Here is a 57,671-nt window from a genome sequence, read left to right on the forward strand (position 1 = left end):
CATCGACGTGTGGCAGGCGGTGAAGCCGTCCTCGGTGGGCATCGCGGCGTGGCCGGAGGTCCCCCGGGGCCAGGACTGGAAGACCGGGGTGTGCCGGGCGCTGGGCTGGCCGGAGAACACCGGCGCGGCCTGGCAGCGGATCCTGTCCCGCGTGCGGTCCTACCGGGACCTGGAGCCGGCCCTGCTGGGGCGGGTGGAAGAGCTGATCGACTTCGTGACGGCGCCGGAGGCGGAGGACGGCCGCTGACGGCCTCCGGGGCGGCCCGGGCCCCGGTGCACACCGTGCGCGGGGCCGGTGGTGAGCGCACTCTGGTAGCAGCGACCCCGGAGGTGACCGCCATGTTGAAGACCGCTGTCGGATGGCATGTCGAGATGGAATTCGAGGAGGACACCCACCGCACCCGGGCCGCCGCACTGGTACGGCTGCCGGACGGGACCGAGGTGCGGTCCCATGGTTACGCCAGCCGCCACCCCGCTGACGGGAACCAGCCCCGGGTCGGCGAGGAGGTCGCGGGGGCAAGAGCCCTCAACGACCTGGCGATGCAGCTGCTGACCAAGGCCCATGACGAGATCGACACGGCGTCGGGGCGGTCGTCCCGGCCGCTGACGCATTGACGTCGCGCTGACGTCGCGTTGAAGTCCTCGGTGTTTATGGGGTGTTGAGGCGCGGGGGGCGTTGCGGGGCTGCGGAGTTGCGGGGCTGCGGGGCAGGTCGTTGGTCAGGAGTCGGCCCCACCGGTCCCGGCGGTCCCTTCCCTCCCGGCGGTCCCTTCCCTCCCGGCGGTCCCGTCGGCCCCGGCCGGTCCCGTCGGTCTCGTCGGCCCCGTCAGTCCACCAGGTCGCGGACCACGGCGTCCGCGAGCAGTCGGCCGCGGAGCGTCAGCACCGCCCGTCCGGCCTCGTACGGGCCGGGCTCCAGGAGGCCGTCGGCCAGTGCGCGGGCGGCGGCGCGGGCGCCCGCGGGGGCGAGGAGGGAGAGCGGGCAGCCGGCGGCGAGCCGGAGTTCGAGGAGGATCCGCTCGACGCGGCGGTCCTCGTCGGCCAGCACCTCACGGCCGGCGCCCGGCGAGCGGCCCTCGGTCAGGGCCTGGGCGTAGGCGGCGGGGTGCTTGACGTTCCACCAGCGGATGCCGCCGACGTGGCTGTGCGCGCCGGGGCCGGCGCCCCACCAGTCGGCGCCGGTCCAGTACAGCTCGTTGTGGCGGCAGCGGGCGGCCTCGGTGGTGGCCCAGTTGGAGACCTCGTACCAGGAGAAGCCGGCGGCGGTGAGGCGCTCCTCGGCGATCAGGTAGCGGTCGGCGTGCACATCGTCGTCGGTCATCGGGATCTCGCCGCGGCGGATCCGGCGGGCCAGCTGGGTGCCCTCCTCGACGATCAGGGCGTAGGCGGAGATGTGGTCCGGGCCGGCGCCGACGGCGGCGTCCAGGGAGGCGCGCCAGTCGTCGTCGGACTCGCCGGGGGTTCCGTAGATCAGGTCGAGATTGACGTGCGCGAAGCCGGCCGCGCGGGCCTCGGCGACGCAGGCTTCGGGGCGGCCCGGGGTGTGCGTGCGGTCGAGGATCTTCAGGACGTGCTGCCGGGCGCTCTGCATGCCGAAGGAGAGGCGGTTGAAGCCGGCGGCGCGCAGCTCGGCGAGGTAGCGCGGGTCGACCGACTCCGGGTTGGCCTCGGTGGTGATCTCGGCGTCCGGCGCCAGGCCGAACTCGTCGCGCAGCGCGGCCAGCATCCGGCCGAGGTCGGCCGCGGGCAGCAGGGTCGGGGTGCCGCCGCCGACGAAGACCGTCTCGATCGGGCGGGGGTCGTCGCCCAGCACCTTGCGGGCCAGCCGGACCTCCTCGACGAGGGTGTCGGCGTAGTTCTCGCGGGAGGCCAGGGCGCCGCCGGGGCCGCGCAGTTCGCTCGCGGTGTAGGTGTTGAAGTCGCAGTAGCCGCAGCGGGTGGCGCAGTACGGCACGTGCAGATAGAAGCCCAGGGGGCGCTCGGCGGCGCCGGTCAGCGCATGGCGGGGCAGCGCCCCGTCCTCGGGCATCGGCTCACCATCTGGCAGTGCGGAAGGCATGGGGTCCATTGTCCGTCATGGCGGGGAGTTCCGGTTCGGGGTGTGCCGGGGGTGGGGGTGAGGGCTGAAGCCGGGCCGGCCTCGAGCCCGCTTCGAGCCCGCTTCGAGCCCGCTTCGGGCCGGCTTCGAGCCGGCTTCGGGGGCGGTCGGCGCTGCCGTCCGGTGCCCTTGTGCCACCGTCCGGCCACGGGTCCGTCCCCGACGGGCCGGAAGCCGCCGCCCGGCCGTGCGACCTCGGAATATCTCCCCCACCCGCCTCGTTGTGGCCCCGCAGGGGGCGCTCCCACCCCCTACGGGAACCGTTCGACACCCCCCTACGGGCACCCTCCCCCGCCCGCGGCCTGGAGGACCATCAGCGCCAGGTCGTCGTCGGGCGGGGTCGGCCCGAAGGCGTGGACCGTGCGGCGGATGTGCTCGGCGATGGCCTCGGCGCTCTGGCCGGCGGCCGCGGCGAGCGCGCCGGCCAGCCCGTCCTCGTCGTCGAAGAACCGCCGGCCGCAGCGGCGCTCGGTCACCCCGTCCGTGACGCACAGCAGCGTCTCCCCGGGGCACAGGTCGAAGGACTCGCTGACGTAGGTCGCGTCCCCGACGACGCCCAGCAGCATCTGCGGCGCCGCGACGACCCGGACCGCACCGTCGGCGCCCAGGACCAGCGGCAGCGGATGGCCGGCGCTGGCGAGGGTGCAGCGGGCGCCGCCGGAGCCGCCGCCGTACGGGGCGATCTCGCCGTAGAGGAGCGAGAGGAAGCGGGCCTGTTCGCCCTCCTCGCGGATCTCCACCGGGGCCTCCGCGCCCGCGCCGGCCGCCGCCACCGCCGCCGCGACCGCCGCGACGGAGTCCGCGGCCTCCCGGGCCATGGTCTTGTTGAGCCGGTCGAGGACCTCGGCGACGCCGAAGCCGTCCCGGGCCAGCAGCCGCAGTACGGGGCGGGCCAGCCCGGTGACCGCGGCGGCCTCGGGGCCGCTGCCGCAGACGTCGCCGAGGGCGAAGCACCAGCGGCCGTCCCCGCCGTCGAAGAGGTCCCAGAAGTCGCCGCCGGCCCAGGCGCCCTCGCGCGGCTCGTAGACCACCGCCGACGCCACCCCGGGCACCCGGGCCCGGCCCTGCGGCAGCAGCCGGCGCTGGAGGACCCGGCTGATGCGCTCCTGGCGGCTGTAGGCGCGGGCGGTGGCGACCGCGCGGGCGGCCCGGCGGCACAGGTCCTCGGTCAGCGCGACCACCTCGCCGGGGAACCGCCGCAGCCCGCCCCGGCCCAGCAGCACGGTGCCCAGCCGGCGGCCGCCGGCGACCAGCGGGCAGGCCAGGGCGGCGCCGCCGGGCTCGTCGGCCGGCCGGTCCGGCCAGGGCCAGGGCGCCGGGATCGGCCCGCTGCCGGTGACGCAGTCCCCCAGGCCCGGCGGATCCTTCTCCAGCACGGTGCGCAGCGAGTCGATCCGGCCCTCGCACATGTGCCAGACGCGGGCGAGCCGCGGCGCCTCGCCGTCCTCGGTGAGGCCGCGCCCGGGGGCGCCGCCGTCGCCGTCGTGCAGCCACACCGCGCACCAGTCGGCGAGCCGCGGGACGATCAACTGGGCGGTCAGCGAGGCGACCTGGTCGGCGTCCAGCTGGCCGGAAAGCAAGTCGGACGCCTCCGCGAGGAAGGACAGCGCACCGCTGTCGACGCCGCCGCGGTCCCCTGCGGGGCGGTCCTCGGGCGGGGCGGGGCGGCGCGGCACCGGGGCGAGGAGTTCGGAGGCCCGCAGGTCGCGCCGGAACGCCCGGTCGTCGAAGGCGTCGTAGGCGGCACCGGCGTCCCCGGTGCCGCAGGTGCCGTACGGGGCGTAGGCGGCGTCCGGGGTGTCCGGTTCCGGCCAGGTGGCGTCGGGGGCGCCGATCGGCAACCGGAACCACACCGTCTTCATCGCCCGCCGGTAGGTGACGCCCCAGGCTTCGGCGACCGCGCTGATCAGCCGGAGCCCATGGCCGCCGCCCTCGTGGGCGCCGGAGTCCTCGCGGGCCCGTACGGGCTGGGTGGGGTGCCGGTCGGAGACCTCGACGACCAGGCCGGGGCGGGGCGGCTCCGCGGGGGCGGTGTCCGGGACGTCGTCGGGGTGCGGGAACGGTTCCTCGGCGGCCTCGAGGCGGCAGAGCAACTCGACGGTGGTGCCCGCGTGCACCACCGCGTTGGTCACCAACTCGCTGACCAGCAGCACCGTTTCGTCCGCCAGCCGGTCGGTGAGCCCGTCGGCGCCGGGCAGCCGCCGCGCGGTCCAGTCCGCGAAGGCGGACCGGACGAACTGCCGCGCGGCCGCCGCCGCCCGCGGGTCGCCGGGCAGCGTGGCCCGCAGGGAGCGGGCGGCGGCCCCTGCGACGCCGTGTGCAACGTCGTTCCGTCCGGCCGTAGTTGTCATCCTCATTGAGCAACTCCCGAGCGGTTCCTCAACGGCGCCGGATGCGCCTCCCGCCAGAGTGACAGAACGAGCGCACGCATAAGCGGTGAGTCACGGAAGTGCGTGGTCAGAGGCGCCGATTCGGCTGACCCGCGACGGGTCTGGCCGACCCGCGGCGACGGGGCGCAGGCGGCGGGCCGGGGCCCGTGGCGCGGCACGGCCCGGCCCGCGCGCACCCTCCGGGCCGACGACGGGAGCGTGACGAGAAGAGCTACGCCTCCCGCGCCCCGGCGTACATGTCGTCGAGCAGATCCTTGAACGCCCGCTCCACCACCGGCCGCTTGATCTTGAGGCTGGGGGTGATCTCCCCGTGCTCGATGTCCAGGTCGCGCGGCAGCAACCGGAACTTGCGGATCTGCTGCCACCGCTGGAGCCCCGCGTTGACCCGCTCCACATAGCCGTCGATCAGCGCGCGGACCTGGTCGGTGGCGACGACCTCGGCATAGCTCCGGCCGCCCAGGCCGTGCTCCTGGGCCCACTTGAGGATGGTCGGCTCGTCCAGCGCGATCAGGGCGGTGCAGAAGTTCCGGTTGGCGCCGTGCACCACCACGTTGGAGACGAACGGGCAGACCGCCTTGAACTGGCCCTCCACCTCGGCCGGCGCGATGTACTTGCCGCCGGAGGTCTTGATCAGGTCCTTCTTGCGGTCGGTGATCCGCAGATAGCCGTCCGCGGACAGCTCGCCGATGTCGCCGGTGTGGAACCAGCCGTCCTCCTCCAGCACCTCGGCGGTCTTGTCGGGCAGGCCGTGGTAGCCCTGCATGATGCCCGGACCGCGCAGCAGGATCTCGCCGTCCTCGGCGATCCGCACCTCGGTGCCGGGCAGCGGCTTGCCGACGGTGCCGGTGCGGTACGCCTCGCCGGGGTTGACGAAGCTGGCGGCGCTGGACTCCGTCAGGCCGTAGCCCTCCAGGATGTGGATGCCGGCGCCGGCGAAGAAGTAGCCGATCTCGGGGGCGAGGGCGGCCGAGCCGGAGATCGCGGCGCGCAGCCGGCCGCCGAACGCCTCCCGCAGCTTGGCGTAGACCAGGGCGTCGGCGACCTTGTGCTTGGCGGCCAGCGCGAACGGCACCGAGGCGTTGCCGGTGTGCCGGAAGTTCTCCTGGGAGGCCTTGGCGTACTCCCGGGCCACTCCGGCCGCCCACTGGAAGATCTTGTACTTGGCGGCGCCGCCCTCCCGGGCCCTGGCCGCGACGCCGTTGTAGACCTTCTCGAAGATCCGCGGGACGGCCGCCATGTACGTGGGCCGGACCACCGGCAGATTCTCGATGATCTTGTCGACCCGGCCGTCCACCGCGATCACGTGCCCGACGGAGATCTGCCCGGCGGTCAGCACCTTCCCGAAGACGTGCGCCAGCGGCAGCCAGAGGTACTGCACGTCGTCGGGGGTGACCAGTCCGGTCGCCTGGATCGCGCGGGCCATGTACGCCCAGCAGTCGTGCGGCAGCCGCACGCCCTTGGGGCGGCCGGTGGTCCCGGAGGTGTAGATCAGGGTGGCCAGTTGGTCGGCGCGGAGCGCGGCGACCCGCTCCTTGATGCACTCCGGGTGCTGCTCCAGGTAGGCGGTGCCGCGCTTCTCCAGCTCGGCGAGGGAGAGCAGCCATCCCTCCGGGTCGTCCTCCGCGGGCTGCGCGTCGGCCTCGTCGATGACCACGACGTGCGCCAGCTCGGGGAGTTCGGCGCGCTTCTGGCGGGCCTTGGCGAGCTGTCCGGCGTCCTCCGCGATCAGTACGCGGCTGCCGGAGTCGGCCAGGATGAACGCGGTCTCGTCGGCGTTGGTGGAGGGGTAGACGGTGGTGGTGGCGGCGCCGGAGCAGAGGACGCCGAGGTCGGCGAGGATCCACTCCACCCGGGTGCCCGCGGCCAGCGCCACCCGCTCCTCGGGGCGCACGCCCAGCGAGATCAGCCCGGCGGCCGCGGCGCGGACCCGCTCGGCGGCCTCGGCCCAGGTCAGCGACTTCCAGTCGTCCGGTCCGGTGCCGGAGGCGGGCGGAACGGGATAGCGGTAGGCCTCGGCATCCGGGGTGGCCGCGACCCGCTCCAGGAAGAGGGTCGCCACCGAAGGCGGCCGGTTGTCGATCAGCGTGTGAGTGTCGGTCACGGCGTCCTCCGGGGCCCGCTACGTTGCTGGTGACTCGCGAGTAACCTTCGAGCAGTGATCAGGGTAGAGCGCGTGACGCCGCTGCGTAAGGGGCTGCACCCGACTGGTCCACGATGTGACCCGCGCGATAGGTGCATACGACACACGCTTGACCGGCGGGCCTCCGCGCGGTGCGCGCCGCGCCCACCGGAAACGGCAGCAGGGCGCCGGCTCCCCAAGGAACCGACGCCCCGCCCGCGGGCACTGCGCCCGCCGCTGCTCCCGTGCCCTACTTCTTCGACTTGCTCTCGCCGTCGGAATCCGAGGACAGCACCGCGATGAAGGCGTCCTGCGGGACCTCCACGCTGCCGACCATCTTCATCCGCTTCTTGCCTTCCTTCTGCTTCTCCAGCAGCTTCCGCTTACGGGAGATGTCACCGCCGTAGCACTTGGCGAGGACGTCCTTGCGGATGGCGCGGACCGTCTCACGGGCGATGACCCGGCTGCCGATGGCGGCCTGGATCGGCACCTCGAAGTTCTGCCGCGGGATCAGCTCGCGCAGCTTGGCGACCAGCCGCACGCCGTAGGCGTACGCCTTGTCCTTGTGCGTGATCGCGGAGAACGCGTCGACCTTGTCACCGTGCAGCAGGATGTCGACCTTGACCAGGTCGGAGGTCTGCTCGCCGGTGGGCTCGTAGTCCAGCGAGGCGTAGCCGCGGGTCTTGGACTTGAGCTGGTCGAAGAAGTCGAAGACGACCTCGGCGAGCGGCAGGGTGTAGCGGATCTCGACCCGGTCCTCGGAGAGGTAGTCCATGCCCATCAGCGCACCGCGGCGGGTCTGGCACAGCTCCATGATCGCGCCGATGAACTCGCTGGGCGCCAGGATCGTGGCCCGGACCACCGGCTCGTGCACCACGTCGATCTTGCCGGTCGGGAACTCGCTGGGGTTGGTGACGGTGTGCTCGGTGCCGTCCTCCATCTCCACCCGGTAGACCACGTTCGGCGCGGTGGCGATCAGGTCCAGGCCGAACTCGCGCTCCAGGCGCTCCCGGATGACCTCCAGGTGCAGCAGGCCCAGGAAGCCGACGCGGAAACCGAAGCCCAGGGCCGCGGAGGTCTCCGGCTCATAGACCAGCGCGGCGTCGTTGAGCTGGAGCTTGTCCAGCGCGTCGCGCAGCTCGGGGTAGTCCGAACCGTCGAGCGGGTACAGCCCCGAGAACACCATCGGCTTGGGGTCCTTGTAGCCGCCGAGGGGCTCCACGGCACCCTTGCTGAGCTGGGTGATCGTGTCACCCACCTTGGACTGCCGGACGTCCTTCACACCAGTGATCAGATAGCCCACCTCGCCGACGGACAGGCCGTCGGCCGGCTTCATCTCCGGGGAGTTCGTCCCGATCTCCAGCAGCTCGTGCGCGGCGCCGGTCGACATCATCTTGATGCGCTCGCGCTTGCCGAGCGTGCCGTCGACGACCTTCACGTACGTCACGACACCGCGGTACGCGTCGTAGACCGAGTCGAAGATCATCGCGCGGGCGGGGGCGTCCTTGACGCCGACCGGGGCCGGCACCTCGCGGACGACCTTGTCCAGCAGCTCGGGCACGCCGACGCCGGTCTTGGCGGAGACCTTCAGGACGTCCTCGGGCTCGCAGCCGACCAGGTTCGCCAGCTCCGCGGCGAACTTCTCCGGCTGCGCGGCCGGCAGGTCGATCTTGTTGAGGACGGGGATGATCGTGAGGTCGTTCTCCATCGCCAGGTAGAGGTTGGCGAGGGTCTGGGCCTCGATCCCCTGGGCGGCGTCGACGAGGAGGATGCAGCCCTCGCACGCGGCCAGCGAGCGGGAGACCTCGTAGGTGAAGTCGACGTGGCCCGGCGTGTCGATCATGTTCAGGATGTGGGTCGTGCCACTTCCCTCTTCGCCCTCGGAGGGACTCCAGGGCAGCCGGACCGCCTGGGACTTGATCGTGATACCGCGCTCGCGCTCGATGTCCATGCGGTCGAGGTACTGCGCGCGCATCTGCCGCTGGTCGACGACACCGGTGAGCTGGAGCATCCGGTCGGCGAGCGTCGACTTGCCGTGGTCGATGTGCGCGATGATGCAGAAGTTACGGAGGAGCGCCGGGTCGGTACGGCTCGGCTCCGGCACGTTCGTAGGGGTCGCGGGCACGCAGGGTCCATTCAGTGAACGCGGGTAGGCGGGACTCGGTCTTGTGAGGTCTCCCCCATCGTCCCATGAGCGCAGGGGGTGGGGCGGTTCGGGCAGCCGGGGCGGGCGGGGCGGGGCCGCGCCCGGGGGCACGGGGGCGGGGCGCGGCGCCCGGGGCGCGCCGGACCGGGCCGCCGGTCCGGGAGCCCTTGCCGGATGCGGCCCCCAGCCCGGTTTGGGCGCTCGTAAACCCTGCTGGTAGCCTGGTCCACTGCGCTTCGTACCCTCTCTCCATACGAGGCGCGACTCGAAACTCCAACGAACCTGAAAAGGCTCTTTCGTGGCGAACATCAAGTCCCAGATGAAGCGGATCAAGACCAACGAGAAGGCTCGTCAGCGCAACAAGGCTGTCAAGTCCTCGCTGAAGACCGCGATCCGTCGCACCCGCGAGGCCATCGAGGCCGGTGACCTCCAGAAGGCCACCGCCGCCCAGGCCGTGGCGGCCAAGAAGCTCGACAAGGCCGTCAGCAAGGGTGTGCTGCACAAGAACAACGCCGCCAACAAGAAGTCGGCGCTGGCCAAGAAGGTCGCCTCCCTCAAGGGCTGACCCTCTGCCCCGACCGCGCCCGCCGCGGTCACCCTGCCGCCAGGGACCCAGCGGCCCCTCTCTCCGCTCCCTGCCGGTGCACCACCGCGCTGCACGCGGCCTGCGTTCGCCACGCGGGTGCGGCGCACCCGGCTCCTCCGCGGTATCCAACCCGCCGAGCAGCCACACACACTGAATCCACGTATGTGGATGGGGAAGACCCCGCCGGTGCCCGTTTCGGGCCGGCGGGGTCTTTTTGTTGTGTGCGGGGGGGCTGTAGGGGCTCTGGTCGGGACGTCGAACGGGCTCCGGTCGGGACGTCGAATGGGCTCCGGTCGAGACGTCGAACGGGCTCGGGTCGAGACGTCGAGCGGGCTCAGGTCGGGACGTCGAACGGGCTCCGGCCTGACTCCGGCCCGCCGACGAACCGACTCCGGCCTGCCGTCCGGCCCGGCTCCGGCCGTGTTCCCCTCAGGCCGCTCCACGGCGGGTCCCCTATCCGGAGATGTCCGCTACGCTGCCGCCATGTCCAACACGGGGGACCAGAACAATCCCTTCGCGGCGCCGGAACCTCCCGCCTACGGCCCGCCTCCCGCACCGCAACCTCCGGTGCCCGCCCAGCAGAATCCCTACGCCCAACCGATCCCGCAGGGCACGCAGGGCCCGCCGCCCCCAGGAGCACCGCCCGCCCCACCTCAGGAACCGGGCGGCTACGGCTATCCGGCACCGGGCGCCTTCGGCGCACCGGGTGGGGCCTACGGGCCGCCGCCCGGCGGCACCTCCGGAGAGGTCCCCGGCGGCGTTGCCGGTGGAACGGCCCGTCGGGGCGTCTCCGGCTGGCTGTGGGCCGTCGGCGGCGCGGTCGCCGCCACGGCGATCGGGGCCTCCGCGCTCTTCGCCGCCGGCGCGTTCTCCTCGGAGCCCGACCCCGACCTCAAGGGCTACGCCTACCGGGGCGACCTCTGCGCCGCGACCTCCCTCGCCCCGTTCGAGAACGCCCACTACAAGGCGAAGCCGAGCACGGACAGCAGCACCGGCTCGGGAGCGAGTACGCCGGGTTCGTCGAGTCCGTCGTCCCCGCCGAACCCGCAGCACAGCGGGTCGCGGATGACCTCGATGGACTCGATGTGGTGCAACATCTCCCTCACCACGGACAACACCGGCCCCACCAGCTACTCCTCGACCTGGGTCTACAGCTCCGTCACCCTGCACAAGAAGGCCGACCCGGCCCCGGAGTTCGCCGACACCTACCGTGCGTACGAGAAGCAGCAGACCTCGATCGCGTACAAGGTCGAGCCCGTGTCCGGCATCGGCGACGAGGCCTACCTCGTGACCCGCAACGACGTCCCCGGCAGCAACAACAGTGCGTATGTGATCCTCGCCGTCCGCGACGGCTGGATGACGTACCAGGCGACCTGGTCGAGCTATACGGCGAGCACCAGCGGCACCAAACCGCCGACCTCCGCCGAGATCGCCACGATGCTGGAAACCAGCACCAAGGAGACCCTCAAGCAACTGCACCACTGAGGTGCTGAGTTGAGGGGCTGGAGTGAGGGGTTGATGGGGTGGGTTGAGGGGCTGGGGTGATCAACTGCGGTGGTGAGCTGCCGCGTTGGTGGCGCGCGCGGCATGCCGGCGTCATGGGATCACCGTTGGCGCGCCCCTCACCGCACCGGTGCGGCTACCGGGAGCGGGCCGCCCGCGCGATCGTCACCACGGCCTTCTCCAGGGCGTATTCGGGATCGTCCCCGCCGCCCTTCACCCCCGCATCGGCCTCGGCCACCGCGCGCAGCGCCGTCGCGACGCCGTCCGCCGACCAGCCGCGCATCTGCTGCCGGACCCGGTCGATCTTCCACGGCGGCATGCCCAGCTCGCGGGCGAGATCGCCGGGGCGGGCACCGCGCGGGGCGGAGGCGAGCTTGCCGATGGCCCGGACGCCCTGCGCCAGGGCGCTGGTGATCATGACGGGGGCGACGCCGGTCGCGATCGCCCAGCGCAGCGCCTCCAGCGCCTCCGCGGCCCGGCCTTCGACCGCGCGGTCGGCGACGGTGAAGCTCGACGCCTCCGCGCGACCGGTGTAGTAGCGCGCGACCACGGCGTCGTCGATCGTGCCCTCGACGTCGGCGACCAACTGTGCGCAGGCCGACGCCAGCTCGCGCAGATCGCTGCCGATGGCGTCCACCAGCGCCTGGCAGGCTTCCGGTGTGGCGGAGCCGCCGGAAGCTCGGAACTCGCCGCGGACGAAGGAGAGGCGGTCGGCGGGCTTGGTCATCTTGGGGCAGACCACTTCGCGCGCCCCTGCCTTGCGGGCCGCGTCCAGCAGCCCCTTGCCCTTGGCTCCGCCGGCGTGCAGCAGGACCAGGGTGATCTCCTCGGCGGGCGAGCCGAGATACGCCTTCACGTCCTTGACGGTGTCCGCCGAAAGATCCTGGGAAGCGCGCACCACCACGACCTTGCGCTCGGCGAAGAGCGAGGGGCTGGTGAGCTCGGCGAGGGTGCCGGGCTGGAGCTGATCGGGGGTGAGGTCCCGCACGTCGGTGTCCGCGTCGGCCGCCCGGGCAGCGGCCACCACCTGCTGCACCGCGCGTTCGAGCAGCAGCTCCTCCTGCCCCACCGCGATCGTGACGGGGGCGAGCAGATCGTCGTTAGCTGTCTTCCTGGCCATCGCGTCCCAGCATCCCACGCCCCACCGACAACCCCGTCCGCACCCGGCCCCGACCACCCGCTCCGGCCGGCGGTGACCACGCCCTGCCGCTTCCCTCCCTTCTCTCTTCTCCGTGCGGCGGTGGGTCCGCTACTGCCCCCTGTTGCTGCTGAGCCGTCCCTTGGGCAGCCGCCCTCGGTCCCCGGTTCCCCAGCCCCTGGTTCCCCGGTCCCCGGTCCCTCGCCGCGGGACCCTGCCGGACAATGGACCGGTGAACCACACCCACTACGGACGCCACGTCCTCGTCCTCCCCGACCGCGACGCCGCCGAGGAAGTGGCCGAGGCACTGACCGAACGCTTCGGTGTCACCGAGGAACCCCAGCTGGTACGGGACGCCCTGGCCGGTGAGGACGACGCCGAGGACGCGCAGTGGCTGGTCGTGGTCGAGGACCCCGACGCCTCCTACGACGCGGCCCGCCTGGATGCCCTCGCCACGGAGTACGACGGCTGGCGCGAGACCGAGTAACCACCCCGGCCGCCCAGCCACGACGCCCACCGGGGTCGCGAGGCCGCGAGCCCGCCCACGAGGGGGCGACGGCGCGGAATCAGTCCCTCCACCCGCCCCGCTCGTCCTCCTCCCCCGCACTGACGAGGACGGGTTCCCGGTCCAGTACGACGCCGAAATGGCTGCGGTAGGCCGGCAGGACCTCGGCCGCGTCCAGTTCGCGTTCCTCCCGGGCGCCGTCGGCACCGGTGATCACCAGCGTGCGCCCGGAGAGCGTCACCCGGCCGTTCTCCGTGAGCCGCGAGCAGACCAGCGACCGTCTGAAGTGCGAACTGGGCGACGTACGCTGCCACCAGCAACCGGCCTCAAAATCCACCAGCTCACGCGGGCGTTGCTCCAGCCGGTACTGCGCCTCCCCGTCCCGGTAGACATCGAGGTCCCCCTCCGGCGTCTCCACTATGCGGAAGAGGCCCCCGGGGTCCGTCTGCTCCGCCTCGCTGTCCAGCCGCAGCGGATGATGACTGTGCCGCCCGAAGCCGACGTCCACCAGCCAGGACCCGGTGCACGTGCGGACCCGCAGCGCCAGATGGTCGTACGGAATCCCGATCCCCTCGGGCCCGAACACCCGCGCCGCCAGCAGCTCGACCTCGTACCCCAGCGTCCGGAGCAGTGCCGCGAAGGCGCCGTTGAGCTCGTAACAGAACCCGCCCCGGCGAGCTCGGACGATCTTGTCCAGCAGCGGCTGCTCCGCCAGCACGATCTCCTCGCCCAGATGAATGGCGAGGTTCTCGAACGGCACGGCCCGCAGATGGCGCAAGTGCAGCGCGCGCAGCGCCTCGTCGTCGGGGCTGCCCGGTCGGGCAGCGGCTATCCGCCGGAGATAGGCATCCGCGGTGACCTCGTCCATCAGGTCTCGTCCTCTCCTGTGTCGTCTCTACGTTGTCACTGTCGTCACTGCGACGCAGTTGTCGTCACTGCGATGCAGCTGTCGTCTCCACGTCGCGGTTGGGTTGCCGCCGGGTCGGCGCTGTCAACGCCTCGTCGGCGCCCTGTCGCGCGTGGCTCTCCACCTGCCCCGTCGGGCTCGTGGTCTTCCTCGTGCTTCTCCTCGCGAGCGCCCCCGCAGCCTCCGTTCGAACCGACCCCTGAGCCGGCCTCCGAGACAGCTTCGGGTTCGTTCTCCGGACCGGCCTCCAGACCGGCCCCTGGACCGGCGGCCGCCGACCACAGCAGACAGTTTGCCGGGGGTGCCGACGACCGCAATGGCGCCATCGGTGTCGGTACGCAGCACCAGGGTGCCCCCGGCTCGCAGCGCCGCGACGGTGCGCGGTGCGGGATGCCCGTACGGGTTGCCGGCGCCGCAGGAGATGAGCGCCAGGCGCGGTATCAGGCGCTGCATCAACTGCGGTTCCTGATAGGCGGAGCCATGGTGTGCGACCTTCAGGACGTCGACGGCGGTCAGCTCCGGGTGGGCGGCCAACAGCGACTGCTGGGCAGGTGGTTCGAGATCGCCGGGCAGCAGGACGGTCAGCCCGCCCGTCCGCACGAGCAGCGCCACGCTTGCATCATTGGGCCCGGAGAACTCACCGCCACCAGGCGACGGCTGCGGCCCCAACGAGGCAGTGGGCCAGAGGACTTCCCACGTAAGGGGGCCCAGCTGACGCCGCTCCCCCGGTGCGGCGCGGAGGACGGGCACGTGGGCCTGGGCCGCAATGCCGTGCACGAACTTCGCTTGTGTGGCGGGTTCTTGAAAGGTCGTGGTCTCGATCGCGCCGACCGAACGCCCGCGCAGTACGCCGGGCAGACCATCCACGTGATCCGCGTGAAAGTGCGTCAGGATGATCAAAGGGATGCGGTGGACACCAAGTCCGGCCAAGCAGCGGTCGATGGCGCGGGGCTCGGGCCCGGTGTCCACCACCAACGCCGTGCCGTCACCGGCCGCCAGCACCAGTCCGTCGCCCTGCCCCACATCACAGGCCACCACCCGCCAGTCCGGCGGCGGCCAACCGGTCAGCACACGGGTCAACGGCGCGGGGCGGCACACCGCCAGGACCAGGACCAACGCGCACAGCGCACACACCCAGCGGCGGCGCAGCACCCGGCGGCCGACCGCCCACAGCACCACGGTGACCGCGGCGAGCGCCAGTCCCCCCACCCAGCCGCCGGGCCAGTCGACCTCCGCACCCGGCAGCTCCGCCCCCGTACGGGCGACGCCGGCGATCCACTCGGCCGGCCAGCCCGCACACCACGCCAGCAGCTCGGCGACCGGCAGGGACACCGGAGCGACGGCGAGTGCCGCGAACCCCAGGATCGTCGCGGGTGCCACGGCCAGTTCGGCGAGCAGGTTGCAGGGCACTCCGACCAGTCCCACCCGGGCCGCGATCACCGCGATCACGGGTGCGCAGACTGCCTGGGCGGCGGCCGCTGCGGCGATCACCTCGGCGAGTCGGGGTGGGACCCGGCGCCGCTGGAGGGCGGCGCTCCAGCGCGGAGCGAGCAGGAGCAGTGCGCCCGTGGCCAGGACGGAGAGCAGGAATCCGTAGCGCCGGGCCAGCCACGGGTCGTAGAGGACCAGGAGCAGGACGGCGGCGGCGAGCGCGGGCAGCAGTGTGCGGCGGCGGCCGGTGCCGATGGCGAGCAGGGTGATCAGTCCGCAGGCGGCGGCCCGCAGGACGCTCGGGTCCGGGCGGCACACAACGACGAAACCGAGTGCGAGGGCCCCGCCGACCAGCGCGGTGCCGCGCAGGGAAAGCCCTATGCGGCGTGCCAACCCGCGGCGTTCGGCCCGGCTCGCGAGGTGTGGTGGGCCGACCAGCACGGTGAGCACGATGGTCAGGTTGCTGCCGGAGACGGCGAGCAGATGCGTCAGATCGGTGGCGCGGAAGGCGTCGTCGAGATCGGCCGACACCCGTGAGGTGTCGCCCACGACGAGGCCGGGCAGCAGAGCCCGGGCGTCCGGACTCAGCCCGTCGGTCGCCTCGCGCAGCCCGGCGCGCAGGCTCCCGGCCAACCGTTGAAGGGCGGATGGCGGCGCCACCACAGTCGGCGGTCCGACGGCGGTCACCCGCAGCACGGCGGCCGTGCGGTCCGCCGCCATCAACGCCGGTGCGGCACGTGCCGTCACCCGGATGCGAGTCGACGGCAACAACCTCCGCCACTCCGGCAACACCCCGCCCTCGCCTCCCTCCGCACGCCGCCCTGACGTCCCTTCCCCCGTCTCCCGCGTGCCCTTCACCTTCTTTGTGCCGCGCTGCTGGACGACCGTCAGCACGGGGGTGTGGACGGCGGTGACCGTCCCGTCCGGCGCCGTGACCCGGACGGCATCGGCGGTGAACACCAGCGCCGGCGGCGTCCGTTGCGAGCCGCGTACCTTGGGCCGGGTCATCCGGGGGTCGTCGGTCACCTCCAGTTCCACCGTGAGCTGCGCATACCGCTGGGCCCAGGTGGGCAGCGGCCCGCGCCGCACGTCCGCGGCGTGCAGCGCGGCGGACGCGGCACCCGCCGCGGCGCACAGCAACACCGCCGCCAGCGCCACGAGCGTCCCCGCGGTGCGGCCGCGACGCGGGCCACGGCCCCGGGCGGACCGGCGGTACGCCGGGCCGCCACCACCCCCTCCGTCGGCACCCGCTGCCCGGCGACCACCCGGCGCACCGGGCTCGGTCGAGCCGCCGGAACCACGCGAAGCAGCGGAACGCGTCGAGACACCTGGCCACATCGGTAACGTCCTGGCTCGCCAGAGCGCGACTGCGGCGAGTGCCACGGCCACCGCGCAGCCCACGGCCACCGCACCACCCGGCGCACCCAGCGCCACCGCTGCGGCCCCCCATGCCGCCAGTGCGGGACCGACCAGTCGCAGGTCAGCGGGTGCGCTCCGAGCCGCTTCCACCGTGCCGGACGAGGAGCTGCCCTGGCCGCCCCGGGACGTCTCGGCCGCGCCGCCCGCGACTGCCACGCGATGCGCTCCTGCCACACCGTTCGCCGCTGTCGCACCATTCGCGGCGGCCCTGCGATGCGCCCCTGTCGCCCCGTTCGCCTCTGTCGCACCGCGCGGCGAACCACCCCGGTTGCGGGTCGTGGTGTTCTCCGTCGGCCAGCCACCCGCCGACGCCACGGCATCGTGGGCGGAGGCGGCCTCCTTCCTGGCGGCGGCTGTGCCCTCCCGGGCAGGGGCTGCACCGCCCCAACCAGACGTGACGTGGTCACGAACGGAGTGGGCGTTGTCCCGATCAGAGGTGGCGTCCTTCCGGTCCGACGTCATGGCGTGACCAAGGGACGCAGATCGGCAAGCCGGCGCTCACCGATGCCGGCCACCTGACGGAGCTGGTCCACCGAGGTGAACCCGCCGTGCTGGGTGCGGAATTCGATGATGTGGCGGGCCAGGACCGGGCCCACTCCGGGCAGGGCATCCAACTGCTGAGCGGTCGCCGTGTTGAGACTCAACGGACCGCTCGCCAGACCCGGCCCACCGCTCCCCGCGCCACCTCCCCCACCATCCGCACCGCCGCCGGCGGCCTGCCCGTTCCCGCCCGCGCCGGCTGGGGTGCCGGCGCCCGCCGCACCGACCGCGATCTGCTCGCCATCGGTCAACAGCCGCGCCCGGTTCAGCCCGTGGATGTCCACCCCGTGCAGCACACCGCCCGCGGCCTCCAACGCATCGGTCACCCGTGAGCCCGCCGGCAGTCGTTGGATTCCGGGCCGCCGGACCTTCCCCACGACATCCACGACCAGCACCCGGCCCGTACCGCCCGGTGGCCCGCCGGTCATCGCTCCGGAGGACGAGGCGGGCGCCGATGACCACGGCGAGGCCGACGGGCGGGCGCCTCGGCCGGGCGCCGCAACCGCCCGGTCGGCACCCGGCGCACGCACCGGCTCCGGACTCGCCGCCCAGAAGTGCTGGACGGCGAACGCCACCCCCACGACGAGCACCAGGACCAGCGCCACCAGGGCCTTCGGGTCCGTGCCGAGCCGTAACTGGAGCCACAGCGGCAGCCGTTCACGTACCGCCGGCCACCAGCGCTCCGCCCTACGGGCACCGGGAGGGTCGTGCTCACGGGGCGGTGGAGCGCGATGCGCGTGCGGCGGCTCCGCACCCGAGTCGGACCGACCACGGCGACCGCCACCGCCACCGCCGGGACCATGCCCACCACCGGCCCTCAGGCCAAGGCCCGCCCCTGCCCCCGTACCCACACCCATGGCTGGCCCCCGCCCACCCTCATCCAGGCCGCTCTCACCCAAACCGGAATCCGCACCGGAATCCACTCCAGTGGCCACGCCGGTAGCCACTCCGGTATCCACGCCGACATGGGGATCGCTCGCTCGCCTCAGTCCGCTCCCGCTTCCGGCCCCCGTACCAGCCTCTGCTCCCGTACCGCGCTCAGAGTCAGCGCCGAAGATCACCGCCGCCCGAGCCTGCATCCGCTCGCGTTTCCACTCCCGTGCTCGCTCCCGCTCCCGTCTTCCCCACCGCACGGACGGCACGAGGGAGTTCGAGGATCCGAGGGACGGATGAGGCGGCCCGATCGAGGGCTCGGGTGCGGGAACGGACACCGACACTGACGTTGATTCCGGCGAGGAGGCCGTGCGAAAAGTGCTCATGGCCCCGACGGTAAGGACCTCACGCGATTCTCGCGGATCTCCGTCACATCCCGTGGATAAGTGCCGAGTTGTGGACAACTCCGTCACTCACAGGAGCACCCGAGGCAAGAGCTGGCACCCTTGCACCACCCCGACCAACGGCCGCACAGGCGTCACGCAGGCGTCACACAGGCATGCGGCCGACAGCAACCGCACCCGGGCCCTCACCTCGGCGAGACCACGACCCCCAACAACCCCGGCCCCGTGTGCGCGCCGATCACCGCGCCGACCTCGCTCACGTGCAGCTCGTCCAGCCCCGGCACCCGCTCCTGGAGCCGTTGCGCCAGTGCGTCCGCGCGCTCCGCCGCCGCGAGGTGGTGGACCGCGATATCGACCTGGCCCTCCCCCGCCCGCTCCGCGGCGATCTCCTCCAGGCGTGCGATGGCCCTGGACGCCGTACGGACCTTCTCCAGCAGTTCGATGCGCCCGTCGGCGAGTTGCAGGAGCGGCTTGACGGCGAGCGCCGAGCCGAGCAGCGCCTGGGCCGCACCGATCCGGCCGCCGCGCCGGAGGTAGTCGAGGGTGTCCACGTAGAAATACGCGGAGGTGCCCGAGGCGCGCTTCTCGGCGGCGGCCACCGCGTCATCGGCGTCCCCGCCGGCGTCCACCGCCTCCGCGGCGGCGAGCGCGCAGAAGCCGAGGGCCATCGCCACCATCCCGGTGTCGACGACCTGTACCGGCACCGGGGCGTCCTTCGCCGCCAGCACCGCCGCGTCGTACGTGCCGGAGAACTCCGACGAGAGGTGAAGGGAGACGATGCTGTTCGCCCCGGCCGCGGCGAGGGTGCGGTAGGTGTCCGCGAACACGGCCGGGCTCGGCCGCGAGGTCGTCACGGGCCGGCGCTTCTGGAGCGCCTGGGCGAGAGATCTCGCGGAGATCTCGGTGCCCTCTTCCAGGGCCTGGTCCCCCAGGACGACGGTCAGCGGTACGGCCGTGATGCGGTGGCGTTCGACAGCCGCGCGCGGCAGGTAGGCCGTGGAATCGGTGACGATCGCGACATGGCGGGACATGACTGGGAGGTTATCCGGGGACGCAGGCACCCGACAGTGCGGGCCCCTTCCGAAGATCTTCCAGGTTATGCCAAGGCTCTGCCAAGTCCGCCCAGGTCACAGCCATTCCAAGGCACGGAGAGCGGTGGCGATCCCCGTGCGGAGGGACAGGAGACAGGAGACGCTACCCGGCTATCCCGCCGCCGTCTTCCGCCCGCCGGCGGGACGTCTCCCGTTGCGGGGTCTTCTCCCACGAGTACGTCGGCTGGGTACGCGGGTCCCGAGCGGTAATCGCCGGGGCCTCCTCCTCCAGGGGGCCCCAGGAATAGTCCTTGCCACCAGGCGCCGAAGCCGTACCGAAGCCGGCCGCAGCGCCGGAACCACTTCCGGAATCGGCGCCGGCCCCGGGGCCGCCCGCCCCAGTGGAACCCGGCCCGGCCCAAGCCCCCGACCGCCCGTCCGTGCCGTGCGGCTGCCGGTCCGGCTCCGCCCCGTCGTCCGTCCAGTGCCGCAGGGCCCCCGCCTCCATGTCGATCTGGTCGCTCAGCGCGGCCAGGTCGTCGGCGGCGAACTTGCGGGCCCGGTCCCGGGCGGCCCAGCGCAGTGACTCCGCGGAATGCGTGATCCGCTCCAGGCGCTCCCGGAGCTCGGGGAGGCGGGCCGCGATGGTGGGCTTGCTGGGCTCGCGCTCCAGCCGGCGGAGGTCGTCGTCCAACTCATGGCCGTGCACGCTGAGCTGCTCGAAGAGCCGGACCGCCTCGGCGAGCGAGGCGTCGTCGGCGGAGCCGGCGCGCAGCACCTCCTGGGTGGCGCGCATGGACGTGCGCAACGTCAGCCGCAGCTGTGCCAGTTCGCCGACCACTCCGGGCTGGGTGAACTGCCGGGCCCGCAGCGTGGTGTCCTCGACCGTCCGCCGGGCCTGGGCGACCTTGCGGTCGACGCTGCGCTTGGCCGCCTGGGCCGCCTTGACCGTGAGGAACACCCCGGTGACCACGAACAGCACGAAGAGCAACCCGAAGATGGCGACGGCAACTTCCATGGGCACTCCCCTGAGGTGTCTGCGGCGCCGGTTGTGCACCGACGCCCGTACCTCCACGGTAAACGCGTCGGGCAGGTCCGGGGTTCCAAACGAACCCCCAACCTGCCCGTAGGGGAAACCACCTATACGCTCGCGGAACACCGGCCCCGCGCACCGTGCCCACCCACAAAGGGCCAGGTCAGCCGCAGTGCCATCGCATCCAGAGACCGGACCGCCCGCCCAGCGATCGGCCCGTCCGGGAGGGGCAGCCCGCCCAGGTGACAAGCCCGGCGTTCGGCCCACCCCGCGATCAGATCAGACCGCCCGCAGTCGGAAGCTGGGGAACCCCCGCCCCGGGCAGCGGCCCGACACCCCCGGCAAGCCACCGGGTCACCGGGCCGCCTGGCGGCCGCTCCCTCACGCAGGGACGATGTTCACCAGCTTCGGCGCTCGGACGATCACCTTCCGGATGCCCGCGCCGTCCAGCGCCGCGACCACCGCCGGCTCGGCCAGCGCGGCCGCCTCCAGGTCCGCGTCGGAGATCGACGGCGCGACCTCCAGGCGGGCCTTGACCTTGCCCTTGATCTGGACGACGCAGGTCACCGTCTCGTCCACGACATACGCCGGATCGGCCACCGGGAAGTCCGCGTGCACGACCGACTCGGTGTGGCCCAGCTTGCGCCACAGCTCCTCGGCGATATGCGGCGCCAGCGGGGCGACCAGCAGCACCAGCCGCTCCGCCACGGTGCGCGACACCGGGCCGCCCACCTTGGTCAGGTGGTTGTTCAGCTCGGTGATCTTGGCAATGGCGGTGTTGAAGCGCAGGTTCGCCATGTCCTGGGTGACGCCGTCGATCGCCTTGTGCAGGGCCCGCAGGGTCGCCTCGTCCGGCTCGGCGTCGACGACGGTGACCTCGCCGGTCGCCTCGTCCACCACATTGCGCCACAGCCGCTGCAGCAGGCGGTACTGGCCGACGACGGCGCGGGTGTCCCACGGGCGCGACACGTCCAGCGGGCCCATCGCCATCTCGTACAGGCGCAGGGTGTCCGCACCGTACTCGGCGCAGATCTCGTCCGGAGTGACCGCGTTCTTCAGGGACTTGCCCATCTTGCCCAGCAGCCGGGAGACCTTGCCGCCCTCGTAGTAGAAGACGCCGCCGTCGTGCTCCTCGACCTCGGCAGCCGGGACGGCGATGCCGCGGGTGTCCCGGTAGACGTACGCCTGGATCATGCCCTGGTTGTACAGCTTGTGGAACGGCTCGGCAGAGGAGACGTGCCCCAGGTCGTGCAGCACCTTGGACCAGAAGCGGGCGTACAGCAGGTGCAGCACGGCGTGCTCGGCGCCGCCCACGTACAGGTCGACACCGCCGTGCGGCTGACCGTCGCGCGGGCCCATCCAGTACTGCTCGACGGCCGGGTCGACCAGCGCCTCGCCGTTGCCGGGGTCCAGGTAGCGCAGCTCGTACCAGCAGGAACCGGCCCAGTTGGGCATGGTGTTGGTCTCGCGCCGGTAGCGCTGCACCCCGCGGCCGTCGCCCAGGTCCAGCTCGACGTTGACCCAGTCCTCGTTACGGGACAGCGGGGTCTCGGGCTGGGTGTCGGCGTCGTCCGGGTCGAAGGTGCGCGGTGCGTAGTCGTCGACCTCGGGCAGTTCCAGCGGCAGCATCGACTCGGGCAGCGGGTGCGCCACGCCGTCCTCGTCGTAGACGATCGGGAACGGCTCGCCCCAGTAGCGCTGGCGGCTGAACAGCCAGTCGCGCAGCCGGTAGTTGACGGTACCCTCGCCGATGCCGTTGGCGGCCAGCCACTCGGTGATCTCGGCCTTGGCCTCGGACACACCCAGGCCGTCCAGCGAGACGCCCTCGCCGGCGGAGTTGACCAGCTTCGCCTCGTAGGAGGAGAACGCCTCGTCCCAGGTGGTGGTGTCGGTGCCGCGGCCGTCCGTCGGCTCGACGACGCAGCGCATGGGCAGCTCGAAGGCGCGGGCGAAGGCGAAGTCGCGGCTGTCGTGGGCCGGGACGGCCATGATCGCGCCGGTGCCGTAGCCCATCAGGACGTAGTCGGCGATGAAGACCGGGACCTGCTCGCCGCTGACCGGGTTGGTGGCGTGGACGCCGGTGAAGACACCGGTCTTGTCCTTGGCCTCGGCCTGCCGCTCGACGTCCGACTTGGCTGCGGCCTGCTTGCGGTAGGCGGCGACGGCCTCGGCGGGGGTGGCGTGGCCGCCGGTCCACACGTCGTGGGTGCCCTCGGGCCAGGCGTCGGGGACGATCGAGGCGCTGCCGTTGCCGGCGATCAGCGGGTGCTCGGGGGCCAGGACCATGTAGGTCGAGCCGAACAGGGTGTCCTGGCGGGTGGTGAAGACCGTGATCTTGTCGGAGTCGCCGACCGGGAAGTCGACGCGGGCGCCCTCGGAGCGGCCGATCCAGTTGCGCTGCTGCAGCTTGATGGCGTCCGGCCAGTCCAGCGCGTCCAGGTCGCGCAGCAGCCGGTCGGCGTAGGCGGTGATGCGCATGTTCCACTGGCGCAGCTTGGCCTTGAAGACCGGGTAGTTGCCGCGCTCGGAGCGGCCCTCGGCGGTGACCTCCTCGTTGGCCAGCACGGTGCCCAGCCCGGGGCACCAGTTGACCGGGGAGTCCGAGGCGTAGGCCAGGCGGTACTCGCCCAGGACGTCGGCCCGCTCGGTGCCGGACAGCTCCGCCCAGGGGCGGCCGTCGGGGGCGGGCCGGGTGCCGGCCTCGAACTGGGCGACCAGGGTGTCGATCGGCCGCGCCCGGTCGGCCTCCGGGTCGTACCAGGAGTTGAAGATCTGCAGGAAGATCCACTGGGTCCACTTGTAGTACGCCGGATCGATCGTCTCGATCGAGCGGCGCGGGTCGTGGCCCAGGCCCAGGCGGCGCAGCTGGCGCCGCATGTTGACGATGTTGGCCTCGGTGGAGACCCGCGGGTGGGTGCCGGTCTGCACCGCGTACTGCTCGGCGGGCAGGCCGAAGGCGTCGAAGCCCAGGGTGTGCAGGACGTTGTGGCCCGTCATGCGGTGGTACCGGGCGTAGACGTCGGTGGCGATGAAGCCCAGGGGGTGGCCGACGTGCAGACCCGCGCCCGAGGGGTACGGGAACATGTCCATGACGAACTTCTTGGGGCGGGCCGCCGCCGCGGGGTCACCGGCCAGCTCGCCGCTGGGGTTCGGGGCCTCGTAGGTCCCCTTCGCCTCCCAGAAGTCCTGCCAGCGTGCCTCGATGTCGGCGGCCAGCGCGGCCGTGTAGCGGTGCGGCGCTGCCACCTCGGCAGCGGTAGTCGTCTCGCTCATCGTCCTCAAAGCTCCATCGATCGTCTCTGCCTGCGGCTGCTGCGGACACGGTTTGCGCGGAAACAAAAATGCCCCTCGCACAGGAGGGGACGCCGCGCCGATTCCGACCCGGGCGGCCACAGCGAAGGGCCCGGTCGGGACTGATCAGCGCGGCCCGCTAAGCAGAAGGCGTACGGCACACATGGCGCCAGGGTACCGCAGGGCGCACAGGGCCCGCGCCCGGGTTTCCCCTGGCGCGGGCCCTGCCCACGTGCCTGCCTACGCACCCGTGAGGTCACGGGCCCGCGGAGAGACGGGTGTCCACCCCTGCGTCAGGGGCGGTAGGAGTTCACGTAGTCGGCGGACGGGCTGCCGACGCCGGTGACGTCGTCGTAGCCGACGGTGGCGTGCAGCGAGCTGTCCTTGCCCAGGCTGCGCAGCGAGGTGATGGTGCCCTGGCTGGCGTCGATGCCGTTGGCGAAGTCGATCCGGACGACCGCCAGGTCGCGGCCGGCCCCCAGCGGGTGGTCGGTGACGTCGTGGTAGGCGCCGGTGCCGTAGCGCTGGTAGATGGCCGGGTTGGCGAAGCCGATGGCGACGCCGTGCCGGGCCTGCTGGGCCAGCGCCTGGACGCCGGCGATCACCGGCGCGGCCAGCGAGGTGCCGCCGATGCGGTACTCCTCGTAGCCGAGCTTGCCGTCGGGCAGGGTCTGGGTCTGGCCGACCAGGAAGCCGGTGTTGGGGTCGGCGACGGCCGCGATGTCCGGAACGGTGCGCTTGGCGCTGCCGCCGTTGGCCTTGGCCAGCGCGTCCGGCACGACGCCCCGCTGGTAGAAGGGCTGCGCGACGTTCTTGCTGGTGCCGCCGCCCGCGCCGCCGTTGAAGGCGCCGGGGAAGTCGGTCCAGTCGTTGCCGTCCTTGGAGAGCACCGCCTTCTGGGTGCCCCAACCGGTCTCCCACTGGTAGGTGTTGCCCTTGCCGACGGCGAGGGCGGTACCGCCGACCGCGGTCACCCACGCGGAGTTCGCGGGGGTGTCCACCTGCTTGGTGCCGGTGTTGGCGACCTCGTCACCGTTGTCGCCGGAGGAGAAGTAGAAGCCGATGCCCTCGACCGCGCCCTGCTGGAAGAGCTGGTCGTAGGCGGCGGCCACGTCCGGGGTCTCGTTGGCCTCGATGTCGCCCCAGGAGTTGGAGACGATGTCGGCCAGGCGCCCGTCGACGACCTTGCCGAGCGAGTCCAGCAGGTCGTCGTCCTGGCAGGAGGCCGCGCCGACGTAGACGACATTGGTGTCGGGGGCGACCGCGTGGAGGGCCTCGACGTCGAGGGTCTCCTCGCCGTACCAGCCGGCCGCGCCGCAGTCCTTGATGTGCGTGTAGTCCTTCGGCAGGACCTGCGACAGCTGCCCCTTGCGGTAACGGGGGTCGCCGTTGCGGGCGGCGTAGGTGTCCGCGTCCTTGGCGATGGTCGGCGAGGCGTAGGCGTCGGTGATCGCGACGGTGACGCCCTTGCCGGTCCACTTCTTCGCCCCGTAGGCGGCACGCAGCTGCTTGCCGGTGTAGCCCTTGATCGCGTACGGCGCCTTGCCCCCGTAGGCCGACGGCAGGCCGGTGTTCGTCCGGGAGCCGTAGTAGGTGGAGAACGGCCCGGAGTTGCGGAACACGGGGGACGGCGGCGGCAGTTCCGTGGAGTGGTGCCGGGCCAGCCGGGGCGCGTTGTCCAGACCGGTGACCGTCAGGACCGCGTCGGCCACGGAGGCGGGCGCGGAGGCGGTGGCCGACGGCGCGTGGTACGTGTGGCCGCTCTTGCGGTAGTTGTGCAGACCGGTGGCGAAGGCCCGCTCGGCGGCGGCCGCGTCGCCGGTGACCGTCACGAAGCGGTTGTTGGTGCCGGTGACCGTCAGACCGGACTTCTTCAGCCAGGCGGTCACCCTGGCTATCTGGTCCTGCGTGGCGCCGTAGCGGGCGCGCACCTGGGAGGGGCTCAGGTACTTCCCGTACGCGGCGGAGTGCGGGTCGGAGACGGCCTTGGCGTAGTCCGCGAGGCCCTTGGCGTCCCGGCCGGCCAGGTAGACCCGGGCGGTGACGTCGGTGGAGCCGGCGGTGGAGCCCTGGTCGGCCTGCGCGGTGGCCCACTGCGGCTTGGTGCCCTGCAGCGTGTGCCGGCCTCCGTCGTGGCCCGCGGCGTCGGCGGCCGGTGCGCCGAGCGCGAGCGCTCCGGCGACCAGCGGCAGCGCCGCTGCCCAGGCCAGACCGGCGCGGACACGCGGAGATCTGGTGCGGCTTGCTCTCATGTAACCCCCAGCTGTGGCGATGCGATGCGCTGCGTGGTGATCCCGCGCCGGTGCGCCGATGCGCGACACCTCATCAGCGGTGAATGCGTCGGATGTGACGCTCACGCGATTCGCCACTCTTTCGGTGAACCGTTCATGTCAGGGCCATGCGATCACCAAGAAGAGACCAAGGAATGGCAACATGTGGACGGAGTCCGTCACCGAGGGAACACCCAACTCGCCCTGGTGAACAGGTTGTTGACCAGATATCAGGACAACTCGGGAGGCTCACCGCATCGCGGACGATATCGCCTTCGAACGCACGACAGAGCGGGTCATCCGTGATGGATGACCCGCTCTGTCTTCTGTGGAGCTAAGGAGAATTGAACTCCTGACCTCCTGCATGCCATGCAGGCGCTCTACCAACTGAGCTATAGCCCCAGGTCTTACCCCGCTGCGGATTTCCTTCCGGCCCCCCGCTGCGGCATCGCCTACATTACACGGGTCCCCCGGCCTTCTGCCAAATCGCGGTCGCCGGGGCCCTCTGGCGGGACCCGAGGTACTGTCGGCGAGCCGTGCCCGATTCGTCCAGGGGAGTCGTACGCCGTGACCGCGCCGGATCCGGACCAGCCCGCCACCGTCCGTGGCCCGCACCCCGACGCGGGCGTGATCCGCCGCCGTCCCGTGGCCTCCGCGGCGCTCGCCTGCCTGGTCTCGTTCGCCGCCTTCTGGATCACGCAGCGGCTGGTGCACGTCTCGATGGTGGACCTCATGGTCTACCGCGCCGAAGGCCAGACCGCGCGCGACGGCAAGGACCTCTACGACATGGTGGCCACCTCCGCACGGCTGCCCAACACCTATCCGCCGTTCGCCTCGCTGCTGTTCGTCCCGCTCACCTTCTTCAGCGTCCCGCTGATGCGCACCCTGGCCACGGCCGGGAACCTGCTGCTGCTCGTCGCCGTCGTCCACCTCTCCCTCCGTCTGGTCGGCCGGCCCCGGCGACTCCCCCCGCTCGCCGCGACGCTGGCGCTCTCCGCGCTGCTGGTGTGGTGCGAGCCGGTCTGGACGACGCTGCGCTACGGCCAGATCAACCTGCTGCTCGCCGTGCTGGTGCTGTGGGACCTGACCCGCCGGGACTCCCACCGGTGGGCGGGCATCGGCATCGGCATCGCGGCCGGCATCAAGCTGACCCCGGCGCTGTTCGCCGTCTTCCTCGCCCTGGCCGGAGTGGTCAGCGCCGGCCGGACACTGCGCTCCGGCGCGGGGTGGCGCGCCGCCTGGAACCCCTGGCTGCGCCAGGCCGCCGTCGCCACCGGGACGTTCGGTGCCACCGCCCTCCTCTCCGCGGCCCTGCTGCCGCGCGACTCGCACCGCTTCTGGACCGAGATCGTCTTCGCCGCCGACCGGGTCGGTGAGGTGGAGATCACCGCGAACCAGTCGCTGCGCGGCGTCCTGGCCCGGCTGCTGCACACCCACGACCCCGGCGCCGCCTGGCTCGTCCTGGCCGCCCTGGCGGGCGCCGCCGGGCTGGCGCTGGCCGCCGCGGCACTGCTGCGCGGCGAACGCGCCTGGGCGGCCGTGACCTGCGCGGCCACCGCCCTGCTGATCAGCCCGATCTCCTGGTCGCACCACTGGGTGTGGTGCGTCCCGATGCTGATCCTGCTGGGCTCCGAGGCGCTGCGGCGCTCCGGCACCGCGGCCCGCCGCTGGTGGACGGTGACCGGCGCGATGGGGCTGCTGTTCTGCTCGTTCGCGCTGTGGTGGGTGCCACATCGCTGGCACCACCACGAGGAACTCCACCAGAACGCCGCCCAGATGCTGCTCTCCGCGGTCTATCCGCTGGCCGGGCTCACCCTGCTGGTGCTGGCCGCGGCCCGGCTCCGGCGACCGGCGGGTGCTCCCCCGATATCCGCTCCCGGAACGCCGTCCGCACCCACGTCCGCGATCGGGCCGGGCCCCGACCCCGTATCCGTGCCCGGCCCCGCGGGATCTTCCGGAACGTGATCGTCCGCGTACCCACCCGTGCGCTGTCGACCGCCGCCATGTCCGCCCCCCGTCCGCGTATCGCCACCCGCCCTGCCCGCCGCCGCGGCCCCACCGTCGTCCGTGCGTCAGCGGTGGTTCTCACGGCGGGTTTCGATGCGTGAACGCGCCGCCGTTCCGCGGGAGTTCCGGATCTCCGGAATCGATCGAAAGCGATCGAAGGCGTCAGACGCGGTGCGGGAAATGACAGTTTGACGGCGCTCGGGGCCACTGCCGCCCGGCCCGACGATGCCTCAACTCACGCTGTGGCGAAGGAGTAGAACCGTTTCAGCGTGCAGTGCTCGTCCAGCAGCCGACCGTAGATCGGCTCCCCGTCGAGCTCCCGGTAGGTCTCGATGGGGTCGCCTTTTATGACCAGGGCGCGTGCGCACTCCTCGCACCAGTACTGGTAGTCGGCGTTGACCGGTTCCATATCGCGGACGATCGGCGTACCGCTGCCGCACCAGTCGCACTTCCTGCTGTGGGCGCCCATCCATCAGCTCCAACTGCGGCCGCGGGCCGTACAGACGAAGGAAACACCGCTGTTGTCGCTCAGCACCTGCGCGACACGGGAGGAACGGCACGAGGGGCATGGGAGAGCCGCACCCGCTTCGGCGCACGCGGCGGCCGGGCCGGGCAAGTCGTCGACCTGCCCGAGGATGCTCGTGGGCATCGCGATCTCTCCTCCCCTGACTGCGCCGTCCGATTCTGCCACGGACCGCCCACCGGGTCAGGTCCGCCTGCGGAGCACCCCGACCGCCCCACCGAAGACCGCCGCACCGGTCGGCGCGAGGACGTTCCCCCACGACACTCCGAACCCGCCACCGGCTCCCTCCGCCCCCAGTCGATTGGGGAAGAGCATCCCGAAAAGCGAGGCCCCCAGCGCCAGTCGGACCTGGTTGACGGCCACCACGAGCCCGTTCGCGTCCGCCGCGTCTCCATGCGGACGGACGCCAACGCGGCGGCCAGGTCGGCGCGGTGGGCACACCCGCACCCGACGCCCGGCCCGACGCACCCGGGGCCGCCTCGTACGCCGCGAACGCCCTTAGCAGGGGCCCACCGCGGCGCCGGCCCCCCCAGGTGACGCAGAAGGCCATCAACTCCCCGGAGTCCGCGGCCAGTCCGCAGGCCGGCGAGAGCGGCGGTGACGACCGCGGGCCCGGCCTGCAAGGCCCGGTGGCAGCTGTGCCCGGTGTGGCAGCTGTGCCCGACGCCCCAGTGCCGCTCAACGGTCCGCGACCGCGACGAGGAGTTCCCAGCACCGGTGGCCCAACTCCGCGGCGCCTACGGGCAGCACGTCGGCGAGCCGACATGGGAAGCCCTGGTCTCCTGGCCGTCCGGGGCCGTGAGGAATGCGTACGGCTCTGGGCGACCGGCGGCGGCCCCCGCCCGGCCGCCGCGTGAAGGTGGTCCAGCGCGCCTCGGTCGGCGAGATACGGCCGCTGATACGGCCGCCTCCTCGCCCCTGACGGTCGACGGGGCGCCCGAGCCCCGGATCGTGGTCTGCACCTCGGCAGGCGAGGAGAGCCGACGGCTCACGGCGGCCCTGCGGCGGCCCATGGCCCGCCCAACGGCCGCCCCGGGCATCCACGGCCCGCCCCGAGGTCCACGCGGGCCTGGAGCGGACGTGGGAGCGCGGCGGCGGCGCCCTGAAGGAACCGCGTCCGGAGGCCGAGTGAGGTACGCCACGGCCCCGCGGCCGCCCGCCCGGCCGCCCGCCCGCCCGGCCGCCCGGCCGCCCGGCCGCCCGGCCGCCCGGCCGCCCGGCCGCCAGAGCTTGCCCGCCAAGGCGGCGCCGTACGGCGCGGACCGCCCCGCCACCTTCCCGACATGCAGAAGATCCCGCCTCCATCAGGAGACGGGATCTTCCGGGCTGTGGAGCTAAGGAGAATTGAACTCCTGACCTCCTGCATGCCATGCAGGCGCTCTACCAACTGAGCTATAGCCCCGGGTCTTGTTCCGTTCCCCCGGGGTTTCCCCCGGCGGCGCCGCGAACAAGAAGAACTTTAGCCTGCGACCTGCCCAGATGTGAAATCCGGGTCCGACCGCCCCCTCTCGGGGGCTCAGTCGTCGTCGCCGAGCACCGGTTCCGGCAGGGTGCCGGCGTTGTGCTCCAGCAGCCGCCAGCCGCGGGCGCCCTCGCCCAGGACGGACCAGCAGCAGTTCGACAGACCGCCCAGGCCCTCCCAGTGGTGGGACTCCAGGCCGAGCAGCCGCCCGATGGTGGTGCGGATGGTGCCGCCGTGGCTGACGACGACCAGGGTGCCCTCGTCAGGCAGCTTGTCGGCGTGCCGCAGGACGACCGGAGCGGCCCGGTCGGCCACCTCGGTCTCCAGTTCGCCGCCACCGCGGCGCACCGGCTCACCGCGCTTCCAGGCGGCGTACTCCGCGCCGTACCGGGCGAGGATCTCGTCGTGCGTCAGGCCCTGCCAGGCGCCCGCGTAGGTCTCCCGCAGCCCGGCGTCGTGGGTCACGTCCAGCCGCGTCAGGGCGGCCAGCTCGCTCGCCGTCGCCCTGGCCCGGCGCAGGTCGGACGCGATGATGGCGTCCGGCCGCAGCCCGGCCAGCAGCCGCGCCGCGCGCCGGGCCTGGGCGACGCCGGTCTCGGTCAGCTCGATGTCGGTCGAGCCCTGGAAGCGGCGCTCAAGGTTCCAAGCCGTCTGGCCGTGGCGCCACAGGACGACGCGGCGGCCCCGGCCGCCCTTGGTGCCGTTCAGCGCAGGTCTCCGTCCTCTGCACCCTCGGTGGCCTTGGCGTGCGACGCGGCCTTGCCGCGGGTGGCCTTGGCCTCCTCCGGGAGGTCGATCTCGGGGCAGTCCTTCCACAGGCGCTCCAGCGCGTAGAAGACCCGCTCCTCGCTGTGCTGGACGTGGACGACGATGTCGACGTAGTCGAGGAGGACCCAGCGGGCCTCGCGGTCGCCTTCGCGGCGGACCGGCTTGGCGCCGAGATCTTTGTTGAGGCGTTCCTCGATCTCGTCGACGATCGCCTTCACCTGGCGGTCGCTGGGCGCCGAGGCCAGCAGGAAGGCGTCGGTGATCGAGAGGACGTCGCTGACGTCGTACGCGATGATGTCGTGCGCGAGCTTGTCGGCGGCCGCCTGGGCGGCGGCGTTGATGAGCTCAAGGGAGCGGTCCGTGGCGGTCACAAGCGGCTTTCCGGGTCGAGGGGGCCGCTCCGGCCGGACGCAGGACGCGCGGCTGGGCCGTGGCGCATACCGGCAGTCCTGGGCGGCCGGATCGGCGGTCAGGTACTCCTTTAGGGTCTCACGGACCGCCGACACTCCCGGCGGGGATTTCCACCCCACCGGGAGGTGCCGGTGTCCTGCCTGGTCACCCGGGCGGTCCGGCGGACGGTCAGCCCTGGGAGTCCTGGCCCAGGACCACCGAGATGTCGGCGTTTTCGGGGACCTTGCCCTGCCGGACGGCGCCGGACGGCAGACCCAGCGTCTTGGCGACCTCGGCGGCCTTGGCCCGCTGCGGGGCGTCCGCGTACGTCACCTGGGAGGTGGCCGCGGCGCTGCCGGCGCCGGCGTCGATGAAGGTGTAGCCGCCGTTGAGGAGTGCGACCTGGGCCTTGCCGGTGGCGGCCTTGTTGCCGGTGGCGTTGCTGACCGCGACCCGCGGGGTCACGCCCGGCGAGGTCTTCTTGACCGTGCCGCCCAGGACCTCCTTGACGACGCCGGCCGCGGTGCTCTGGCCGATCGTCCCGTCGGCCTGCACCGACAGCAGCTCGGTCTTGTACTTGCCGGTCTTCGCCAGCTCCGCCCGCTGTGCCAGCGAACTGCCCAGCTCGCCTTCGGTGAGCGGCGGATCGAGGATCTGGAGCAGCGACTTCACGGTGGCGGTGGCGCCGTCCGCGTCGGAGGAGACCTTCTTCAAGGTGGCCTGCATGACCTGCCCGAACCGCTCCAACTGCTTGGTCTGGGTGTCCCCGGGTCCCTGGTAGGTGGCGTAGGCGACGGCCGCCTGCCCGTTGAGGAGCTGGCCGGTGCCCTGTTTGACGACCGGGTCGCCGCCCTGCTTGCCACTGGGGACGGCGGTGTCGGTGTCGACGGTGATCCCGCCGATCGTCTCGACGAGGTTCTCCAGATACGGGGTGTCCAGCCGCCAGCTGGCCTTGAGGTCGGCGCCCAGGAGGGTGCCCAGGGATTCCCGGGTCGCGTCGGTGCCGTCGTCCTTGACGGACTTGCCGAGCGTCGTGCTGGTGCCGTCGTCCTTGGTGACGATGAGGTTGTTGGGCAGCAGGAGGGTGGTGCCCTTGCCGGCGGTCTCGTTGTCCACCAGGAGGGCGGTGGAGCTGTTCCCGGTCTTGGTGTCCCGCAGGTTCACCACGAGGACGTCCCGCTTCTGCCCGGCCCCCGCCGCGTCGGTGCCGCCCGGGCCGGACAGCCCCGGCAGCATGCCCGCCCACCACAGATAGCCGACACCGCCGGCCAGCAGGAGGGCCAGGACGACCGACAGCACGATGCGCCGGCTGCGGCCGCGCCGCTTGGCCTCCTCGCGCCGCTCGGTGCGGCTCTCGGTGAACTTCAGCCAGTCGATGACGTCTTCGGAGTCCTCATCCGGTTCCTCGGCGAACGAGACCTCCTCGGCGTCGTCCTCCGCCCCGCGCTTGGGACCCTTGGGGCCCGCGGTGCCCTTGGAGCCGGTGGGTGCGGGCGGCTCCTCCGGGGCGGCCGCCGGCGCCGCGCCCGGCTGCTCGTACTGCGGCTGCTGCTCCCCGTAGGAGAACTGTTCGTACGGCGGCTGCTGGGCCTGCTGGGGAATCCAGTCCGCCTGGTGGGGCGGGCCCTGCTGGGGCTGGGCGTACGGGTCGAACTGCTGGGGGTAGCCGGTCTGCGGCTGGACCTGCTGCTGGCCGTAGTCGTCGTAGCCGTACTCCGGCTGTCCCGGGTAGTGCTGCGGGGCCGGCGGCGCCTGGCCGGTCTGCGCCCCGTAGGGGTCATAGGAAGCGTACGGCGGCGGGGCGCCGGCCCCCGTCTGCTGCCCGTAGGGGGCGGTGGCCGGTTGCCCGTAGGGGTCGTACGTCTGCTGCCCGTAGGGGGCGTGCGTCTCGTACTGCTGCGGCGCCTCCTGGTGCACCGGCCGGCCGTACGCGTCGTAGGTGTAGCCCTGCGCCCCGTGCTGCCCCTGCTGCTGGGCGTACGGGTCGCGGGCATATGGGTCGTGCGGCCCGTACGGATCGTGTCGGTCGCTCACGAGTGCCCCTTTCCATCTGCCCCGTCAGCGGTCGTCGCGGTACAGCTGCTTCTTGTCGATGTAGCGCACCACACCGTCCGGTACGAGGTACCAGACCGGATCCCCCTGGGCGACTCGCGCCCGGCAGTCGGTCGAGGAGATGGCCAGCGCCGGCACCTCGACCAGGGACACCGCCCCCTCGGGCAGCCCGGGGTCCGCGAGGACGTGGCCGGGCCGGGTCACCCCGATGAAATGGGCCAGTGACACCAGCTCCGCCGCGTCGTGCCAGGTCAGAATCTGGCTGAGCGCGTCGGCGCCGGTGATGAAGAAAAGGTCCGCGTCGCGGTGTTCCGCCCGTAGATCACGCAGCGTGTCTATGGTGTACGTCTTGCCGCCGCGGTCGATGTCGATGCGGCTGACGGAGAACTGCGGGTTGGACGCGGTCGCGATGACCGTCATCAGATAACGGTCCTCGGCGGGGGTCACCTTCTTGTGGCTCTTCTGCCACGGATGCCCCGTGGGCACAAAGATGACCTCGTCGAGGTGGAACTGGCTGGCCACCTCGCTGGCGGCGACCAGGTGTCCGTGATGGATCGGGTCGAACGTCCCGCCCATCACGCCGAGCCGCCGCTTCACGGGCCCTGTGTGCTCTCCCATGCGTGCAGACCCTACTTGGCGGGACGCGCTGCCGTAGGCCAGGTCCGCGGGCTCAGCGGTCGCGGTTGAAGCGCGTGGTGATCCAGAGCAGCAGAAGCAGGATGAAAAGGGCGCTGCCGCCCGTGACGAAGGGGCTCAGGCTCTCGTGCTGGCCGCCGTGCCCGGCTTCTTCGGCGAGGGTGACCAGGGACTGTGCGGTGGAGTGCAGGCTCATCGTTGGCTGGACCAATCCGGGCGGGTATCGGACAGAGGTTTCCGCCACATCGTAAGCGCCACGTCACCGCGGGCTCACGCCGACTCCGTCCGAAGGCGCCGCAGCGGCGCCCCGGCCCGCTCCCGAAACCGCGCCGATCCCGCCCCGCAGCAGGGTCCCGCCGGCGTCAGTCCTGGTTGCCGTAGCCGCGCAGCAGGAACCATGCGAGCAGTCCGGCTCCCACCACGCCGACGACGATCACGGTGCGCAGGATCCAGCCGGGGCCACCGCCCCGGGACCCCTCCTCGGCGGCGGCGATCAGCAGGCTCGGATGCGGCATGGCGGGGCTCCCTTTTGTGCGGGCCTGGTGGGCGGTGGTGCGTTCGCCAGCGTACGCCCGGGCATCCATTCCGCTGTCAGTGGCGTCCTCTAGTCTGAATCACACGCAGTCGAACAGGGGGAGGCCCCAATGACGGAGAGCCCAGACGGCGGCGCGACGGTACCGAGCAGGAACCGCAAGCGGTTCCCCGGTATCTCGTCCCGGTCCTACGAGCACCCGGCGGACCGCTCGGCGCTGGTCGCGCTGCGCAAGCTGAGCGGGTTCGACACCGTCTTCAAGACGCTCAGCGGCCTGCTGCCGGAGCGCAGCCTGCGGCTGCTCTTCCTGTCGGACTCGGTCCGCGTCAGCGACCAGCAGTTCGCCCACCTCAACGCGATGCTGCGCGACGCCTGTTACATCCTGGACCTGGAGAAGGTCCCGCCGATGTACGTCAACCAGGACCCGCAGCCCAACGCCATGTGCATCGGCCTGGACGAGCCGATCATCGTGGTGACGACCGGCCTGATCGAGTTGCTGGACGAGGAGGAGATGCGGGCCGTCATCGGCCACGAGGTGGGCCACGCCCTCTCCGGCCACGCGGTGTACCGCACGATCCTGCTGTTCCTGACCAACCTCGCCACCAAGGTCGCCTGGATCCCGCTCGGCAACGTCGCGGTCATGGCGATCGTGACGGCGCTGCGCGAGTGGTTCCGCAAGTCGGAGCTGTCGGCCGACCGCGCCGGCCTGCTGGTCGGGCAGGACCTCCAGGCGTCGATGCGCGGCCTGATGAAGCTGGCCGGCGGCAACCACTTGCACGAGATGAACGTCGACGCCTTCCTCAAGCAGGCCGAGGAGTACGAGTCCGGCGGCGACCTGCGGGACTCCGTGCTCAAGATCCTCAACTTGCTGCCGCGCAGCCACCCGTTCACCACCGTCCGCGCCGCCGAGCTGAAGAAGTGGAGCGAGAGCCGCGACTACCAGCGCATCATGGACGGCCACTACACGCGCCGCGACGAGGACAAGGACGCCTCGGTCTCGGACTCGTTCAAGGACTCCGCGGCGCACTACGCCGAGTCGGTGCGCACCAGCAAGGACCCGCTGATGGGCCTGGTGCGCGATCTCGCCGGCGGCGCCGGTGACCTGGGCGGCAAGCTGCGCGACACCGTCTTCGGCAACCGCGCGAACGGTGCCGGTGGTTCGGGCGGATCGGGCGGTTCGGGCGGTTCGGGCGGCGCTAGCGGATCGGATGACTCGGGGTCGGCTGGGAAGTAGCCGAGAGCTCGCCGCAGAGCGAGGCGTTGGCCCGGCCCCGGGCGTAGGGGTCGGTGCCGGCGGGCCGATCGGAGTCGGCGTGCTGTCCGGCGAGCAGCGGGCGCAGCGCGTCGGCCGGCTTCGAGGAGCAGGCCAGCGGCCCGGCCTGGAGGCTGCTCTGCGCGACGACCAGCCGGTGGTCGGTGAGGTCGTCCCGGCCGATCCGGAAGTGCAGCTCCCGGCGCACGGTGACGAGCGAGGCGGCGCCCGGCGTCGGCCGGCCGGAGTGCTGCCCGCCGGCCGCCGGGGCGCCGGGGGCCGGCCGCACGGCGTAGACGAAGGTGTAGTCGGCGGCGACGTCGAGGGTGTCGGCGCTCAACTCCGTTGCGTTGAGCGTGCCGTTGACGCGGACGTGGGGGTCGGCGAGCCGGACCCGCTTGGGGTCGAAGCGCACCAGCCAGCCGGTGGCGGCGTCCTGACCGTTGTCGTCGGGGTGCCCCAGGCTCCGGTCGAACTGGTCGAGTTGGCCGGTGTTCAGCAGCAGCCTGACGGGGCGTACGGCGCCGCCGGTGAGGGTGGCCGGATCGACCGACGAACGCACGAGGTAGTCCTTGGCGATGGTTAGCGCGGTCACGATCTGGCCGTCGGAGAAGTGCGCACTGCGCTGGACGACGGGGAGGTTGATGCCGGCCGCGCCGATGCGGTAGCCGGCCGCCGGGCTGTGCGCCACGAGGTCGTCGGGGGTCGCGCCCGGTACGGTGCCGGGCGGGGCCAGCGGCACCACCGAGGACCGCAACGGCTGCGCGCGGACCGCCTCGGGGGCCTTGTACGGATGGCGTATGCCCATGTAGACGGCCGTGCCGAAGGCCAGCACTATCAGCAGCACCAGCAGGACGGCCTGCCGGGACCCGCCGGGCCGCAGCCAGGTGTGGCGGGTCCGCACCGCCGGTGCGTGATGCTCGCCCAACCGCTCGTCGGCGGAGAACTCCTGAAGGCGCGCAGCCCGTACGAACCGCTCGTCGAAGACCACGGATCGGTACTCGTCGTCGCCTCCCGGGGCGCCGTCGGGCATCCCTTCGGGAGGGTCACCAGGCCCGGTCATACAACAAGGGTAGGTCTGACGGGGCCGAGGTAAACGCCGGGGAGCGGTACAACTTCGCGTCAGCGCGGGCCGGGGCCCGCCGAGAACGACGGACGCAGCGGTTCCGCTGAGGTCGCCGTCGGCACGCCGGGCCGGAGCGTGGCGAGGCTGTCCGGGCCGGACTTGGGAGGCGCGCCGGAGGCCGGGACGTCGACACCGCTGGAACTGGCCGGCGGTGCGGGATTCTGACCGCGCCCCGAGGCGCCGCGGTAGACGGCGCTGAAGGCGAGCGCCACCAGTCCTATGCCCATCAGCACGGCCAGCACCCAGGCGACGGGGCGGTGCCAGCGGGCGGTGCCGCGGTAGGGGCGCAGGGAGCCGCCGTACGGACCGTAGGGGTCCTCCGGGGCGTAGGCGTCGGGGCCGCCGGAGCGGTCGCCGGGCTCATGGTCGTAGTCGTCGGGGCCCAGGCCCGCTCCCGGGCGGGCGGCCGCGTCGGCCTCGGCACGCGCCTCGGCGGCGGCCAGCATCCGCTCGACGGCCGAGGGCTCGTGGAGCGTCGCGGCCCGTACGAATTCCTCGTCGAAGACCACGGAAGCGAACTCCTCGTCCGCTCGTCCGTGGCTCCCGTGGTGGTGCTCGTCGGGCTCTTCGCCATCCGGGAACGGCGTGCCCCCCGCGTCGTCCGGCACCCGTCCAGGGTAGCCCCGGCCAGACCTTTTGGGCAGGGAGAAGACGGGTCGAATACGGGCGGAACGGGGCCGTCCGCCCGGTCGCTCAGCGGGTGTGGCCGTCGCCGGTGACGATGTACTTGGTGGACGTCAGCTCGGGCAGGCCCATGGGGCCGCGGGCGTGCAGCTTCTGGGTGGAGATGCCGATCTCGGCGCCGAAGCCGAACTGGCCGCCGTCGGTGAACCGCGTCGAGGCGTTGACCGCGACCGTGGTGGAGTCCACCAACTGGGTGAAGCGGCGGGCGGCGGCCTGCGAGCCCGTGACGATGGCCTCGGTGTGGCCGGAGGTCCAGCGCCGGATGTGCGCGACCGCGGCGTCCAGATCGGGCACCACGGCGGCCGCGATGTCGTAGGAGAGGTACTCGGTCGCCCAGTCCTCGTCGGTGGCGGGGGCGACCAGGCCGGGGCCGGCCTGCTGCCAGGCGGCGTCGCCGTGCACCACTACGCCGGCCTGGGTCAGCGCCTCCAGGGCGCGCGGCAGGAACTTCTGCGCGACGCCGGCGTGCACCAGCACCGTCTCCGCGGCGTTGCAGACGCTGGGGCGCTGGGCCTTGGAGTTGACCAGGATGTCGATCGCCATGTCGAGGTCGGCGGCCTCGTCGACGTACACATGGCAGTTGCCGGTGCCGGTCTCGATGACCGGGACGGTGGACTCCTCGACGACCGTGCGGATCAGGGCGGCGCCGCCGCGCGGGATGAGCACGTCGACCAGGCCGCGGGCCCGCATCAGTTCGCGCACCGAATCCCGGCTCTCCCCCGGCACGAGCTGGACGGCGTCGGCCGGCAGTCCGGCACTCTGCACGGCGTCCCGCAGGACGTCCACCAGGGCGCTGTTGGAGGCGTAGGCGGAGGACGAGCCGCGCAGCAGCACGGCGTTGCCGGACTTCAGGCAGAGGGCTGCGGCGTCCACCGTCACGTTGGGCCGGGCCTCGTAGATGATGCCGACCACGCCGAGCGGGACCCGGACCTGGCGCAGGTCGAGGCCGTTGGGCAGGGTGGAGCCGCGGACCACCTCGCCGACCGGGTCGGGCAGCCCGACGACCTTGCGGACGTCGTCGGCGATGGCGGCGATCCGCTCGGGGGTGAGGGTGAGCCGGTCCACGATCCCCTCGGAGGTGCCGGCGGCGCGGGCCTTGTCGACGTCCCGGGCGTTGGCCGCCACCAGGGCGTCGGTCTGCGCCACCAGGGCGTCGGCGATGGCGAGCAGCGCCCCGTCGCGGGCCGTGCGCGGCAGCGGGGCCAGGACGGCGGCCGCCTCCTTGGCACGGCGGGCGGTGTCGAGGACGGGCGAGGACGGGGATGCGCTGGTCATGGCGGCAGCCTAACGCCGCGCCGGGCGGCGGCCACGACGGATTCCACAGAGCGGGACACCGGTCACACCGGCGCCGGGCCCTGTGCGCAACGTCGCGGCCCGCGCGGACGCCTCGGGACGGACTCCTGGTACGGATGCGCCCCCTAGTACGGATGCACCCCGACCGGCGAGGCCGGCGGCGGTCCGTACCCCTCCGCGACGCGCTGGTGGTAGGTCTCCCGGTCGATGACCTCCAGGCCGACGATCTCCCAGGGCGGCAGCTTGGCCGTCGAGCGGTGCTCGCCCCACAGCCGGAGCGCGACCGCGGCCGCGTCGTGCAGGTCCCGGGCCTCCTCCCAGTAGCGGATCTCGGCGTGGTCGTTGGCGTAGCGGCTGGTCAGCAGGAAGGGATGGTCGTGGGCGAGCTGTTCGAGCGCCCGGCGGACCTCCTTCAGCGGGGCCTCGGCGCCCGAGACGCTGAGGGTGACATGCCACAGCCGGGACGTCTCCCGGACCTCCTCCTCCCGCGCCCGCGGCGCCGGCCGGTCCCGCTCCGCCCGCCGGCCGTCCTCCGGCCGGGCCGCGCCGCCGGCGCTCCCGGCGGGCCCGACGCTGGTCAGTGTGCGCTCCGCCGTCCCTCGGGCCGGAGCCCCTGGGCGCCCTCGTGTCACCGGCGGCCTCCTGTGATGCGAATCGCTCCGCCCCTCGGGGTGCGGAGCCGACTGGTGCGGTCGTCCTTCGGCGTGACGCGCTCGCGCGCTGCGGGTGCCGCTCCCCTACGGCGCCCCTGCAACAAAGTTGACCAGCCCGCGGCCGCTCGCGGGGCGGTTTTACCGAAGGTCCCCGATGAAAGGCTGACGAACGGCCGGTCCTGTAGGGACCGCGCCGCGGACCCGTCGGCGGCGGGTCAGTGGCTGAGCAGCACCAGGTCGTCGCGGTGCACGACCTCCCGCTCATACGCCGGTCCGAGCTCGCGGGCCAGATCCCGGGTCGAGCGGCCAATCAATCGGGGGATTTCCCGGGCGTCGAAGTTGACCAGCCCCCGGGCGACGGCGTGGCCGCCGGCGTCCCGCAGCTCCACCGGGTCACCGGCGGAGAACTCGCCCTCGACGCCGGAGATGCCGGCCGGCAGCAGCGAGGAGTTCCGCTCGACGACGGCCCGCACGGCGCCGTCGTCCAGGACGAGGGCGCCGCGCGGCGTCGAGGCGTGCGCCAGCCACAGCAGCCGGTCGGCGGAGCGGCGGCCGGTGCGCAGGAAGTGGGTGCCGGTTGCGGCGCCGGCCAGCGCGGCGCCGGCGTGCACGGCGGAGGTGAGCACGACCGGGATGCCGGCCGCGGCCGCGATCCGGGCCGCCTCGACCTTGGTGACCATGCCGCCGGTCCCGACGCCGGACTTCCCGGCGCTCCCGATGGAGATGCCCTCCAGGTCCTTGGGTCCGGTGACCACGTCTATCCGGGACGTGCCAGGGGTGGACGGGTCGCCGTCGTAGAGCCCGTCCACGTCGGAGAGGAGGACCAGCAGGTCGGCGCGGACGAGGTGGGCGACGAGGGCGGCCAGCCGGTCGTTGTCGCCGAAGCGGATCTCGTCGGTAGCGACGGTGTCGTTCTCGTTGACGATCGGGACCGCCCCCATGGCCAGCAGCTGGTCGAGGGTGCGGCAGGCGTTGCGGTAGTGGGCCCTGCGGCTGGTGTCGTCGGAGGTCAGCAGGACCTGGCCGACCCGCCGGCCGTAGCGGGCGAAGGACGCGGTGTAGCGGGCGACCAGCAGGCCCTGGCCGACGCTGGCGGCGGCCTGCTGCCGGGCCAGGTCACGGGGGCGGCGGTCGAGGCCCAGGGGGGCGAGGCCGGCGGCGATGGCTCCGGAGGAGACCAGCACGATCTCCTTGTCCTGGTGCTTGGCCAGGGCGTTCACCAGGGCGTCGACGCGGTCCGCGTCCAGTCCGCCGGCGGCCGTGGTCAGCGAGGACGAGCCGACCTTCACCACGATCCTGCGGGCGTCCGTCACGCCCTCCCGCCCGCGACCGCCGGGCGCCGCCGGCGCGTCACCGCCCTCGGTGAAGGCCCCGCGGGCCGCCCCTTCGTCGCCCCTTGCCGCTGCCACCTGCATACCCCTGTACTCGCCGGTCCTTCTGTCGTACGGAAGCCGTACAGCCGCAATCTACGGCAGCGTCCCTTATGGACGCCTCGGCATATCGCCTGGCGGACGCCCCGGCGGACACCGGGACCCGACCGCTGAGAGACCGTCCGCAACCGATTTAAGACGGAGAATGACACCCTTAGGTTGCGTTCGATTGGTCCGTTTCGCGGTGAAGAGCGCCACAGCAGATTGTCACCAAGGCCAACAAGGTCATACGGTCAGGTGTCCAGTCGGGTGTCCATCAGTCCGGTTTCGCCGCTCCGGCGGCGTGGCAGGGCGGGACCCGGCCGCCGTCCCCGGCCTCCCCGTTTGACCTTTCTGATGCCAGGAGCCCTCCCCCGTGCCTTCCGCCGGAATCGCCCCCAGACGAGCCGTGCAGCTCGCGGCGCTCTTCGCGATGATGGTCGCGTTCACCGCCCAATTGCTTGGTGCGCTGCTGCCCATCATCCCGCTGTTCATCGTGGCGTCCGTGGTCAACCTGGCGCTTGACCTGGTCCTCCAGCACCTGCAGCCCGGCCTGCTCTCCCTGCTCGGGCGGATCCGCTTCGACGTGACGGTACGTCAGCTGCTCCGCGACATGCTGATACTGGTCGGCCTCCTGCACATCGACGGCATCAACCCGCTGGAGGAACAGGCCCCGCTCACCATCACCCTGCTCGCCTTCTACGGCACCCACTTCGTGTGCCAGGCGGTCGCGGTCCTGGTGCGCAGGTCCCGGAGCCTGCCGTTCGTCACCCGCAACATCGACGCGAGCGCGCTGGGGCTCGCCGACGCCCCGCCGCGGCTGCTCTACCGCCAGACCGGCCGGCGGCTGCTGCGCTTCTCGGTCCCCACCACGGCCGGCCTGATGGTCACCGCGATCACCGGCAACGTCCTGTGGGGCGGCCTCGGCCTGGGCATCGCGCTGCTGCTCTCCGCCGGCGGCACCCTCTACCTGAGCACCTGGCTGCTGCCCGCGAAGCGGGTCGTCGCCGAGCAGCACGCCCTGGCCTGGCTGGACGACTGGCTGGCCGCCTACCGGCCGACGGTCGGCATGTACTTCTCCGGCGGCACCACCTCCGCCTACCAGGCCAACATGTGGCTCGACACCCTGGCCGGCCTGGACGGCAAGCCGATCATCGTGCTCCGCGAGCGCTTCATGGTGCAGAAGATCGAGGCCACCGACATCCCGATCGTGTGCATCCCCAAGGTCGCCCACCTGATGCGCCTGGAGCACTCCACCCTCAAGGTGCTGCTGCACCCGGCGAACTCCGGCAAGACCTCGCAGGTCCTGCGGATCCCCTCCATCAAGCACGCCTTCATCAACCACGGCGAGAGCGACAAGCTCTCCTCCTGCAACCCGTACGCCAAGGCCTACGACGAGGTGTGGGTGGCCGGCCCGGCGGCCCGGGACCGCTACCAGCTCGCCGACATCGGCGTCGAGGACAAGGACGTCGTCGAGGTCGGCCGCCCCCAGCTGTCCCCGATCCGCCCCTCCGAGTGCGCCCCGCGGGGCCAGTACACGACCGTGCTCTACGCCCCCACCTGGGAGGGCTGGGACGGCAACCCCGGCAACACCTCGGTGATCCTGGCCGGCGAGAACATCGTCCGCACCCTGCTCGCCGACCCCGCAGTCCGGCTCCTCTACAAGCCGCACCCGATGACCGGCTCGGTGGACCCGCGGGCGGGCGCCGCCAACGCCCGCATCCAGGCGATGATCGCGGAGGCCAACACCCGGCGCGACGGTGCCCGGCCCGGCCCGGAGGCCGCCGCCGAACTGGCCCGCCGCTCCGCCGAGCTGGACCGGCTGACCACCACCGCCTTCCGCAACAGCGCCGACGAACTGGAGCGGATGCGGATCCAGGGCACCCCCGAAGAGGGCCGCGCGGCCGCCGTCGAGGCCGCCGTCACCGCCTGGGAAGAGGCGTACTGGAACTCCTTCCCGGAGTGGGAGCACCGCATCATCACCACCGCGCGCCCCGGCATCTTCGCCTGCTTCAACGAGGCGGACCTGCTGATCAGCGACGTCTCCAGCGTGGTCTCCGACTACCTGACCAGCGAGAAGCCGTACGCCGTCGCCAACACCTCCGGGCTGGGCGAGGACGACTTCCGGGCGCAGTTCCCGACCGTGCGGGCGGCCACCATCCTCACGCCCGAGGCCGCCGGTGTGCCCGCGTTCCTCGACGCGGTCCGCAACCCGGAGCAAGACGGCCTGGCCGCGGCCCGCACCGAGCTCAAGGAGTACCTGCTCGGCCCGTCCGACCCGCCCTCGGCGGTCCGCTTCAACCAGGCCGCGGTGGAGCTGTGCACCAGGGCCGACGAGCGCCGGCGGCGGATGGAGAGCCGGCTCTCCGGGATCCCCGTCCAGCGCTCGCAGCAGGACGTGACCGCCGCCGAGGCGGCGCAGCACGGCTCCGGCGGCGCCTCGGACGCGACCGCCGCCGTCTAGTGCCGCGGCGGGGCGAACGCTGCCTGTTGCGGCACTAGCCGCCGGCGGGCCGCTCACGGTCCACCACGACGCACACAGGCCCGGGAGGAACATTCCTCCCGGGCCTGCTGTGTTGTCGGACGGCGTCGGGGCGGCCCCTTGAGGCCGCCCCGACGTCACCGGTCCTAGAACGGCGAGAAGTCGTCGTACTCGCCCTGCGCCTCGTCGCGCGCCGCATCGCGGTCGCGGCGGCGCTGGGCGGCCGGGCGCGGGGCCTCGAAGCGGTGGTCCTCACCGCGCCGGCCCAGCATCTCCGCACCGGCGGACATCGACGGCTCCCAGTCGAAGACCACCGCGTCGTCCTCGGAACCGATCGCGACGCCGTCCATGGCGCGGGCGCCCGCCTTGAGCAGCGCGGCCTCCACGCCGAGGCGGTTGAGCCGGTCGGCCAGGTAGCCGACCGCCTCGTCGTTGTTGAAGTCGGTCTGGCGGACCCAGCGCTCGGGCTTCTCGCCGCGGACGCGGAAGAGGCCGTCGGCCTCCTTGGTGATCGTGAAGCCCGCGTCGTCGACCGCCTTGGGGCGGATCACGATCCGGGTGGCCTCCTGGACGGGCTTGGCGGCGCGGGCCTTGGCGACGATGTCCGCCAGGGCGTACGACAGCTCCTTCAGGCCCTGGCGGGCGACCGCGGAGACCTCGAAGACGCGGTAGCCGCGCTCCTCCAGGTCCGGGCGGATCATGTCGGCGAGGTCCTTGCCGTCGGGGATGTCGACCTTGTTGAGGACGACCACCCGCGGCCGGTCGCCGAGGCCGCCGTACTGGGCCAGCTCCGCCTCGATGACGTCGAGGTCGGAGACCGGGTCGCGGTCCGACTCCAGGGTGGCGGTGTCCAGGACGTGCACCAGCACCTCGCAGCGCTCGACGTGCCGCAGGAACTCCAGGCCCAGGCCCTTGCCCTGGCTGGCGCCGGGGATCAGACCGGGGACGTCGGCGATGGTGTAGACCGTCGAACCGGCGGTCACCACGCCGAGGTTGGGCACCAGCGTCGTGAACGGATAGTCCGCGATCTTCGGCTTGGCGGCCGAGAGGACCGAGATCAGCGAGGACTTGCCGGCGCTCGGGTAGCCGACCAGCGCGACGTCCGCGACGGTCTTCAGCTCCAGCACGATGTCGCGGCCCTCGCCGGGCTCGCCGAGCAGCGCGAAGCCGGGGGCCTTGCGGCGGGCGGAGGCCAGCGCGGCGTTGCCGAGCCCGCCGCGGCCGCCCTGGCCGGCGACGAACCGGGTGCCCTGGCCCACCATGTCGGCCAGCACCTCGCCGTTGCGGTCCATGACGACCGTGCCGTCGGGCACCGGCAGGATCAGGTCCTTGCCGTTCTTGCCCTCGCGGTTGTCGCCCGCGCCGGGCTGGCCGTTGGTGGCCTTGCGGTGCGGGTGGTGGTGGTAGTCGAGGAGCGTGGTGACGTCCTGGTCGACGACCAGGATCACATCACCGCCGCGGCCGCCGTTGCCCCCGTCGGGGCCGCCGAGCGGCTTGAACTTCTCCCGGTAGACGGAGGCGCAGCCGTGGCCTCCGTTACCCGCGGCGACGTGCAGCTCGACGCGGTCCACGAAGGTGGTCATGGTGGGATGCCTCCAGATCAGCGGGGTTGTCCGCGTAGTGAGCGGGATGTCCGCGTGCGCCCGGCTTGCCGCGCGTACACGGGAATGTCTTCGTCATAACGCGCCAAGGGCGGACCGGTCTTCCCGCTTTCGCGGGAAGAGGCGGTCCGCCCCTGACGTGCTGTCGACGTGCGTCCTACGCCCGAATTACTGGGCGACCGGGACGATGTTCACGACCTTGCGGCCGCGGAAGGTGCCGAACTGCACCGCGCCGGGCTGCAGGGCGAACAGGGTGTCGTCGCCACCGCGACCGACGCCCGTGCCCGGGTGGAAGTGGGTGCCACGCTGGCGGACCAGGATCTCACCGGCGAGGACGGTCTGACCGCCGAAGCGCTTCACACCGAGCCGCTGAGCGTTGGAATCGCGACCGTTCCGAGTGGACGATGCGCCCTTCTTGTGTGCCATGTCTCCTCAGTCCCTTACTTCGCCGGAGCGTCGATGCCGGTGATCTTCAGCGCCGTGTGGAGCTGGCGGTGGCCGATCCGCTTCTTGTAACCGGTCTTGTTCTTGTACTTCTGGATCCGGATCTTGTCGCCCTTGTGGTGGTCGACGACCTCGGCCTGGACCTTCACGCCCGCCAGCACCCACGGGTCGCTGGTGACCGCGTCGCCGTCGACGACCAGCAGCGTCGAGAGCTCGACGGTGTCGCCGACCTTGCTGGTGGCCATGCGGTCAACTTCGATGACGTCGCCGACAGCAACCTTCTGCTGACGGCCGCCGGTGCGCACGATCGCGTACACGCGGAACTCTCTCTCGCTAGGTTTCGATCCTCTGATGCCAGCTGCTCTCACGGGCTCAGGGACGTCCCGTGGAATCCGACCCGTGGATGACGGGTGGACGAGCGGCCTCCCTCGGCGGGGCCGAGAGGTGTGTGCTCAGAAGTGTCGGTGTCCGATGGACAGACACCGACGGTCAAGGTTACGGGGCCTTGACCAGGGGGTCAAACCGGCCCCGGGTCGCCGTGGGACGACCCGGGGCCGGGCACTGCTCAGTCCTCCGCGGAAGCGGACACCGACGGGGCCGAGGGCTGCTCGGCGGCCGCGGTCTTCTTGGCCGCCGCCTTCTTCGTCGTCGTCTTCTTCGCGGTGGTCTTCTTGGCCGCGGCCTTCTTGGCGGTGGTCTTCTTCGCCGCCGTCTTCTTGGCCGTGGTCTTCTTCGCCGCCGTCTTCTTGGCGGTGGTCTTCTTCGCCGCCGCCTTCTTCGCGGTGGTCTTCTTCGCCGCGGGCGCCGGCTCGGCGGCCTCCGCAGCCTCGGCGGGCGCCTCGGCCGGTGCGGCGACGGGCTCGGCGACCGGTTCGGCCGCCGGTGCGGAGATCACGATCGTCCCCGCGGCCTCATCGACGCTCGAAGGCGAGCCCACCGGCGCGGACACCCGGCGGGTGGCCCGACGACGCGGACGCGCAGGCGCGGGCTCGGCCACCACCGCGGGCGCCTCGGCGACCGGCTCCGGGGCCTTCTCCGGCTCCGGCTCGGCGACCGGCACCACGATCGCGGCGGCCTCCTGGGACACCTTGGGCGCGCCCGCCGGCGCGGACACCTTCCGGCTCGCCCGGCGACGGCTGCGGCCCCGGCCGCCAGCGGCGGCCTCGGCCTCGGCGGGGCTGCTGAACCACTCGTCGGCACCGGCCACCACCGGCTGCAACTGGGCCTCGGTCACCGCGACCGGCTCCAGCTCGGGCGCCTCCTCGGCGGGCACCGGCTCCACCGGAGCGGTCGGCGCCTCGACCTCGGCCGGCTGCTCCGGCTGAGCGCCGTTCGCCCCGGCCTTGCCCTTCTTCTTGCGCTTGCCGCCACCGGCCGACGGCTGGTCCATGTGGACGAGCACACCACGGCCGTTGCAGTGCACGCACTGCTCGGAGAAGGACTCCAGCAGCCCCTGGCCGACCCGCTTGCGGGTCATCTGGACCAGGCCGAGCGAGGTGACCTCGGCCACCTGGTGCTTGGTGCGGTCCCGGCCCAGGCACTCCAGCAGGCGCCGCAGCACCAGGTCGCGGTTGGACTCCAGGACCATGTCGATGAAGTCGATGACGACGATGCCGCCGAGGTCCCGCAGCCGCAGCTGACGGACGATCTCCTCGGCCGCCTCCAGGTTGTTCCGGGTGACGGTCTCCTCGAGGTTGCCGCCCTGGCCGGTGAACTTCCCGGTGTTGACGTCGATCACGACCATGGCCTCGGTCTTGTCGATCACCAGCGAACCGCCGCTGGGCAGCCAGACCTTGCGGTCCAGCGCCTTCATCAGCTGCTCGTCGATCCGGTACGTCGCGAAGACGTCGACCTCGGAGGTCCACCTCTGGAGCCGGTCGACGAGGTCCGGCGCGACGTGCGAGACGTAGCCGTGGATGGTTCCCCAGGCGTCGTCACCGCTGACGATGACCTTGGAGAAGTCCTCGTTGAAGATGTCGCGGACGACCCGGACGGTCATGTCCGGCTCGCCGTACAGCAGGCTCGGCGAGCTGGTGGAGGACGCCTTCGCCTTCTTCTGGATCTCCTCCCACTGCGCCTGGAGCCGCTCGACGTCCCGGCGCAGCTCGTCCTCGCTCGCGCCCTCGGCGGCGGTGCGCACGATGACGCCCGCGTCCTCGGGGACGATCTTCTTGAGGATCTGCTTCAGCCGGGCCCGCTCGGTGTCCGGGAGCTTGCGGCTGATACCCGTCATCGAGCCCTCGGGCACGTAGACCAGGTAGCGGCCGGGCAGCGAGACCTGGCTGGTCAGGCGGGCGCCCTTGTGGCCGATCGGGTCCTTGGTGACCTGCACCAGGACGGACTGGCCGGACTTCAGCGCGGTCTCGATGCGGCGCGGCCCGTTGGCCATGCCCAGCGCCTCGAAGTTGACCTCGCCCGCGTACAGCACGGCGTTGCGGCCCTTGCCGATGTCGACGAAGGCGGCCTCCATCGACGGCAGGACGTTCTGCACCTTGCCCAGGTAGACGTTGCCGACGTAGCTGGTGGCCTGCTCCTTGTTGACGAAGTGCTCGACGAGCACGTTGTCCTCGAGGACGCCGATCTGGGTGCGCTCGCCGCTCTGGCGGACCACCATCACGCGCTCGACGGCCTCCCGGCGCGCCAGGAACTCCGCCTCGGTGATGATCGGCACCCGGCGGCGGCCCTGCTCGCGCCCCTCGCGGCGGCGCTGCTTCTTGGCCTCCAGGCGCGTCGAGCCCTTGATGGACTGGACCTCGTCGGCGCCGGTGCCCTCGTCCTTCTTGCGGGGCTCGCGGACCTTGACGACGGTGCGCTCGGGGTCGTCGGCGTGCGCGGTCTCGGCCTCGCCGGGCTCACCGCTGCGCCGGCGGCGACGCCGACGACGACGGCTGCTGCTGGTGCTCATCGCGGCCTCGTCGGCCTCGGCCTCGGCCTCCGCCTCGGCGCCCAGCTCCTCGCCCTCGGCCTCTTCCTCGGCCTCCGCCGGCTGCTCCTCGGCACCCTCGGCCGCCTCACCGCGACGACGGCGGCGGCCGCCCCGGCGACGCCGGCGCGAGGGACGCTCGCCCTCTTCCTCGCCGACGGCCTCGACGTGCTCTTCCTCGACCTCGGCGGCCTCTTCGACCTCGGGGGCCTCCTCGACCACCGGCTCCTCGACCTGCGCCGGAGCCACCTGCTCCGCGGCGATGGGCTCACCACGGCGGCGACGGCGGCGGCGCGAGGCGGCCGCGGACACCTCTTCCTGAGGCTGCTCGACCGTCTCCGCCTGGCGGGCAGCGGCGTGCGCGGCGGCGGCGCTCTCCGGCGTCTGGAACATCGGCTCGGCGAAGACCGGCGCCTGGAAGACGGCCGTCGGCGGACGCTGCGCCCGGCGACGGGACCGGGCCGGAGCCTCGGACTCGGCCTTCTTCTCGGCCTTCTTCTCGGCACGGGGCGCCTCGGCGGCCGACTGCTCGGCACGGCGACGCGTCCGGCGCTGCGGCGCCTCGGCGGGCTCCTCGGCGGCCGGCTGCGCGGCGGCCGGCGCCTCCTCGGCGGACTGCGGCGCACCGGCCGGAGCCGTGGCCTTACGGGTGGCCCGACGACGCGCTCGCGTCGGACGCACCTCCTCCTCGACAACCGCGGCAGGGGCCTCGGTGACGGCAGCAGCCGCCTCCTCTTCCTCCTCGGCCGCGGGCTCCTCGACGACCGGCTCCGGGGCGCTCACCTTGCGGGTGGCGCGGCGGCGCGCACGGGCCGGACGGGGCTCCTCCTCGGCAGCGGCGGGCGCGGGGGTCTCCGCGAGAGCGGTGGCCGGCGCCTCCTCGGCGGACTGCGGCGCACCGGCCGGAGCCGTCGCCTTACGGGTGGCCCGACGACGCGCTCGCGTCGGACGCACCTCCTCCTCGACAACCGCGGCAGGGGCCTCGGCGGCAGCGGCGGGCGCCTCGGCGGGCTGCTCCGACGTCGCGGCGGCGGCCGGGGAACCGGCCGCGGAGGTCGCCTTGCGGGTCGCCCGGCGGCGCGGGCGGGCCGGCCGCTCCTCGGCGGCGGGCGCGGGGGTCTCCGCGGCAGCGGGGGTCGCGGCGGGTGCCGCACCGGCACCGGCCGCCGGGTCGCTGCTCACGACCGTGGTCTCGGCGGCCGCGGCGACCGGCGGGCCGGCCGGCCGGGACGCCGCACGGCGCCGGCGGCGCGGCGGCAGCGTGTCGCTGGGGGAGGTTTCGTTGTCGCCAGCGCGGTCCGCGGACCGCGTGGATTCCTTGGGCTCAATAGATTCGAGCATGCGGGCGGTTCTCCCGTCACGCTCCCGGGCGCCACGCCTGATTCCGGCCGCGGACCGCGTGATGAGCGCGGTTCCGCTCTCCGGAGGCGCGGGCGCCGCACGGGAGCTGTCGTCTCGCTCGCCGGACCCGTGGTCCGGGCCGGCGAAAGTCTCCTGGTCGGTTGCGTCCGCCGAACCGGGGTGTGGACCCTGGTCGACCGGCGACGCGTCGACGCGTCCTACGCAGTGCCGTCCCCGGAATGGGCCGGGGCCCCGCTCTGCGCCTTCGCGGTACTCAGCCCGGCGGCCGTTGATGAAGCGGCCGTGGCAGCGTCGCGGTCGGGCGCCAACGGGTCGGTCACCGTGCCGGTCTCCTCATCGAGCAGCCCCTGCGCCAGCCTGGTCACCGCTGCGGGGACCGGCGGCGCCAGGTCGGCCGTAACCCGGAGGCCGGACAGGACGTCGTCGGGTCGAACGGCAGGTGTCAGATGCCGAACAACCAGCCGCAGTATCGCACAGGCATTGCTGTCGGGCCTATCGCCCGGGATCGGGGCACCTGCACGACCCTCGGCCGGGACGGCCTCGAGTCGCGCCACCGCACCGCGGGCGTCGAACGTCCGCATGCCGTTCTTGGTGCGGCGCTCGACCGGGACCTCCTCGGCGGCGAGGAACGCCTCGACGGCGCGCCCTGCCTCCTCGGGGGCGACCCCGTCGAGCCGGATCTCCCATACCGACGCCTGGAGCCGGTCGGCGAGGCCGCTGGTGCGGGCCTCCACGGCGTCGGTGACGTCGAGTCCGGACGGAAGGGAGGCGTCGAGCAGCGCGCGGAGGGACTCCGGGTCCCGCTGCGCGGTGAGCTGGATCTCCAGGTACTCGGCCTCGCTGCCGGTGCCGGTCGGTGCGGCGTTGGCATACGACACCTTGGGGTGCGGGGTGAAGCCCGCCGAATAGGCCATGGGGACCTCGGCGCGGCGCAGCGCCCGCTCGAAAGCGCGCTGGAAGTCGCGGTGGCTGGTGAACCGGAGGCGGCCGCGCTTGGTGTAGCGCAGTCGGATGCGCTGCACCGCCGGTGCGGGCGGCGGGCCTTCGGGCTGTCGCTTGCCCAGTGTTACTTCTCCTTGGTATAAGGGCGCGGCTGGCGCCGCCCCGTCCGGATCATCCCCGCGTGGGCGGGGACACATCGTGCCCGGACGTCTTTACCTAGAGTACGTGCCGTGCCCCCGGCCGGTTCCCGCCGGGGCGTCCCGGCCGCTTTCCGCGGCCCCGTCCGTCCACCGAAATCCATTCGGACGGGTGGGCCGCCGGCGGCCCGGACACCGCACCTCACGCGGAGATCCAATACCGAAGCTTCTCCGCCCGGCGGTCCTCGAAAACCCCGCCGCACGATTCGATCACCCGGCGCGAGCCGGCGTTGGTGTCGTCGCAGGTCACCAGCACCGGATCGAGGCCCAGCCGGTGGTGCGCGTGCGGCAGCACGGCGCGCAGCATCGCGGTGGCGTGCCCCTGGCGGCGCGCGGTGGGGCGCACCGCGTAGCCGATGTGGCCGCCGAACGCGTGCAGGGACGGGGTGAGCCGGTGCCGGACGGTGATCCGTCCCAGGTAGGCGTCGCCGTCCAGCCACCAGAACGTGGACACCGGGACCGCGCCGTCGGCCCGCTCGTCCAGCGCGACCGCGCCGGTCCGGTGGACGTAGGCGGCGAAACCGTCGGCGGACGGCCAGCGGGTGTGCCAGGTCCGCAGTTCGCGGCCGAGGCTGGAGTGCGAGGAGCGGTGCACGCCCTCCGCGCGGAACTCCGCCATGGCGGCGAGGAAGGAGTCATGGACACGGACCGTGGGTGCGCTCAACTGCGGGGCCATGGCCGTCATTCTGCGCGAGCGCACCCTTCGGCGGACATGCCTCCGGCCCGGTCCCCGCGACGAAACGGGGCCGGGCCGGAGGCACGGGTGGGACTCCGTGCGTTACTTCACCACGCTCAGCGGGAGCAGCTTCTTGCCGGTCGGGCCGATCTGGATCTCGGTGTCCATCTGCGGGCAGACGCCGCAGTCGAAGCACGGGGTCCAGCGGCAGTCCTCGACCTCGGTCTCGTCGAGGGCGTCCTGCCAGTCCTCCCAGAGCCAGTCCTTGTCGAGGCCGGAGTCGAGGTGGTCCCAGGGCAGGACCTCCTCGTAGGTGCGCTCGCGGGTGGTGTACCAGTCGACGTCCACGCCGAAGTCGGGCAGCGTCTTCTGCGCGCACTCCATCCAGCGGTCGTAGGAGAAGTGCTCGCGCCAGCCGTCGAAGCGGCCGCCGTCCTCGTAGACGGCGCGGATGACCGCGCCGATCCGGCGGTCGCCGCGGGAGAGCAGGCCCTCGACGATGCCGGGCTTGCCGTCGTGGTAGCGGAAGCCGATGGAGCGGCCGTACTTCTTGTCACCGCGGATCTTGTCGCGGAGCTTGGCCAGGCGGGCGTCGGTCTCCTCGGAGGAGAGCTGCGGGGCCCACTGGAAGGGGGTGTGCGGCTTGGGGACGAAACCGCCGATGGAGACCGTGCAGCGGATGTCGTTGGACTTCGAGACCTCGCGGCCCTTGGCGATGACGTTGATCGCCATGTCCGCGATCTGGAGCACGTCGTCGTCGGTCTCGGTCGGCAGACCGCACATGAAGTAGAGCTTCACCTGGCGCCAGCCGTTGCCGTAGGCGGTGGCGACGGTCCGGATCAGGTCCTCTTCGGAGACCATCTTGTTGATGACCTTGCGGATCCGCTCGCTGCCGCCCTCGGGGGCGAAGGTCAGGCCGGAGCGGCGCCCGTTGCGGGTCAGCTCGTTGGCAAGATCGATGTTGAAGGCGTCGACGCGGGTCGACGGCAGCGACAGACCGATCTTGTCTTCCTCGTACCGGTCGGCGAGGCCCTTGGCGATGTCGCCGATCTCGGTATGGTCCGCGGAGGACAGCGACAGCAGGCCGACCTCCTCGAATCCCGTGGCCTTCAGGCCCTTGTCCACCATGTCGCCGATGCCGGTGATGCTTCGCTCCCGGACGGGACGCGTGATCATGCCGGCCTGGCAGAAACGGCAGCCGCGGGTGCAGCCACGGAAGATCTCGACCGACATCCGCTCGTGGACGGTCTCGGCCAGGGGGACGAGCGGCTGCTTAGGGTAGGGCCACTCGTCGAGGTCCATGACGGTGTGCTTGGAGACCCGCCACGGGACGCCGGAACGGTTCGGCACGACGCGCGAGATGCGGCCGTCGGCCAGGTACTCGACGTCGTAGAACTTGGGGACGTAGACGTTGCCGGTCTTCGCCAGGCGGAAGAGCAGCTCGTCGCGCCCGCCGGGGCGGCCCTCGGCCTTCCACGCCCGGATGATCGTGGAGATGTCCAGGACGGCCTGCTCGCCGTCGCCGACGACCGCGCAGTCGAGGAAGTCGGCGATCGGCTCGGGGTTGAAGGCGGCGTGGCCGCCGGCCAGGACCAGCGGGTGGTCCTCGGTGCGGTCCTTGGCCTCCAGCGGGATGCCGGCCAGGTCCAGCGCGGTGAGCATGTTGGTGTAGCCGAGCTCGGTGGAGAAGCTCAGGCCGAACACGTCGAAGTCACCGACGGGCCGGTGGCTGTCGACGGTGAACTGCGGCACCTTGTGCTCGCGCATCAGCGCCTCGAGGTCAGGCCAGACGCTGTAGGTGCGCTCGGCGAGGACGCCCTCCTGCTCGTTGAGCACCTCGTAGAGAATCATGACGCCCTGGTTGGGCAGCCCTACCTCGTACGCGTCGGGGTACATGAGCGCCCAGTGGACGTCGCAGCTGGACCAGTCCTTGACCGTGGAGTTGAGTTCTCCACCGACGTACTGGATCGGCTTCTGTACATGCGGGAGCAGGGCTTCGAGCTGCGGGAACACCGACTCGGACATCTCGAACCTTCATGGGCTGACAAGGGGCGACTCACAAGCGTAACCCGCTCGGGGCCGCCTCTCGGACGGACGGCGGCCCGGCCCCCTCCTCACCCCCGCAGCGCGTCCCGGTACTTCCGGCGCGAGACCCGCGCCCACAGATCCGGCAGCTCGCGCTCCCCCGCGGCCGCCCGGGCCTCCTCCCGGCCGTAGAGCAGGCCGAAGGTGAAACCGCTCTCACCGGCCCGGTGGGCCTGGGCCGCCAGGTCGCGGAGGGCGGCGCGGGCGACCACGCTGTCCTGGTGGTCGCCGAGGAGCTGCTGGATCTGCTTGGTGCGCCGGGTGAACTTCCGGGCCGGGCCGCCGAGCGCCGGATCGGCCGCCTCCGCCGCGTACCGGGTGCGCTTGGCGGCCTTGCGGGCGCGGTGCAGGGCCTCGTCGCGGACCGGTCCGGCGGGGGCGGCGAGCGCGGCCTCGACGCGGCGGGCCAGGCGCCGGTAGTCCTTGCGGACGGCGCCGGCGACGACGGGGGGCGCGGGGCGGGCGGCGGGGGCGCGCAGTGGCGGGGCGCCGAGCAGGGCGTGCAGGTCCTCCAGGAGGGCGAGGTAGCGCGGGCCGTCCAGGGCGGTGAGCAGCCGGCCGCGGGCGCCGGCGCGGCCCCGGACCGACCAGGTGCGCAGCCGGGCCGAGACCGGCCCCAGCCGCAGGGGCCTGGGCACCTCCGCCAGCGCGGCGGTGAGCCGGTCGGTCAGCACCTCCTGGTCCCGCCCGGCACCCAACTCCGCGGCCAGCCACTTGAGTTCGTCGCCGAGCGGTTCGGTGACGGTCCGGTCGAGCACCGCGGTGTACGAGCGGAAGGCGCTGCGCAGCCGGCGGGTGGCGACCCGCATCTGGTGGACCGCGTCGGGCAGGTCGCGCCGCGCCGCCGGGTCCAGTTCGACGATCGCGCGGACCTGCGCCCGGACGTAGCGGAGCACGACGTCCCCGGCGGTGCGGCCGCGGTCCCCGTCCGTACCGCCGACCTCCTCGGCGGCGGGCCGCGCGGCCCCTTCGGGCGCGGTCTCGACCAGCGCGCGGGCCAGTTTGGACGGCGCCGCCGAGGGGCGCGCGCCGGCCTCGACGAGCAACCGCTCGACCGCGTCCAGCAGCCCCTCGCCGGCGTCGCCCTCGGAGGCGAGCTCGACCTCGATCTCCCGCCAGCGGACCTCCCCCGCCCCTTCCGGGTGCAGCCGCCGGGCCCGTACGTCGTCGACCGCGAGCTCGGCGAGCGGCGCGCCGGCGGCGTCCCGGAGGAGGTGGGCGGTGCGCCGGGTGCGCAGCCGTACGACGGGGAGCAGCGCGGCGTCGCGGGTCCGGGAGCGGACCAGCGCGGTCAGTTCGGGGGGCGGGGTGCCGGAGAGCGGGGCGCGGATCTCGTCGCGCACCGAGGCGGTGATCTCGGGGAGGGCGACCGGGAGTTTGAGGTGCCATCCCTCGTCGGGGCCGCCGGTGCGCCGGCGCAGGGTGATCCGGGCCGCGGCGAGGCACTGGTCGGCGGTGTCGTAGTAAACGGCGTCCAGGGTCTCGGTGGGGCCCTCCACCACGCTCGCGACCTGGTCGGCGCGGGTCAGGTCGGGTAGCGGGACGGCGTCGGCGGACCGGCCCGCCTCGTACTTCCGCTCGATCTCCCGCACGGTGTCCGCCATGCATCGAATCTAGTCAGCCGCACCGCGCCCGACCAGCCGTCCGGTACCGGTCCGCATCCGGAGTGGGTGGCACCGCCGACACACGGTGTCTTACGGTGTGTGACAAGCCGTCCACGCAGCGTGGCTATCGGCTCGATCGACACCGGGAGAAACCGTGCACCCCGACACCGCAGCCGTCGCCCGGCCCCCCCTCCGCGTCGCGACGGGCGCCCGTCCGTACCTGCTCACGGCGCCGAGCCGGCCCACCGTCCCGAAGGCCGCCCGGGACTTCGTCCGCGCGGTGCTGCGCCGCGGCCCGCTCACCGCGCTGCGGGACACCGCCGTGCTCCTCACCTCCGAGGCGGTCACCCGGGCCCATCTCCGCACGCCGGGGACCGCGGACATCCTGCTGCGGGTGCTGACCGCGGCCGACGGCCTGCGGATCAGCGTGCACGACGAGGGGGCGGCCCTCCCCTCCCCCGCCCCGGCGCCCGGCGACCGCGACCCCGCGCACGGACTGCTGCTGATCAGCCGGCTCGCCGACGACTGGGGGACGACCCCGTTCGAGGGGCCGGCGCACACCACGTCCCTGTGGTTCGAGCTGCACACCGGGCGCTGAGGCCCGGCGCCGCGGGTCAGCGGGAGGCGGAGACCGGCCGCTGGACGCGGATCGACTGCAGCAGCCCGATCGCGATCCACACCGCGAACATCGAGGTGCCGCCGTAGGAGACGAACGGCAGCGGCAGCCCGGTGACGGGCATGATGCCCAGGGTCATGCCGATGTTCTCGAAGGCCTGGAAGGCGAACCACGCGATGATGCCGGCGGCCACGATCGTGCCGTAGAGCTCGCCGGTCTCGCGGGCGATCCGGCAGGCCCGCCACAGCACCACACCGAGCAGGAAGATGATCAAGCCGGCGCCGAGGAAGCCCAACTCCTCGCCGGCGACGGTGAAGATGAAGTCGGTCTGCTGCTCGGGGACGAACTGGCCGGTGGTCTGGCTGCCGTGGAAGAGGCCGGAGCCGGTCAGCCCGCCGCCGCCGATGGCGATCCGGGCCTGGTTGGTGTTGTAGCCGACGCCGGCCGGGTCCAGGCTCGGATTGGCGAACGCGGCGAACCGGGCGATCTGGTACTCGTCCAGCAGCCCGAGCTGCCAGACGGCGAGGCAGCCGACGACGCCGGTGCCCAGCAGCCCCAGGATCCAGCGGTTGGAGCAGCCGCTGGCGAGCAGCACGCCGAGGATGACGGCGCCGAGGACCATCACCGAGCCGAGGTCGGGCATGAGGAGGATCACGCCCACCGGGATGGCGGCCAGGCCGAGCGCCTGGAGGACGGTGCGGTGGTCGGGGTGCGGGCGGTCGCCGGCGTCGACCCGGGCGGCCAAGATCATCGCCATGCCCAGCGTGATGGTGATCTTGGTGAATTCGGCGGGCTGGAGCGAGAAGCCGCCGGGGATCGCCAGCCAGGAGCGCGAGCCGTTGATGGTCGCGCCCAGCGGCGTCAGCACCAGCACCGCCAGCAGCACCGCGCCGGCGAAGAAGAACGGGACGGCGCCGCGCAGGGTGCGGTGGCCCAGCCAGATGGTGCCGGCCGCCAGCCCGATGCCGATCGCGGTGTTCAGCAGGTGGTGGACGAGGAAGAGGTACTGGTCGCCCTTGTTCAGTTCGGTGCGGTTGCGGGTGGCCGAGTAGACCAGCAGCGAGCCCAGCAGGGAGAGCACCAGACAGGACACCAGCAGTATCCAGTCCAGCCGGCGCACCACCGAGTCGCGTGCCGTCAGCCGGCCCCAGACGCTCTGGTCGGGGCCGTAGCGGCGGACGGAGAAGGTCCGGGACAAGAGCGGTGTGGTCACTGCTGGGGGCTCCCGGAGGGGGACGGCGCGGGGCTGGACGGCGGCTTGATGGGCTGGGCGGGGATGGTGCCGTCACTCTCGATCTTGGGCAGCTTGCTCTCCGGGTGGGGCAGCAGCGCCGCCTTGGGGTCGATCCCGCCTTGGTCGTCGACGCCGTAGAGCGCGTTGTAGATGTTGCGGACGGCCGGGCCGGAGGCACCGGATCCGGTACCACCCTGGGAGATGGTCATCACGATCGTGAAGTCCTTGGTGTACGTCGCGAACCACGAGGTGGTCTGCTTGCCGTAGACCTCGGCGGTACCGGTCTTGGCGTGCATCGGGATCTTGTCCTGCGGCCAGCCCTGGAACCGCCAGGCGGCGGTGCCCCGTTCGGTCACGCCCTGGAGCGCGGCGTCGATCTGCTGGAGGGTCTGCGGGCTGTCCGGCAGCCGGCCGTGCGACCGGGGCTTGATCATCTGCACCTTCTTGCCGCTGGGGCTGACGATCGCCTTGCCGACGGAGGGGGTGAAGAGCGTGCCGCCGTTGGCCAGTGCCCCGTAGATGGCCGCCATCTGGATCGGGGTGACCAGGGTGTCGCCCTGGCCGATGGCGTAGTTGATCGAGTCGTAGGCGTGCAGCTTCATGCCTTCGAGGCAGTTCTCCCGCGCGAGCTTGGAGACATAGTCGTCGGCGTCCTTGGGGTGCGCGCACCAACTGTCCTTGTTGGCCGCCCAGAAGGCGTTCTTCCACTGGCGGTCGGGGACCCGGCCCTTGACCTCGTTGGGCAGGTCGATGCCGGTCTCCTTGCCGAGGCCGAACTGGTGGGCGGTCTTGTAGAACCAGTCGCGGGGGTTCTTGCTGGGCTTGTCCCCGCCGTCCTTCTGCCACTCCTCGTGCCCGAGGCGGTAGAAGACGGTGTCGCAGGAGACCTCCAGCGCCCGGCCCAGGCTGATGTCGCCCTGGGATTCGCCCTCGAAGTTCTTGAAGACCTGCCCGCCGATGCTGTACGAGCTGGTGCAGGGGTAGGGGCCCTTGAAGGAGTAGCCCGCGTTGACCGCGGCCGAGGTCGAGATCAC

General features: G+C 72.5%; 43 protein-coding genes and 2 tRNA genes (2 of these 45 cut by a window edge). 9 read left to right on the forward strand and 36 right to left on the reverse strand.

Annotated features, from left to right (window positions below; all coding sequences use genetic code 11):
• Together ACIQE0_RS06440 and ACIQE0_RS06445 are read left to right on the forward strand one after the other, a co-directional pair.
• A protein-coding gene (locus ACIQE0_RS06440) for a DUF3097 domain-containing protein (RefSeq protein WP_366334695.1) crosses the window boundary here: on the forward strand, positions 1–247 show its 3' portion. The gene continues 596 nt to the left of window position 1, outside the view; 247 of the gene's 843 nt are visible here — the last part of the coding sequence; its start codon lies off the left edge, out of view; its stop codon occupies positions 245–247.
• A 92-nt stretch (positions 248–339) separates the two neighbouring features.
• The gene (locus ACIQE0_RS06445) at positions 340–615 is read left to right on the forward strand and encodes a DUF1876 domain-containing protein (RefSeq protein ID WP_366334693.1); all 276 of its coding nucleotides are present in this window, start codon (positions 340–342) and stop codon (positions 613–615) included.
• Positions 616–826: 211 nt separating this feature from the next.
• On the opposite strand, the gene hemW is transcribed toward ACIQE0_RS06445, so the two are convergent.
• The 4 genes from hemW to lepA all read right to left on the reverse strand — a co-directional run bounded on the left by hemW (position 827) and on the right by lepA (position 8,732).
• The gene (gene hemW / locus ACIQE0_RS06450) at positions 827–2,059 is read right to left on the reverse strand and encodes a radical SAM family heme chaperone HemW (RefSeq protein ID WP_366334691.1); all 1,233 of its coding nucleotides are present in this window, start codon (positions 2,057–2,059) and stop codon (positions 827–829) included.
• A gap of 314 nt (positions 2,060–2,373) precedes the next feature.
• Positions 2,374–4,449: a SpoIIE family protein phosphatase gene (locus ACIQE0_RS06455; protein ID WP_402329824.1), complete on the reverse strand. Its 2,076-nt coding sequence runs from the start codon at positions 4,447–4,449 to the stop codon at positions 2,374–2,376.
• 250 nt (positions 4,450–4,699) lie between these two features.
• Positions 4,700–6,589 carry a long-chain fatty acid--CoA ligase gene (locus ACIQE0_RS06460; protein WP_366334690.1) on the reverse strand — a complete coding sequence of 630 codons (1,890 nt, stop codon included), beginning with the start codon at positions 6,587–6,589 and terminating at the stop codon, positions 4,700–4,702.
• Between the two features lie 268 nt (positions 6,590–6,857).
• Positions 6,858–8,732, reverse strand: coding sequence for a translation elongation factor 4 (lepA, locus tag ACIQE0_RS06465; protein ID WP_402329490.1), 1,875 nt, complete (start codon positions 8,730–8,732; stop codon positions 6,858–6,860).
• 319 nt (positions 8,733–9,051) lie between these two features.
• Here lepA and rpsT point away from each other — a divergent pair, with 319 nt between their 5' ends.
• Positions 9,052–9,318 (forward strand): 30S ribosomal protein S20, encoded by a 267-nt coding sequence (gene rpsT / locus ACIQE0_RS06470; RefSeq protein WP_366334686.1) that lies wholly within the window; start codon positions 9,052–9,054, stop codon positions 9,316–9,318.
• Between the two features lie 504 nt (positions 9,319–9,822).
• Positions 9,823–10,824, forward strand: a complete 1,002-nt coding sequence (locus ACIQE0_RS06475; RefSeq protein WP_402329492.1) for a hypothetical protein — start codon at positions 9,823–9,825, stop codon at positions 10,822–10,824.
• 154 nt (positions 10,825–10,978) lie between these two features.
• On the opposite strand, the gene holA is transcribed toward ACIQE0_RS06475, so the two are convergent.
• A complete protein-coding gene (gene holA, locus ACIQE0_RS06480) occupies positions 10,979–11,962 on the reverse strand; it encodes a DNA polymerase III subunit delta (RefSeq protein ID WP_366334683.1) in 984 nt (327 codons plus the stop codon).
• 250 nt (positions 11,963–12,212) lie between these two features.
• On the opposite strand from holA, the gene ACIQE0_RS06485 reads away from it, so the two are divergent.
• Positions 12,213–12,467, forward strand: a complete 255-nt coding sequence (locus ACIQE0_RS06485; RefSeq protein WP_366334681.1) for a hypothetical protein — start codon at positions 12,213–12,215, stop codon at positions 12,465–12,467.
• Positions 12,468–12,546: 79 nt separating this feature from the next.
• On the opposite strand, the gene ACIQE0_RS06490 is transcribed toward ACIQE0_RS06485, so the two are convergent.
• The 8 genes from ACIQE0_RS06490 to ACIQE0_RS06525 form a co-directional block, all read right to left on the reverse strand.
• A complete protein-coding gene (locus tag ACIQE0_RS06490; protein WP_402329495.1) occupies positions 12,547–13,353 on the reverse strand; it encodes an arylamine N-acetyltransferase in 807 nt (268 codons plus the stop codon).
• A gap of 123 nt (positions 13,354–13,476) precedes the next feature.
• A complete protein-coding gene (locus ACIQE0_RS06495) occupies positions 13,477–16,161 on the reverse strand; it encodes a ComEC/Rec2 family competence protein (protein WP_402329826.1) in 2,685 nt (894 codons plus the stop codon).
• Between the two features lie 539 nt (positions 16,162–16,700).
• Complete coding sequence (locus tag ACIQE0_RS06500) at positions 16,701–17,387, reverse strand: ComEA family DNA-binding protein (protein ID WP_402329496.1); 687 nt, start codon at positions 17,385–17,387, stop codon at positions 16,701–16,703.
• 857 nt (positions 17,388–18,244) lie between these two features.
• A complete protein-coding gene (locus tag ACIQE0_RS06505) occupies positions 18,245–19,090 on the reverse strand; it encodes a DegV family protein (RefSeq protein ID WP_402329498.1) in 846 nt (281 codons plus the stop codon).
• 163 nt (positions 19,091–19,253) lie between these two features.
• Positions 19,254–20,108 (reverse strand): hypothetical protein, encoded by an 855-nt coding sequence (locus ACIQE0_RS06510; RefSeq protein ID WP_402329500.1) that lies wholly within the window; start codon positions 20,106–20,108, stop codon positions 19,254–19,256.
• Positions 20,109–20,504: 396 nt separating this feature from the next.
• Positions 20,505–23,396 carry a leucine--tRNA ligase gene (locus ACIQE0_RS06515; protein WP_402329502.1) on the reverse strand — a complete coding sequence of 964 codons (2,892 nt, stop codon included), beginning with the start codon at positions 23,394–23,396 and terminating at the stop codon, positions 20,505–20,507.
• Positions 23,397–23,707: 311 nt separating this feature from the next.
• Positions 23,708–25,666 carry a protease pro-enzyme activation domain-containing protein gene (locus ACIQE0_RS06520; RefSeq protein WP_402329503.1) on the reverse strand — a complete coding sequence of 653 codons (1,959 nt, stop codon included), beginning with the start codon at positions 25,664–25,666 and terminating at the stop codon, positions 23,708–23,710.
• Positions 25,667–26,013: 347 nt separating this feature from the next.
• Positions 26,014–26,086 (reverse strand) — tRNA-Ala (locus tag ACIQE0_RS06525).
• Between the two features lie 165 nt (positions 26,087–26,251).
• Between ACIQE0_RS06525 and ACIQE0_RS06530 the strand changes: the two genes are divergently transcribed.
• Positions 26,252–27,649, forward strand: a complete 1,398-nt coding sequence (locus ACIQE0_RS06530; protein ID WP_366334669.1) for a glycosyltransferase 87 family protein — start codon at positions 26,252–26,254, stop codon at positions 27,647–27,649.
• Positions 27,650–27,926: 277 nt separating this feature from the next.
• On the opposite strand, the gene ACIQE0_RS06535 is transcribed toward ACIQE0_RS06530, so the two are convergent.
• The 8 genes from ACIQE0_RS06535 to ACIQE0_RS06570 all read right to left on the reverse strand — a co-directional run bounded on the left by ACIQE0_RS06535 (position 27,927) and on the right by ACIQE0_RS06570 (position 34,037).
• The gene (locus ACIQE0_RS06535; RefSeq protein WP_004571982.1) at positions 27,927–28,160 is read right to left on the reverse strand and encodes a hypothetical protein; all 234 of its coding nucleotides are present in this window, start codon (positions 28,158–28,160) and stop codon (positions 27,927–27,929) included.
• Positions 28,161–29,543: 1,383 nt separating this feature from the next.
• Positions 29,544–29,616: transfer RNA gene (locus tag ACIQE0_RS06540), tRNA-Ala, on the reverse strand.
• Between the two features lie 114 nt (positions 29,617–29,730).
• Positions 29,731–30,384, reverse strand: coding sequence for a histidine phosphatase family protein (locus tag ACIQE0_RS06545; protein ID WP_366334726.1), 654 nt, complete (start codon positions 30,382–30,384; stop codon positions 29,731–29,733).
• On the reverse strand, positions 30,381–30,815 hold the full coding sequence (rsfS, locus tag ACIQE0_RS06550) for a ribosome silencing factor (RefSeq protein ID WP_402329505.1): 435 nt from the start codon (positions 30,813–30,815) through the stop codon (positions 30,381–30,383). Before rsfS ends, ACIQE0_RS06545 begins: the two co-directional genes overlap by 4 nt.
• A gap of 208 nt (positions 30,816–31,023) precedes the next feature.
• Entirely contained in the window at positions 31,024–32,868 is a 1,845-nt protein-coding gene (locus tag ACIQE0_RS06555; protein ID WP_402329510.1) for a LytR C-terminal domain-containing protein, read from the reverse strand.
• Between the two features lie 24 nt (positions 32,869–32,892).
• Positions 32,893–33,504, reverse strand: coding sequence for a nicotinate-nucleotide adenylyltransferase (nadD, locus tag ACIQE0_RS06560; RefSeq protein WP_384101431.1), 612 nt, complete (start codon positions 33,502–33,504; stop codon positions 32,893–32,895).
• Between the two features lie 52 nt (positions 33,505–33,556).
• Positions 33,557–33,718 (reverse strand): hypothetical protein, encoded by a 162-nt coding sequence (locus ACIQE0_RS06565; protein WP_366334658.1) that lies wholly within the window; start codon positions 33,716–33,718, stop codon positions 33,557–33,559.
• Between the two features lie 166 nt (positions 33,719–33,884).
• Complete coding sequence (locus tag ACIQE0_RS06570) at positions 33,885–34,037, reverse strand: hypothetical protein (RefSeq protein ID WP_366334656.1); 153 nt, start codon at positions 34,035–34,037, stop codon at positions 33,885–33,887.
• A 129-nt stretch (positions 34,038–34,166) separates the two neighbouring features.
• On the opposite strand from ACIQE0_RS06570, the gene ACIQE0_RS06575 reads away from it, so the two are divergent.
• Positions 34,167–35,288, forward strand: a complete 1,122-nt coding sequence (locus tag ACIQE0_RS06575; RefSeq protein ID WP_402329513.1) for a M48 family metallopeptidase — start codon at positions 34,167–34,169, stop codon at positions 35,286–35,288.
• Here the strand turns inward: ACIQE0_RS06575 and ACIQE0_RS06580 are convergent.
• The 5 genes from ACIQE0_RS06580 to proB all read right to left on the reverse strand — a co-directional run bounded on the left by ACIQE0_RS06580 (position 35,251) and on the right by proB (position 40,375).
• Entirely contained in the window at positions 35,251–36,369 is a 1,119-nt protein-coding gene (locus ACIQE0_RS06580; protein WP_402329515.1) for a hypothetical protein, read from the reverse strand. The two genes, ACIQE0_RS06575 and ACIQE0_RS06580, sit on opposite strands and share 38 nt — an antisense overlap.
• Positions 36,370–36,428: 59 nt before the next feature.
• Positions 36,429–37,040 carry a hypothetical protein gene (locus tag ACIQE0_RS06585; protein ID WP_402329517.1) on the reverse strand — a complete coding sequence of 204 codons (612 nt, stop codon included), beginning with the start codon at positions 37,038–37,040 and terminating at the stop codon, positions 36,429–36,431.
• 85 nt (positions 37,041–37,125) lie between these two features.
• Positions 37,126–38,391, reverse strand: coding sequence for a glutamate-5-semialdehyde dehydrogenase (locus tag ACIQE0_RS06590; protein ID WP_366334648.1), 1,266 nt, complete (start codon positions 38,389–38,391; stop codon positions 37,126–37,128).
• Between the two features lie 143 nt (positions 38,392–38,534).
• Entirely contained in the window at positions 38,535–39,041 is a 507-nt protein-coding gene (locus ACIQE0_RS06595; protein WP_402329519.1) for a hypothetical protein, read from the reverse strand.
• Between the two features lie 236 nt (positions 39,042–39,277).
• Positions 39,278–40,375, reverse strand: a complete 1,098-nt coding sequence (gene proB / locus ACIQE0_RS06600; protein ID WP_366334724.1) for a glutamate 5-kinase — start codon at positions 40,373–40,375, stop codon at positions 39,278–39,280.
• Between the two features lie 472 nt (positions 40,376–40,847).
• Here proB and ACIQE0_RS06605 point away from each other — a divergent pair, with 472 nt between their 5' ends.
• Positions 40,848–42,935, forward strand: a complete 2,088-nt coding sequence (locus ACIQE0_RS06605; RefSeq protein WP_402329521.1) for a hypothetical protein — start codon at positions 40,848–40,850, stop codon at positions 42,933–42,935.
• A gap of 164 nt (positions 42,936–43,099) precedes the next feature.
• Here ACIQE0_RS06605 and obgE read toward each other — a convergent pair whose 3' ends face one another.
• The 8 genes from obgE to ACIQE0_RS06645 all read right to left on the reverse strand — a co-directional run bounded on the left by obgE (position 43,100) and on the right by ACIQE0_RS06645 (position 54,787).
• Entirely contained in the window at positions 43,100–44,536 is a 1,437-nt protein-coding gene (gene obgE, locus ACIQE0_RS06610; RefSeq protein WP_366334642.1) for a GTPase ObgE, read from the reverse strand.
• A 186-nt stretch (positions 44,537–44,722) separates the two neighbouring features.
• Positions 44,723–44,980 (reverse strand): 50S ribosomal protein L27, encoded by a 258-nt coding sequence (gene rpmA / locus ACIQE0_RS06615; RefSeq protein WP_366334640.1) that lies wholly within the window; start codon positions 44,978–44,980, stop codon positions 44,723–44,725.
• Positions 44,981–44,994: 14 nt separating this feature from the next.
• Positions 44,995–45,315 carry a 50S ribosomal protein L21 gene (gene rplU / locus ACIQE0_RS06620; protein ID WP_366334638.1) on the reverse strand — a complete coding sequence of 107 codons (321 nt, stop codon included), beginning with the start codon at positions 45,313–45,315 and terminating at the stop codon, positions 44,995–44,997.
• 248 nt (positions 45,316–45,563) lie between these two features.
• Positions 45,564–49,262, reverse strand: a complete 3,699-nt coding sequence (locus ACIQE0_RS06625) for a ribonuclease E/G (protein WP_402329523.1) — start codon at positions 49,260–49,262, stop codon at positions 45,564–45,566.
• Between the two features lie 218 nt (positions 49,263–49,480).
• Positions 49,481–50,305 carry a TIGR03936 family radical SAM-associated protein gene (locus ACIQE0_RS06630; RefSeq protein WP_366334635.1) on the reverse strand — a complete coding sequence of 275 codons (825 nt, stop codon included), beginning with the start codon at positions 50,303–50,305 and terminating at the stop codon, positions 49,481–49,483.
• Positions 50,306–50,564: 259 nt separating this feature from the next.
• Positions 50,565–51,098 carry a GNAT family N-acetyltransferase gene (locus ACIQE0_RS06635; RefSeq protein ID WP_402329525.1) on the reverse strand — a complete coding sequence of 178 codons (534 nt, stop codon included), beginning with the start codon at positions 51,096–51,098 and terminating at the stop codon, positions 50,565–50,567.
• Between the two features lie 102 nt (positions 51,099–51,200).
• Entirely contained in the window at positions 51,201–53,123 is a 1,923-nt protein-coding gene (locus ACIQE0_RS06640) for a TIGR03960 family B12-binding radical SAM protein (RefSeq protein ID WP_402329527.1), read from the reverse strand.
• An 89-nt stretch (positions 53,124–53,212) separates the two neighbouring features.
• Positions 53,213–54,787, reverse strand: coding sequence for a CHAD domain-containing protein (locus ACIQE0_RS06645; protein ID WP_402329529.1), 1,575 nt, complete (start codon positions 54,785–54,787; stop codon positions 53,213–53,215).
• A gap of 154 nt (positions 54,788–54,941) precedes the next feature.
• Here ACIQE0_RS06645 and ACIQE0_RS06650 point away from each other — a divergent pair, with 154 nt between their 5' ends.
• The gene (locus ACIQE0_RS06650; protein WP_402329531.1) at positions 54,942–55,385 is read left to right on the forward strand and encodes an ATP-binding protein; all 444 of its coding nucleotides are present in this window, start codon (positions 54,942–54,944) and stop codon (positions 55,383–55,385) included.
• A gap of 16 nt (positions 55,386–55,401) precedes the next feature.
• Here the strand turns inward: ACIQE0_RS06650 and ACIQE0_RS06655 are convergent, their stop codons facing one another.
• Both ACIQE0_RS06655 and mrdA read right to left on the reverse strand, forming a co-directional pair.
• Positions 55,402–56,616 (reverse strand): FtsW/RodA/SpoVE family cell cycle protein, encoded by a 1,215-nt coding sequence (locus ACIQE0_RS06655; protein ID WP_366334625.1) that lies wholly within the window; start codon positions 56,614–56,616, stop codon positions 55,402–55,404.
• Positions 56,613–57,671, reverse strand: the 3' portion of a protein-coding gene (gene mrdA / locus ACIQE0_RS06660) for a penicillin-binding protein 2 (protein ID WP_366334623.1). It continues 1,083 nt past the right edge of the window; 1,059 of the gene's 2,142 nt are visible here — the last part of the coding sequence; its start codon lies off the right edge, out of view; the stop codon is at positions 56,613–56,615. The genes ACIQE0_RS06655 and mrdA overlap by 4 nt, the downstream gene beginning before the upstream one ends.

It is taken from the genome of Streptomyces sp. NPDC093097, assembly GCF_044754325.1.
GTDB lineage: Bacteria > Actinomycetota > Actinomycetes > Streptomycetales > Streptomycetaceae > Streptomyces.

Excerpts from the sequence above, each read along its gene's own strand:
- ACIQE0_RS06455 (WP_402329824.1), bottom strand. The coding sequence starts at position 4,449 with ATGACAACTACGGCCGGACGGAACGACGTTGCACACGGCGTCGCAGGG.
- ACIQE0_RS06570 (WP_366334656.1), bottom strand. The coding sequence starts at position 34,037 with ATGCCGCATCCGAGCCTGCTGATCGCCGCCGCCGAGGAGGGGTCCCGG.
- ACIQE0_RS06580 (WP_402329515.1), bottom strand. The coding sequence starts at position 36,369 with ATGACCGGGCCTGGTGACCCTCCCGAAGGGATGCCCGACGGCGCCCCG.
- ACIQE0_RS06510 (WP_402329500.1), bottom strand. The coding sequence starts at position 20,108 with ATGGAAGTTGCCGTCGCCATCTTCGGGTTGCTCTTCGTGCTGTTCGTG.
- ACIQE0_RS06520 (WP_402329503.1), bottom strand. The coding sequence starts at position 25,666 with ATGAGAGCAAGCCGCACCAGATCTCCGCGTGTCCGCGCCGGTCTGGCC.
- ACIQE0_RS06515 (WP_402329502.1), bottom strand. The coding sequence starts at position 23,396 with ATGAGCGAGACGACTACCGCTGCCGAGGTGGCAGCGCCGCACCGCTAC.
- ACIQE0_RS06635 (WP_402329525.1), bottom strand. The coding sequence starts at position 51,098 with ATGGCCCCGCAGTTGAGCGCACCCACGGTCCGTGTCCATGACTCCTTC.
- ACIQE0_RS06640 (WP_402329527.1), bottom strand. The coding sequence starts at position 53,123 with ATGTCCGAGTCGGTGTTCCCGCAGCTCGAAGCCCTGCTCCCGCATGTA.
- rpmA (WP_366334640.1), bottom strand. The coding sequence starts at position 44,980 with ATGGCACACAAGAAGGGCGCATCGTCCACTCGGAACGGTCGCGATTCC.
- obgE (WP_366334642.1), bottom strand. The coding sequence starts at position 44,536 with ATGACCACCTTCGTGGACCGCGTCGAGCTGCACGTCGCCGCGGGTAAC.
- ACIQE0_RS06565 (WP_366334658.1), bottom strand. The coding sequence starts at position 33,718 with ATGAGCCTGCACTCCACCGCACAGTCCCTGGTCACCCTCGCCGAAGAA.
- holA (WP_366334683.1), bottom strand. The coding sequence starts at position 11,962 with ATGGCCAGGAAGACAGCTAACGACGATCTGCTCGCCCCCGTCACGATC.
- nadD (WP_384101431.1), bottom strand. The coding sequence starts at position 33,504 with ATGGGAGAGCACACAGGGCCCGTGAAGCGGCGGCTCGGCGTGATGGGC.
- ACIQE0_RS06445 (WP_366334693.1), top strand. The coding sequence starts at position 340 with ATGTTGAAGACCGCTGTCGGATGGCATGTCGAGATGGAATTCGAGGAG.
- ACIQE0_RS06495 (WP_402329826.1), bottom strand. The coding sequence starts at position 16,161 with ATGTGGCCAGGTGTCTCGACGCGTTCCGCTGCTTCGCGTGGTTCCGGC.
- ACIQE0_RS06575 (WP_402329513.1), top strand. The coding sequence starts at position 34,167 with ATGACGGAGAGCCCAGACGGCGGCGCGACGGTACCGAGCAGGAACCGC.
- ACIQE0_RS06625 (WP_402329523.1), bottom strand. The coding sequence starts at position 49,262 with ATGCTCGAATCTATTGAGCCCAAGGAATCCACGCGGTCCGCGGACCGC.
- hemW (WP_366334691.1), bottom strand. The coding sequence starts at position 2,059 with ATGCCTTCCGCACTGCCAGATGGTGAGCCGATGCCCGAGGACGGGGCG.
- ACIQE0_RS06535 (WP_004571982.1), bottom strand. The coding sequence starts at position 28,160 with ATGGGCGCCCACAGCAGGAAGTGCGACTGGTGCGGCAGCGGTACGCCG.
- ACIQE0_RS06590 (WP_366334648.1), bottom strand. The coding sequence starts at position 38,391 with ATGACCAGCGCATCCCCGTCCTCGCCCGTCCTCGACACCGCCCGCCGT.
- ACIQE0_RS06505 (WP_402329498.1), bottom strand. The coding sequence starts at position 19,090 with ATGTCCCGCCATGTCGCGATCGTCACCGATTCCACGGCCTACCTGCCG.
- ACIQE0_RS06490 (WP_402329495.1), bottom strand. The coding sequence starts at position 13,353 with ATGGACGAGGTCACCGCGGATGCCTATCTCCGGCGGATAGCCGCTGCC.
- ACIQE0_RS06645 (WP_402329529.1), bottom strand. The coding sequence starts at position 54,787 with ATGGCGGACACCGTGCGGGAGATCGAGCGGAAGTACGAGGCGGGCCGG.
- ACIQE0_RS06475 (WP_402329492.1), top strand. The coding sequence starts at position 9,823 with ATGTCCAACACGGGGGACCAGAACAATCCCTTCGCGGCGCCGGAACCT.